A 54740-nucleotide genomic window follows, 5' to 3' on the forward strand; every position below is an offset into this window, starting at 1 on the left:
GGGGGCCGGGGGGGGCGGGGCGGGGGGGGGGGGGGGGGGCCCCCCCCCCCCCCGCGGGGGGGGGCCCCCCCCCCCCCCCCCCCCGCCCGAGCGAAGCGCCGGCGCAGGGGCACGCAGGCCTTTGCCGCGTCCCAGCACTCAATCGCCTACCAAACCGCCAAGCGGAAAATCAGAGCTTCGCGTCGATTTCCAAGTTGTCGATCAGCCGCGTGCTTCCCAGGCGCGCTGCGCCCAGCGCGACCAGCGGCTCGCCGGCCGAAGGCGCCTGCAGGTCGGCGCGCCGGCGCAGGACCAGGTAGTCCGGCTGCCAGCCGCGCTGCTTGAGTGCTTCCATGGCGCGCGTTTCGATGCCCGCCAGGTCGCGCTCGCCCGAGCGAACTGCGTCGGCCATGCCGTGCAGCGCCTTCGACAACTGAACCGCCTCCGCGCGCTCCGCTTCGCTCAGGTAGCCGTTGCGCGACGACAGCGCCAGGCCGTCGTCGGCGCGCCGCGTTTCGACGCCCACGATCTCGATCGGCAGCGCGAACTGGCGCACCATGTGGCGCACGATCATGAGCTGCTGGTAGTCCTTCTTGCCGAACAGGGCCACGCGCGGTTGCACGCAGGAAAAGAGCTTCATGACCACCGTGCACACGCCGACGAAGAAGCCAGGCCTGAAATGGCCTTCGAGGATGTCAGCCAGGGCCGGGTCGGGGTGCACCTTGCAAGTCTGCGGCTCGGGGTAGAGCGCTTTTTCGTCGGGCGCAAACAGCACATCGCAACCCGCATTGCGCAGCTTCTCGCAGTCGCTGTCCCAGGTGCGCGGGTACGTGTCGAAGTCCTCGTGCGGCAGGAACTGCAGGCGGTTGACGAAGATGCTGGCGACCGTGACATCGCCCAGTGGTACGGCCCGGCGAACCAGGTCCAGATGGCCGTCATGCAGATTGCCCATGGTGGGCACGAAGGCGGGGCGTTGAAAGGCGCCGAGGTGTTGACGCAATTCGTCGATGGTGCGGGCGATAAGCATGGAATGTCCGGGGCGAGAGGCCTACCAGGCGTGCAGTGAGTCGTCGGGAAAGCTGCCGTCCTTGACGGCGCGCACATAGGCTTCGAGCGCCTGCGCAATGCCGGCGCTGCCGGCCATGAAGTTGCGCACGAACCTCGGCACCTTGCCCAGGTGGATGCCCAGCATGTCGTGCAGTACCAGCACCTGCCCGGCGGTGCCGCGGCCGGCGCCGATGCCGATGGTGGCGCAGCGCGCGAGCTCCTGCGTGAGCGCCGCGGCAAGTGCGGCGGGCACCATTTCCAGCACCAGCATCGAGGCGCCGGCATCCTGCAATTCGAGGGCGTGCTGGCGCAGCAGGGCCGCGGCCGCTTCATCCCGGCCCTGCACGCGATAGCCGCCCAGCGCGTGCACCGTCTGCGGCGTGAGGCCAAGATGCGCGCACACCGGAATGCCGCGTTCCACCAAGAAGCGCACCGTGTCGGCCGTCCAGCCGCCGCCCTCCAGCTTGACCATGTGGGCGCCGGCCTGCATCAGCACCGTCGCGCTGGCAAGGGCCTGTTCACGCGATTGCTGGTAGCTGCCGAAGGGCAGGTCGGCGATCACCCAGGCGGTGCCCTGCACGCGCCGCACGCCGCGCGAGACGGATTCGGTGTGATAGCGCATGGTGTCCAGGGTCACGCCCACGGTGCTGGGCAGGCCCTGGCAGACCATGCCGACCGAGTCGCCCACCAGCAGGCATTCGACGCCCGCCGCATCGGCCATGGCGGCGAAGGTGGCGTCGTAGGCGGTCAGCATGGTGATCTTCTCGCCGCGCGCATGCATGTCTGCCAGGCGCGGAAGGCTCACCGGCTTGCGCAGCGCGGGGACGGCGGCGGGTGGCAAGGTGCCGTAGGGCGTGGCCGATTCGGGGGACGCGGCGGTCGACATGGCGTGCCTCAGGCGGCGATGGTTTCGGCCGAAGCGGCCTGGACCGGAACGTGGGCGCGCTCTTCCTGGATGCGGTTGGCGCCGTCCACGAACACCAGCTTGGGCCGGTGGCTGGCCACCTGGTCCTCCGGCACCAGGCCGAAGGCGGCAATGATGATCAGGTCGCCCACCGACGCCCGGCGCGCGGCCGAACCGTTGACGGAAATGATCCCGGTGCCGCGCTCGCCGCGGATCGCGTAGGTCACGAAGCGCTCGCCGTTGTTGATGTTCCAGATGTGCACCTGCTCGTTCTCGGCCATGCCGGCCGCATCGAGCAGGTCTTCGTCGATGGCGCAGGAACCTTCGTAATGCAATTCGCAATCGGTGACGGCGACGCGATGGATCTTCGACTTGAGCAGAGTGCGGAACATGGCGGGTGAATGGACAGGGCTGTTGTATCAGGGTGCAACCGGCGCCAGCACGGTTGGCGCCGCGTTTTCGGCGAGCGAAGGATAGTCGCGATTGAAATGCAGGCCGCGGCTCTCGTGGCGCAGCTGGGCGCTGCGCACGATCAGTTCGGCGACCTGCACCAGGTTGCGCAGCTCCAGCAGGTCCTGGCTGATGCGGAAGTTGCCATAGAACTCGGCAATCTCGCGCGTCAGCAATTCGATGCGGTGCGCGGCGCGCTCCAGCCGCTTGTTGGTGCGCACGATGCCCACGTAGTCCCACATGAAGCGGCGCAGTTCGTCCCAGTTGTGCGAGACCACCACGGCCTCGTCGGCGTCGCTGACGCGGCTGTGGTCCCAGGCCGGCAGCGCGGGCGGCGGGCTCGCCGGGGCGGCGGCGATGGCGCCGGCCGCGGCTTGGGCGAACACCATGCATTCCAGCAGCGAATTGCTGGCCAGGCGGTTCGCGCCATGCAGGCCGCTGCAGGCGGTTTCGCCGATGGCGTACAGGCCCGGCAGATCGGTGCGGCCGGCCAGGTCGGCCAGCACGCCGCCGCAGGTGTAGTGGGCCGCCGGCACCACCGGAATGGGCTCGCGCGTGATGTCCAGGCCCAGCTGCGCGCAGCGCGCCAGGATGTTGGGGAAGTGCTCGCGCAGGAACTCCGGGCTCTGGTGAGAGATATCGAGGTGCACGCAATCCAGGCCGTGCTTCTTCATCTCGAAGTCGATGGCGCGCGCCACCACGTCGCGCGGCGCCAGCTCGGCCCGCTCGTCATGTGCCGGCATGAAGCGCGTGCCGCCCAGCGCCGGCGGCAGCTTGAGCAGGCCGCCTTCGCCGCGCACCGCCTCGCTGATCAGGAAGGACTTGGCATAGGGGTGGTAGAGGCAAGTCGGGTGGAACTGGATGAACTCCATGTTCGACACCCGGCAGCCGGCACGCCAGGCCGCGGCAATGCCGTCGCCGGTGGCGCTGTCGGGGTTGGTGGTGTAGAGGTACACCTTGCCGGCGCCGCCGGTGGCCAGCACCGTGTGCGGCGCGCGGAAGGTGCGCACTTCACCGCTGGCGTTGTCCAGCGCGTACAGGCCCAGGCAGTCGTTGGTGGCCAGGCCCAGCTTGGCACCGGTGATCAGGTCCACCAGCATGTGGCCTTCGAACAGCGTGATGTTGGCCGTGCCGCGCACCGCCTCGATCAGGCTCTGCTGCACGGCCGCGCCGGTGGCATCGGTGGCGTGCACGATGCGGCGCTGGCTGTGGCCGCCCTCGCGTGTCAGGTGCAGGGCGCCGTCTTCTTCGGTGAATGGCACGCCCAGCGCGCGCAGCCAGGCGATGGATTGGGGCGCGCGCTCCACCACGAAGCGGGTGGCCTCCTCGTCGCACAGGCCGGCGCCGGCCACCAGGGTGTCGTCCACATGGGCTTTGAAGCTGTCGCCCTCTGCCAGCACGGCGGCAATGCCGCCTTGCGCCCACTGGCTGGCGCCGTCGTTCAGCCGCCCCTTGGTGATGACCGCCACGCGGTGCGTGGCGGCCAGGTGCAGCGCGGCCGACAGGCCGGCCAGGCCGCTGCCGACGATGAGAACGTCAAAGTCCAGGGATGCCATCGAGAAGAAGGAGTAATGATTTGCCTCACTTCGCGTAGACCAGGTCGCGCAGCGCGAGGGAGATTTCCGGCACGTAGGTGATCACCATCAGGCAGCCCAGGATCACCAGCACGAAGGGAATCAGGTGCCTGACGATCTGGTCCAGCGAGATGCGCGCCACTGTACACGCAGCGAACAGGTTCACGCCGAAGGGCGGCGTGATCATGCCCAGTGCCAGGTTCACCACCATCACCAGCCCGAAGTGCACCGGGTCGATGCCGAAGTGCATTGCCACCGGCGCCAGGATCGGGGCCAGCACGATGATGGCCGCGCTGGTCTCGATGAACATGCCGATGATGAACAGCGCCGCGTTCACGCCCAGGAGGAAGTAGGCGGGGGTCTTGAGCACTTCCTGCAGCCAGTGGCCGATGGCGTCCGGCACGCCGGCGCGGGTGATCAGGAAGGCGAACAGTCCGGCGTTGGCGATGATGAACATGATCACCGACGAGGACACCACCGATTTCTTCAGCACGGCGTAGAGCTGCGCCGGCTTGATCTCGCGGTAGATCACCATGCCCACCACCAGCGCATAGAACACCGCCACGGCCGAAGCCTCGGTCGGCGTGAAGATGCCGCCGTAGATGCCGCCCAGGATGATGACGGGCATCAGCAGGGCCCAGCTGGCCTGCTTGGTGGCCGGCCACACGCGCAGGCGCCCATCGCCGTCGTTCTTGCCCCAGCCCTTCCATTTGCAATACACCCAGACGAAGGCCATCAGCGCCAGGCTGATCAGGATGCCCGGGCCGAAGCCGGCAATGAACAGCTCGCCGATCGACACCTCGGCGCTCACGCCGTAAAGAATCATCGGGATCGAGGGCGGGATGATCACGCCCAGCTCCGCGCTGGTGGCCTGCAGTGCCGCCGCGTAGCTGGTCGGGTAGCCGTGCTTGATGAGGGCCGGGATCAGGATCGCGCCGATCGCGAAGGTGGTGGCCACCGAAGAGCCCGACACCGCCGCGAAGATCATGCAGGTGAGCACGCAGGTCATGGGCAGGCCGCCCTGCACGCCGCCCACCAGGCTCTTGGCAAATTCGACCAGGCGGCGCGAGATGCCGCCGGTTTCCATCAGGTTGCCCGCCAGGATGAAGAAGGGGATGGCCGCCAGCGGAAACTTGTTGATGGCGTTGAACATCTCCTTCACCGAAAGGAGCATGTTGGCGTTGCTGGCCTGGATGCCCAGCACCGAGGCCAGACCGATCGACACGGCCACCGACACGGTGAGTGCGAAGCACAGCACCATGGTGGAAATCATCACTGAGGTCATTGCGCGGTCTCCAGCTCGTTGCGCTGCGGGTCGATCAGGTTGGCCACGATGCCCACCACCGAGAAAAGGCCGCCCACCGGCAGTGCCAGGTAGGCCCAGAACATCGACACGGATTCGAGCCCGGCCATGGTCTGCACGCCGCCGCGCTTGGCGTAGTCCCAGCCCCACCAGACGATGACGCCGATGAGCGCCAGCGCCGCCAGGCAGACCAGCCAGTCGAGCACACGGCGCGCCTTCGGCGGGCTCCAGCGGTACAGCACGTCCACGCTGACCATGGCGCCCTGGCGAAAGGCCATGGGGATGCCCATGAACACCATCCAGATGAGGCTCACGCGGATCAGGATCTCGGACCACTCGGCGGGCTGCTCGAGCACGAAGCGGGTGACGATCTGGAACATGCCCAGCGAGGAGGCGACCACCAGCATGAAGCAGGCGACGGCCATGGCCAGCGCGGTGCTGGCGCGGTCGATGCGAAGGATGAGGGATTTCATCTTGGAAGATGCATGAAGGAAGCAGCAGTCAGGAAGAAGGAAAAAAGCAAAAGCGCCCGCCGGCGCCGGGGGCGCTCCTGCGGGCGCGAGCTGCCGCGACTGGGTCGCGGCCAGGGCTCACTGCGCTTTGTAGTTGCGGATCTTGTCGAGGTTGGCCTTGCCGAACTGCTTTTCGAAGTCGGCGTTGACCGGTGCCAGGGCGGCAATGAACTTGGTCTTGTCGACCGTCTCGATCACCGTCATGCCCTTGGCGCGCAGGTCGGCCACGCCCTTGGCGTCGTCCGAATCGACACGCGCGCGGTTGGCCTTGGTGCCTTCCTTGGCGGCATCCAGGAAGGCCTGCTTGTCGGCGGCGCTCAGCTTGTCGAAGCTCGCCTTGTTCATCAGGAAGATGGCCGGCGAATAGACGTGGCCGGTGAGCGTCAGGTGCTTTTGCACCTGGTCGAACTTGGCCGAGATGATGACGGGCAGCGGGTTCTCCTGGCCGTCCACCGTGCCCTGCTGCAGGGCGGTGAAGACCTCCGGGAAGGCCATCGGCGTGGTGATGATGCCGAAGCCCTTGTAGGCGGCGATGTGCACCGGGTTTTCCATCGTGCGCATCTTCAGGCCCTTGAGGTCTTCAGGTGCCTTTACGTCACGCTTGCTGTTGGTCATGTGGCGAAAGCCGTTCTCGGCCCAGGCCAGCGCCTTGAAGCCCTTGGCATCGAACTTGGTCAGCATGTCCTGGCCGATGGGGCCGTCGAGCACGGCGCGGGCATGCGCCTTGTCGGTGAACAGGAAGGGCACGTCGAGGATCTTGGCCTCGGGCACGAAGTTGGGCACCGGGCCGGTGGAGCTGAAGGCCAGTTCCTGCGTGCCCAGCTGCACCGCCTCGATCGACTCGCGCTCGCCGCCCAGGCTGCCGTTGTAGAAGGTCTCGACCTTGTAGCGGCCGTTGGTGCGCGCGGCGACTTCCTTGGCGAAGGTGTCGATGGCCACGCCCTGGTGCGAGTTCTGCGAGGTCGAGATGCTGATCTTCATCGTCGTCTGCGCGAGGGAAGCGCTTGCGATACCAAGACCAACAACCAGGCCAACGGCCAGTCGGCTCAGGCTCAAATTCATGGGGAAGTCTCCAGAGTTGACTGCAAGAAAGCGGGGCGGGCCCGCTGGGTGAAACCGGTTACTATGCCGCAGCGCAGCAGCTTTCGCAGTCGGGGCTTTCACGGACGCCTTTCACGGACGCGATGCCGAGCGCATCAAGCCTTTTTCTTTGAAGGCGCGGCCGCGCGCTGCGCCTGCGTGCGCTGGTACTTTTCGCCCCAATCGGCCAGCGGGCCCATGGCCTTGTTCAAGGTCTTGCCCAGGGCGGTGACGCTGTATTCGACCTTGGGCGGGACCTCGTGGAATACGTGCCGGTCGACCAGCCCGTCCAGCTCGAGTTCGCGCAGCTGCTGGATGAGCATCTTCTCGCTCACGCCCTCGATGAGACGACGAAGCTCCCCGAAGCGTTTGGGGCCTTCCTGAAGCTCCCACAGGATGACTGCTTTCCATTTGCCCCCTATGACCTCGAAAGCGGGGCCCACGCCGCAGTTGGTCGGTCGTTGCGCCATGTCTTCTTCTCCTTGTCACTAACCATTTGGTAAGTACCTAACATTATTGTAGGTACTTGACGATAGGCAAGCGAAATTTCAGGATCGAGCCCTTCTCACACAACGGGGTGCTTCTCATGAATTCAGTCACTGTGCTCGGCCTTGGTTCCATGGGCTTCGCGATCGCCCGCCTGTTCGTGGAGCGCGGCCGTCGCGTCACGGTCTGGAACCGCAGTGCGGGCAAGGCCGACGCGCTGGTCGCCCAGGGCGCGACGCTCGCTGCGACCGCGGCGGACGCGATCCGTGCCAGCAAGCTGGTGGTGATGTGCGTGTACGACTACGGCGCTGCGAAGGCCGTCCTGCAATCGCCCGAAGTGGCACAGGCCCTGGACGGGAAGATCCTGGTGCAACTCACGACTGGCAGCCCCGAGGAAGCGCGCGAGGCGCTGGCATGGGCGCACAAGCAGGGCGCGGCCTACCTCGACGGCGCGATCCAGGCCGCGCCCAGCCAGATGGGCCAGGCGGACACGCCCGTGCTGCTGTCGGGCGATTCGGCGGTCTACGCCTCGGTGCAGGAGGTCTTGAAGGACCTGGCGGGCAACATCGCCTTCCTGGGCGACAAGATCGAAGCGGCGGCCACCATGGACCTGGCCACGCTGTCGTATGTGTACGGGGCCACCGCCGGCTTCATCCAGGGCGCACTGATCGCCGAGACGCAGGGCCTGGACGTCGGCGTCTTCGGCAAGCTGGTGGCCGACATCTCGCCCACCTTCGGCGCCTTCTTCAAGCATGAAGGCGCGGTGATCCAGAGCGGCGACTTCACGATCTCCGAGAGCCCGATGCGAATCTCGATCGAGGCCACGCGGCGCATTCTTCTGAGTTCCAGGGCGTCCGGCATCAATGCCGAGATTCCCGCGTTCATCGACGGGCTGTTCCAGCGTGCCGACAGGGCAGGGCTGGCGGACCAGGAGCTCGCGGCATTGATCAAGGTGGTGCGGGCTGCGCCGCAGGCGGGTTCTGCCCTCAGTCGTCCTTGAGGCGGGCTACTCGGGCAATGGCAGCGCGTTCGTGCACTTGAACTCTTCCAGGCAGACGCTGGACCGCACGCTGTCGACGCCCGGCATGCGCATCAGCTTGTCGATCAGGAAGTGCGACAGCCCCTTCAGGTCGCGCGCAATGACCTTGATCATGAAGTCGAAGTCGCCGGTGATGGAGTAGCACTCCAGCACCTCCGGCATGCCCATCACCAGGTCGGTGAATTTCGACAGGTCGCGAATGTGGCCCTTTTCCATCGCGACGAGGATGAAGGCCACCACGTGCAGGTCGAGCCGGGCGGGTGCCAGGCGCGTCTCGTAGCCCGCGATGAAGCCGGCCTCTTCCAGCCGCCGGTGGCGGCGATGGCATTGCGCCGGCGACAGGCCGGCGGCTTCGGCCAGCTCCAGGTTGGACGCGCGTCCGTGCTCTTGCAGGAACGCGAGGATCTTGCGGTCGATACGGTCGAATTCAATCTCGTGCAAGTTCATCTCCTGCTGCGCTTTGATGGCGCAATTATCTTGCTTGACCGAGGGTTCGCCCTGACGCGCGATGAAAGCCGATTTTTCGTGCCGAAGTTCACACTTCTCGTCCTGGAAAGCAGCTCACACAAGGGCGTCAAACAGATTCCCGCTCGGGGTGGCTTTCCCTCAATTGAACCTCGCCGACTATTTCCCACAAGGACTTCAACGTGCAACATTCTTTCCTGCGTTCTTCCCTGGCCCTGATGGCTGCTGCCGCCGCGACCGTCGCCGCCGCGCCGATCTTTGCCGCCGAGAAATCGGTGGCCGTCACCGCCATCGTCGAACACAAGGCGCTCGACGCCGTGCGTGATGGCGTCAAGGACGAGCTGAAGTCCGCCGGTTTTGAAGCCGGCAAGAACCTGAAGTTCGAGTACCAGTCCGCGCAAGGCAACAACGGTACGGCGGCGCAGATCGCCCGCAAGTTCGTCGGCGCACGGCCGGACGTGATCGTCGCCATCGCCACGCCGTCGGCGCAGGCCGTGGTCGCCGCCAGCAAGGACATCCCGGTCGTCTACAGCGCGGTGACCGACCCGGTCGCGGCCAAGCTGGTCAAGACCTGGGAGGCGTCGGGCACCAACGTTACCGGCGTGTCCGATCTGTCGCCGCTGGACAAGCACCTCGAACTGATCAAGCGCGTCGTGCCCAATGCCAAGCGCGTCGGCGTGATCTACAGCCCGGGCGAAGCGAACTCGGTGTCGATCGTCGATGCGCTGAAGAAGGCGGCGCCGGCTGCCGGCATGACGCTGGTGGAGGGCGCCGCCGCGCGCACCGTCGACGTGGCCAGCGCCGCGCAGAGCCTGGTCGGCAAGGTCGACGTGATCTACGCGCCCACCGACAACAACGTGATGTCGGCCTTCGAAGGCATCGTCAAGGTGGCCCAGCAGGCCAAGATCCCGGTGGTCGCGGCGGACACCGACGCCGTCAAGCGCGGCGCCGTGGCGGCGCTGGGCCTGAACTACTACGACATCGGCCAGCAGACCGGCAAGATCGTCGTGCGCATCCTCAATGGCCAGGCGCCCGGCACGATCGCCTCGCAGACCAGCAACAACTTCGAACTGCATGTGAATCCGGGTGCCGCGCAGAAGCAGGGCGTGACGCTCTCGGACGAGCTCGTCAAGTCGGCCAAGGTGGTGGTCAAGTAAGCGGGCGCATCGGACATGTCGCTCATTGCCTCCCTGGGCGCCATCGAGATCGGCCTGATATTCGGGCTGGTCGCGCTGGGCGTCTATCTCTCGTTTCGCATCATCAATTTCCCGGACCTGACGGTCGACGGCAGCTTCCCGCTCGGCGGCGCCGTGGCCGCGGCGCTGATCGTCGCGGGCTGGAACCCCTTTGCCGCAACGGCGGCGGCGATTCTTGCCGGCGCCATGTCCGGCTACCTCACCGCCTGGCTCAACGTGCGGCTGCGCATCATGCAGCTGCTCGCCAGCATCCTGGTGATGATTGCGCTGTACTCGATCAACCTGCGCATCATGGGCAAGCCCAACGTGGCGCTGATCAACGATCCCACGGTGTTCACCCTGGTCGAGTTCGGCGGCATGCCCGACTACTGGCTCAAGCCCCTGGTGCTGCTGGTGATCGTGGCGGTCGCCAAGATCCTGATCGACCTGTTCTTCGCCTCGGAAACCGGGCTGGCGATGCGCGCCACCGGCGGCAACCCGCGCATGGCACGCGCGCAGGGCATCTCGACGGACAGGCTGACGGTGTGGGGCCTGGCGCTGTCGAACGGCCTGGTCGCGCTGGCCGGGGCGCTATTCGTGCAGTCGCAGGGCGGGGCGGACATCTCGATGGGCATCGGAACGATCGTGGTCGGCCTGGCCGCGGTGATCATCGGCGAGACCATCCTGCCAGCGCGCAGCCTGATCGTCACCACGCTGGCCTGCGTGCTCGGCGCGGTGCTCTACCGCTTCTTCATCGCGCTGGCACTGAACAGCGACTTCATCGGCCTGCAGGCCCAGGACCTGAACCTGGTGACTGCCGTGCTGGTCGCGTTCGCGCTGCTCGTCCCCAGCTACAAGCGCAAGCTGGCCGGCCTGTGGCCGGGCGCTCGCAACAGCAACCCGGCAGTCGCTGCCGTCAAGGAGGCCAAGTAATGCTGCGCGCCAAAGGCCTGGAGATCACCTTCAATCCCGGAACCCCGATCGAGAACCGGGTGCTGCGGGGGCTCGACCTGAACATTCCCACGGGGCAGTTCGTCACCGTCATCGGCTCCAACGGGGCCGGCAAGTCGACCTTCCTGAATGCCATCAGCGGCGACCTGATGGTCGATCGCGGAACCCTCCACATCGACGATGCGGACGTCACCCGCCGCTCGGCCTGGCAGCGCTCCGACCTGGTCGCACGCGTTTTCCAGGACCCGATGGCCGGCACCTGCGAAGCGCTGACCATCGAGGAGAACATGGCGCTGGCGTGGAAGCGGGGCGCGCGCCGCGGCTTCGGCTTTTCGCTGACGGGCAAGCTGCGCGAGATCTTTCGCGAAAAGCTCAGCATCCTCAATCTCGGCCTGGAGAACCGCCTGGCCGACCGCATGGGGCTGCTCTCGGGCGGCCAGCGCCAGGCCGTGAGCCTGCTGATGGCCTCGCTGCAGCCCTCGCGCATCCTGCTGCTGGACGAACACACCGCGGCGCTCGATCCGAAGACGGCCGCCTTCGTGCTGGAACTCACCGCGAAGATCGTCGAGGCCGGCAAGCTGACGGCCATGATGGTCACGCACAGCATGCGCCAGGCACTCGACTACGGCAGCCGCACGGTGATGCTGCACGAGGGCCGCGTGATCCTCGACGTGGCGGGCGCCGAGCGCGCCGGCATGGACGTGCCCGACCTCTTGCACATGTTCGAGAAGACCCGCGGCGAGAAGCTCGACGACGACAAGCTGCTGCTTGCCTGAACGCACCGGATCACCGAATTTTTGAAAGACAGAGATGAAAGAACTGCTGAACCGTTTCGAGAACAAGGCGCCTGAGATCGTTTTTGAATGGCACGACGCAGAAACGCCCGCCAAGGGCTGGGTCGTCATCAATTCCCTGCGCGGTGGGGCCGCCGGCGGCGGCACGCGCATGCGCCCGGGCCTGGACCGGCGCGAGGTCGAGTCGCTGGCCAAGACGATGGAGGTCAAGTTCAGCGTGTCCGGTCCCGCCATCGGCGGCGCCAAGTCAGGCATCGACTTCGACCCGGCCGATCCGCGCAAGAACGACGTGCTCAAGCGCTGGTACAAGGCTGTCACGCCGCTGCTCAAGACCTACTACGGCACCGGCGGCGACCTGAACGTCGACGAGGTGCACGAGGTGATCCCGATCACCGAGAGCTACGGCCTGTGGCACCCGCAGGAGGGCGTCGTCAACGGCCACTTCGTACCCAGCGAGAGCGAGCGCATCCAGAAGGTGGGCCAGCTGCGCATGGGCGTGGCCAAGGTGGTCGAGGACCCGCGCTACTCGCCCGAGCCGGCGCGCAAGTACCTGGTGGCCGATCTGATCACCGGCTGGGGCGTGGCCGAATCGGTGCTGCACTACTACCGGCTGTACGGTGGCCAGGTGGCGGGCAAGCGCGTCGTTGTGCAAGGCTGGGGCAACGTCGGCTCGACGGCGGCGTATTACCTGGCGCAGGCCGGTGCGCGCGTGGTCGGCATCATCGACCGCGAGGGCGGTCTGCTCAAGCCGGAAGGCTTCAGCTTCGATGAGATTCGACAGCTCTTCCTCGACAAGAAGGGCAACCAGCTCGCCGCCGGCAAGGGCCTGCTGTCGTTCGAGGAGATCAACGCCCGTGTGTGGCGCGTGGGCGCCGACATCTTCCTGCCCTGCGCCGGCTCGCGCCTGGTGACGCAGCAGCAGGTCGAGCAGCTGATCGAGGGCGGGCTCGAAGTGGTCGCCAGCGGCGCCAACGTGCCCTTTGCCGATCGCGAGATCTTCTACGGCCCGATCTACGAGCACGCCGATTCACGCGTAGCGGTGATCCCCGATTTCATCGCCAACTGCGGCATGGCGCGCGCCTTCGCGTTCCTGATGCAGGGCGACGTCGAGATCTCCGACCAAGCGATCTTCGGCGACGTGTCGGCCACCGTGGCAGCGGCGCTGGAGCGCTGCCATGCGCGCTCCAGTGAGCGCACGGGCATCGCTCGCACGGCGTTCGAGAACGCGCTGACGCAGCTGGTTTGAATGAGGCGCGCGCGGGCGGGCGGGGCCGCCCGGCACGTCACTCGAACACAGGCCGGAAGAAGCTGCGTTCGTAGCTGAGGATGCAGCGCGTGTCTTCGGCGTACTTGAACGCCGCCTGGCACGGCGCATCCTTGGCCGACAGCGCGCGGTATTCCTCGTAGGCCGCCAGGCTCGGAAAGGTGAACATGGCCAGTGCGATGTTGTTCGCGCCTTCCGACGGCAGGAAGTAGCCGTGGTGCTTTCCGCCGAATTTCTCGACCAGAGGGATCCAGAGCTTTCCGTAGTGCTCGAATTCCTTGAGCTTGAACGGATCGATGACGTAGCGCAGGTAGCAGGTGACCATGGATTGGGGTGAGCCTTCCGGCAAGCAAAAGCTCAAGGCAGGAAATTGAGCGATTCTGGCAGGGGCAGGCTGATCGGCATTTCGAACAGCGCCCCGGCGCCATCCGGGTCGATGAGCTGTGCACCGTCGGTCGCGAAGAACAGGGCAATCTGCGTCTGTGCCGCCACCGCCAGCGGTGCGGCGGCCGGGATGCCGATATTGGTGAGAAAGGTGTGCGGGTTCTTCGGAATGGCGCCGCCGGTCGCCGCATAGGCCAGGTCGTTGCGGAAGTACAGGGTGCGGTCCTGCAGCTGCCCCGCGCGAACGAGCGCACTGCTCGTCGGGTTGGGCACCGTGGTGTCACCCTTGGCAAACTGCACGATCACCGGCTTGGCGCCGTTGCCGGGCAAGGGGTGCTTGCGGATGTACGGCGCATACGACACCGGGTTGCCCGCCTGCTGAACCCACTCGTTGTTCTCCAGCACCTTCTGGATCGCCGTGGCGCCCGGCACCGTGTTCACCAGCGGTGCCACGTCGCGCAGCGGGATGTTCTCGTTGAAGTTCAGGTTGAGCGGCGGCGGCAGGTTCGGCGTCGGCGGCAGGTTGAGCAATTGCGGCTGGCGCGTTGCCAGCGACACTGCGGTCAGCACCCGGAAGGCGCCCATGCGCGCCACCTCGGTGATCGAGCCGCCCGGCACGTTGGGCACGCCCGCCCTGACTGCGCCCTCCATCCCGAGGAAGATCGTGCCGTAGATGCCGCCGAAGGACTGGCCCGCGTAGTAGATGCGGCTCTTGTCGATGTCGACCGAGCCGTCGCCCTCGACGTCGATGCCGCTCTGGATCTGCCGCACCAGCTGCATCAGGTCGACCACGGTCTGGCGCAGGCCATCGCGGCTGGACACGATGGACATGGCGCCCACCGCGCCCACGCCTTCGGTCGAGTCGATGGCGCCATTGCCGTCCTGGTCGAAGCCGCGCCCCCCGGACGGGACGACGACCGGTGCGCCGCCAGCCTTGGGGATCACGTTCAAGGTGCCCGCTGGGCCGCCGCCGTGGCCCACGACGCTGATCGCCATCGTGGCGATGCCCCTGGATGCGAACACGGACGCCACGGTCCATGGCGCGCCGTACATGCTGTCGGTGAAGCCGTGGCCGAAGATCGCGACGGGCCAGCCGCCCGGCGGGCGGGCGCCGCTCGGCAGGAACAGCGCCACCACGAGATCGTTGGCCGACTGGGGCGCCGGGTGTCCGAGCAAGGTGCCGGTGGTGGGGATGACGCGGTCCGCGTTCATGTAGTCGGGCGAGCGGAACTGGCCGAAGGCGACGCGCCCGACCGCGCCCGGAATCACCTCGAGCGCGGGCGTCGGCACGAACGAGGGCGTGAAAACAGGTGCCGTCCCGGTCTGTCGCATCCACTGGATGCCGGCGAGTTGAGCTGTCTCGAACACGGCCCGCGTCGTGCCCGTGTTGCCGATCATGAAGTTGATCGGGGCCGGATTGGAGCGCCTGATCTGATCCCGGATCTTCTGCAGGTCGGCGCTGATGCTCTGCGTGGTGAACAGGCTGAGCGCGACCACGCGGTGGCGGCCCGGGCGGACCCAGCGGTCTGCGTCCTGCAAGGCCTTGCGATAGTCCGACGCGTCGGGGTCCTGCGCCTCGCCGACGAGGCGCCCGAACGGACCGCCTTCGATCGGGTCTCCAGCCGCATCGCGAATGCCGTTGGTCACCACCAGCACGTAGCGCGAATGCTCCTGCAGCAGTTCGTCGGATTCGACCACCAGCGTCTTGCCGGCGACGTCCCAGGACACCTGGTTGACGCCGACCTTCTGGCCGAAGCCGCGGCCGGACAGCGTATCGCCCAGGTTCAGCAGGTACAGCGTGTCGCTGTTGACGCTGGCCGGGTCGATGTCACCGGTGAAGGGCACCGTGATGCGCGGCTGTGTGTTGAAGCCGTCGAGCGTGTTGATGACCGCGATGTCGGCGCAGTCGGACACCGCCACGGCGCAGTCCGGCTTCGGCAGATTGACGCGCTTGAAGGTCTTCTGCGTCCAGTCCGCCGTGGTGAAGCGGTCGCTGGGGAAGGGACTCGTGGCCGGGCTGGAGAAGTCCTGCTTCACGCTGACGCCGGCGGCCGATGCCAGGATAGGCGCGGCAAGCAGGGCTGCTGCCAGCGCGGCCAGCCGAGTTGCGCGGCGATCGCCATTGAAGAACGGGAAGCTGCGTTCCTGGATACGGACCGTGAGTCGAGCCTGCATGGATGTCTCCTTGCCGAATTTGTGGGTGGGTTGATGGCTTGCTGACTGGCACGCGTCGGCTGCGAGCGACTCGTCGACGGGTTTATATAGGCTCGCAGTGCCCCGGGCCAGTTAGGGTTAGTCCGGCCCGCTGGCCGCGGATTCGCGTTAGAAGGCCCCCATGAAATCCGCCGTGATCATGGCGTGGCTGCTCTCGGCCTGCGCGATCGTTCAGGCTGAGTCCGCCATGCTTCAAGACCGACTGCTGTACTTCCCTGCCCGGGCCAGAGTCGCCGAGATGGTGTCGCCCGGACTCGCCGCCTGGCCGGCCGAGGGCGAGTTTCGCGGCCTGGTGGCACAGCCGCGTGGGCCCGTGCGCGGCACTGCCATCGTGTTCCATGGCAACGCAGGCCATGCCGGGCATCGCGGCTACTACGCCGCCGCGCTCTCCCGTCTCGGGCTGCGGGTGATCCTGGCCGAATACCCGGCCTATGGCCCGCGGGCAGGCGAGTTGGGCGAAACGAGCTTCGTCGAGGACGCGCAGCAGAGCATCGCGCTGGCCCATCGGCTGCACGGCGCGCCGTTGCTGCTTGTCGGTGAATCACTGGGCGCCGCAGTGGTGGCGGCAGCCGCCGCGCGGCAAGGCGAGCAAGTCGCGGCCCTGATGCTCATCACGCCGTGGGACACCCTCGAACATGTCGCGGCCCATCACTATCCGTGGTTGCCCGTGCGCTGGTTGATGCGCGACCGCTACGACAGTGCCGCCCATCTCGCAACCTCCGGCCGCCCCGTGCTGGTGGCCGTCGCGGAGCGTGACCACATCGTTCCCGCACGCTTTGGCACGGCCTTGTACGAAGCGTTGCCAGCAGGCCCCAAGCGGCTCGAGGTGATTCGGGGCGCCGGCCACAACGACTGGCTCCAGCATGTCGACGATGCCTGGTGGCGCAGCGCTGTCGACTTCCTGCTCGGCGAGCCTGCGCCGCGCAGCCCGCGCTAGCGCTTCGGCTCGCTCTGTCGGGTTGCTACCATGGGGACATGACGAACGAGCCCAACCGAAGAGAAGAACTGACGAAGATGACCCTGTGCGCCAGTTGCGCAGGCATCCAGCGCAACTGGCGCCGTGCGCCCGGGCATGCCGAACTCGTTCAGTTGTCCAGCCGCAGGGCCGAACGCAGCGATGGCGACAGCGGCAGCCACACGGTCACCCTCACCAGCTACCGTTGCGATGCCTGCGGCACGCGATGGGAATACGAGAACGACAAGACCAACCAGCAGGCCGGCTGGTCCGTCGTCGGACAGCAGGTTGATTGAATGCCGCTGTACCGGCGCAGGTGAGCTGGCTTACTCCTTGTAGAACGCCTCCACCTTCCCCTTCAGCTTGATCAAGAGCGGCTTGCCCTTTCGGTCCAGCGTCTTGCCGGCGGGCACCTTGATCCAGCCTTCGCTGACGCAGTATTCCTCCACGTCGGAACGTTCCTTGTCGTTGAAGCGGATGCCGATGTCGTGTTCGAACACGGCGGCAACGTGGTGCGGGCTGCGGGGGTCGATGGACAGGTGGTCCGGGAGGGGCGGGCGTGGGGTGGCTTCGGTCATGGTCAGTGGCGTTGTCCGCCGTTCGTTGTCATCGATTGCCGCTCCAGCTGCGCGCGCACGTAGTCGACGTGCTGGCGCAGGGTGTAGACGCGGTCCGAGAAATCGAGCGGAAACTTGGTCTTGATGATTTCGTCTTCGATGTGGTCCAGGCGCTCGCGCGCGGCGCTGCGCTCGGCATTGTCGAGCTGGCGCGAGGCCAGGTCGCGCTCGAGGTATTTCAGCTCGCCATAGCGCCGGTACAGCTTGCCCTGGCGGCGCCAGTTGATCAAGCCCGGCAGCACGCGCGCCAGCGGCAGCAGGATGGCGGCCAGCGGCACCAGCCAGAGCAGCAGGCGCTGCGCGTAGATGGCCATCCAGAAGGGCAGGTAGTTCTGCAAAAAGGGCCGGCCGTGCTTGAAGTAGCGCTCGGCCTGGTCCGACAGCGGATAGTCGGTGGCGTTGGCGTTGGGGAACTCGCCGGGGCGGCTGATCAGCGAAGGCTGCGAATGCACCTGCCGCGCGGCCTCCAGCAACAGGTAGTCCAGGGCCGGATGCAGTTCTTCGCGCACCACCAGGTTGGCGGTGGTGGCCAGCAGTCGGATGTCGCTGGCCGGCAGGTTGCGCCCCGGGTCCACCGCGCCGCGCTTGAGCGTGACGGCCTGGAAGTAGGGGTAGCGCTGCGCCAGGCCCTCCACCTGCTCCAGCGAGGCCAGGCGCATGCGGCCTTCGGTCAGGAGCTTTTGCACCGCCGGTGCCTGCGAGGCCGCGATCATGATGGCGGCGTCGACCTGGCGCTCGTTCAGCATCTGCGCCGCGGCCGTGCCGCCTTCCAGCACGAAGGTGGTGCCGGCGGCATCCGGCAGCACGCCATAGCTGGCCAGCAGCTGGCGTGCCACATGCAGGTTGCCGCTGCCGGCCACGCCCACTGCGATGCGCTTGCCGGCCAGCGGGCCAAGGCCCTTGGACAGGTCGAGCGTGTGGGTGAAGATCCAGACCGGCTCGTAGGCCACCGTGGCCAGCGAGCGCAGGGCGGTGGAATCCGGGGCGGCTTCAGGATCGGAGGCCAAGAGGCCGGTGCCGCCTTGCACGAAGGCGACCGACACCGTGCCGTCGTTCAGGCGCACGATGTTCTCCATGCCGCCGCTCGAGGGCAGCAGCTTCAGCGTGACGCCGTTGGCGCGCAGGATCTCTTGATAGCGCAGGCCGAAGCGGTGATAGGCGCCGTCGGTGACGCCGGTGCTCATCACCAGCGTGCGCGGCGGCGCCGGGCTGACATAGCGCACCAGCAGCCACAACAGCGCCGCCAGCACGGCGACCAGCAGGCTCCAATAGGCGAGGCGCCGGCCGGTGGGCAGGTGCAGTTGTTCGCGCAGCGTCATTCCGACGGTGCCGCGCCGGATTACATGCCGACGTAGTTGGGGCCGCCGCCGCCTTCCGGCGTGACCCACACGATGTTCTGCGTCGGGTCCTTGATGTCGCAGGTCTTGCAGTGCACGCAGTTCTGCGCGTTGATCTGCAGGCGCTCCTTGCCGGCGTGGGCTTCGTCGGGCACGAACTCGTACACGCCCGCGGGGCAGTAGCGGGACTCGGGGCCGGCGTACTTCGCCAGGTTGATGTTGACCGGCACCGAGGCATCCTTGAGCGTCAGGTGCGCCGGCTGGTTCTCTTCATGGTTGGTGTTGCTGACGAACACCGAGGAGAGCCGGTCGAAGGTGAGCTTGCCGTCGGGCTTGGGGTAGGCGATCTTCTTGCAGTCGGCGGCCGGCTTCAGGCGGGTGTGGTCGGCCTCGGCGCGGTGCACGGTCCAGGGGACGTGGCCGCGCAGCAGGAACTGCTCGATGCCCGTCATCAGCGTGCCCACCGTCAGGCCCTTCTTGAACCACTGCTTGAAGTTGCGCGCCTTGTTCAGTTCCTTGTGCAGCCAGCTCTTCTCGAAGGCGGCCGGGTAGGCCGACAGCTCGTCGTGCTGGCGCCCGGCCATGATGGCGTCGTAGGCCGCGTCTGCCGCCAGCATGCCGGTCTTGATCGCCGCGTGGCTGCCCTTGATGCGGCTGGCATTGAGGTAGCCGGCGTCGCAGCCCACCAGTGCGCCGCCGGGGAAAACGGTCTTGGGCAGCGACAGCAGGCCGCCGGCGGTGATGGCGCGCGCACCGTAACTCAGGCGCTTGGCGGGCTTGAGGCCGTGGTCCTGGCCCTCGAAGTACCAGCGGATGTTGGGGTGCGTCTTGAAGCGCTGGAACTCTTCGAAGGGGCTCAGGTGCGGGTTCTGGTAATCCAGGCCCACCACGAAGCCGACCACGACCTTGTTGTCTTCGGCGTGATAGAGGAAGGAGCCGCCGTAGGTGTCCGAGGGCAGGGGCCAGCCCGAGGTGTGCACGGCCAGGCCGGGTTGGTGGCGCGCCGGGTCGATCTCCCACAGCTCCTTGATGCCGATGCCGTAGCTTTGCGGGTCCTTGCCGGCATCCAGCTTGTACTTGTCGATCAGCTGGCGGCCCAGGTGGCCGCGTGAGCCCTCGGCGAAGATGGTGTACTTGCCGTGCAGCTCCATGCCGAGCTGGAAGTTCTCGGTGGGCTCGCCGTCCTTGCCGATCCCCATGTTGCCGGTGGCCACGCCCTTGACCGAGCCGTCCTCGTTGTAGAGCACCTCGGCGGCGGCAAAGCCCGGGAAGATTTCAACGCCCAGGCCCTCGGCCTGCTGCGCCAGCCACTTGACCACGTTGCCCAGGCTGACGATGTAGTTGCCCTCGTTGTGGAAGTTGCCGGGCAGCATGAAGTTGGGAACGCGCGTGCCGCCGGTTTCCGACAGCATCAGGAAGGCGTCTTCGGTCACCGGCTGGTTCAGCGGTGCGCCCAGTTCGCGCCAGTCGGGCAGCAGCTCGTTGAGTGCGCGCGGGTCCATGATGGCGCCCGACAGGATGTGCGCGCCGGGCTCCGAGCCCTTTTCGAGCACGACCACCGAGATTTCCTTGCCGTGGTGCGCCGCCAGCTGCTTGAGGCGGATCGCGGTCGACAGGCCGGCGGGGCCGCCGCCGACGATGACCACGTCGTACTCCATGGCTTCGCGAGGGCCGAACTGGGCGAGGATTTCGTCTTGGGTCATGGGGTCTGGGTGCTGCTGGTGATTTTGTCTACGTTGTCGCGGGGCGAACCACCCGGGATTCTATTGCGGGCCAGCGCCGGCCCTGTCCCCCCCGAGTCAGGGGGCGGGCTGCAGCACGATGCGGGCTTCCAGGCCGCTGGCGGCGCCTGGCGGCGGCGAGATCAGTTCCAGCTTTGCGTCGTGCTTGTCGGCGATGGTGTGCACGATCGACAGCCCCAGGCCGTAGCCGGCCCGATCGGCGCTGTGACGCACGTGGCGCTGGTGCAGGGTCTGCAATTGCGCGGCGCCCACGCCGGGCCCGAAGTCGCGCACCGCCAGCGTGCAGGGCGGCAGCACTTCCAGCACCACCGGCTGGTTGCCGCTGTAGCGCAGCGCGTTCTCCAGCAGGTTGCGCAGCGCAATGGCCAGTGCGTCCACGTCGCCCAGCGCTGGTCGCACGTCGTCCTGCGGCAGGCGCAGGTCCAGCCGCTGCCGGGCATCCTCGTCGCTCCAGAACTCCTGCGCGACCAGGCCGGCCAGCTGTACCACGTTCACCGGCTGGCGCGCCAGCGAGGCGCCCGATTCGGCGCGCGAGAGCTGCAGCAGCTTCTCGGTGCGTTGGCTGAGCATGCGCAGCGCGTCCAGGGCCGCTTGCACGTCCTCGCGCCGCAGGCCGTGCTCCAGCGCGGTCTGCAGGCGCAGCCTGGCCGAGGCCAGCGGCGTGCGCAGCTCGTGCGCCGCGTTGGCGGCCAGGGCGCGTTCCACGTCCAGTGCGTGCGACAGGCGTTCCAGCAGGTGATTGACGTCGTCGCCCACCGACTGCAGCTCCTGCGGCAGGGCAGGCAGGGGAATGGGGCGCAGGTCGGAGCCGCCGCGCTCGGCAATCTGGGCGGCCAGCCATTGCAGCGCGCGCAGCTCGTTGCGGGCGATGTTGCGCAGCACCAGGGCCAGCAGCGGCAGCACCGCAGCCAGCGGAATGATCAGGCCCAGCAGCGTGCGGTTGAGCGCGGCGCGCCGCTCCTCCAGCGGGTCGGCTACCTGCAGGAAGAGCTGCCGCCCGGGGTGCCGCACGGTGTAGACGCGCCAGGCGCCGGCGTTCTCGAAGCCGGGCGCCAGCGCAACGTTGAAGTTCCTCGTGTCGGCGCCAGCCGTCTGCATGAGCACGCGGCCATCGCCGTCCTTCACGACGAACATCATCAGGTCTTCGGTGAACAGCGGGTCGGAGGCGATCAGCGGCTTGGCGGCGTCTCGCGGCGGGCCGGCCTGGTTGAGGTCGCGCTCGGCAAAGTCGAACAGGCGGTGCGAGATCTCGGCCAGTTCGTTGTCGAAGTTGTGGTTGATCTCGCGGTCCACATACCAGACCACGCCCAGCACGGACAGCAGCCAGGCGCCGCCCACCCAGATCACCAGGGTGCGCGTGAGGTGGCCGGCCAGCGATTCGGGCCGGCGGCCTTCCTGGCCAATTCGTGGTTGTTGTTGTTGTTGTTGCTGCTGCGTCGGCATGCCTAGTCTTCCTCGTCCGAAGGCGACAGCCGGTAGCCCAGGCCGCGCAGGGTGACGATGTGGCCGCGCCCCAGCTTGCGGCGCAGCCGGCTGATGAAGACCTCCAGGGTGTTGCTGTCGGCCTCGTCGTCCCAGCCATACAGCGCATCCTGCAGCAGCTCGCGGGTGTGGATGCGGTCCGGACGCGAGGCCATCACGCGCAGCAGTGCCCATTCCTTCTGCGTCAGCGACACCGGCCGGCCGTCCTTGCGCACCGTGTCGCGTGCCAGGTCGATCTGCAGGCTGCCCAGCTGCAGCACCGGCGTGTTGCCGGCGCTGCGGCGCCGCTCCACCGCGCGCAGGCGGGCCAGCAGCTCGCCGGGGTCGTAGGGCTTGATGATGTAGTCGTCGGCGCCGGCGTCCAGTCCGCGGATGCGGTCGGTGACCTGGTCGCGCGCGGTCACCACGATCACGATCGGGCGCTCGGCCAGCGCGCGCACGTGCGGCAACAGCGACAGGCCGTCGCCGTCGCCCAGGTGCAGGTCCAGCAGCACGGCGGCGTACTGCGCGGCGAGAAGGGCGGCGCGCGCATCGGCCAGGCTGGGCGCCACGTCGACCACGAAGGCCTTGGATTCGAGATAGCCGCAGACGGCGCTTGCCAGGACGGCATCGTCCTCGACCAGCAGGATGCGCATTCCTTCTCCTTTGTTAGGGCCCGTTCAAGCCCGGGTCGCGGCGATTATGGGAGTGGCGCGCTTCAGCCGGCGTTCAGGCTGCGCCCCTAGCCTCGCGGTCCATGCCTTCCCATGTCTTCATCCGACGCCGGAACTGGACCGCCGTTGCGTTGCTGGGCCTTCTTGCGTGGGAGGCCAGCGGCCTCGACCTTCCCCTTGCACAAATCTTCGCCACCCCGGCGGGCTTTGCCCTGCATGGCAACTGGTTCCTGGTGCAGGTGATGCACGAGGATGCCAAGGCGCTCAGCGGGCTGCTGGCGCTGCTGCTGGTGGCGGGCATCTTCCTTCCCCACGGTTTCCTGCGCCGGCTCGACACCGGCGAGCGCACGCAACTGGCGCTGGGCGTGATCGCCTCCGCGCTGCTGGTCTCGCTGATCAAGCACCACAGCCACACCAGCTGCCCCTGGGACGCCGAGGCCTTCGGCGGCGTGGCCCGCCATGTGTCGCATTGGGCATGGGGCCAGGGGGACGGCGGGCCGGGGCATTGCTTCCCGGCGGGGCATGCATCGGCTGGCTTTGCCTTTCTGAGTTGCTATTTCGTACTGGCCCGGCACCTGCCGCGCCTGGCCCGGCGCTGGCTGCTCGCGGCCGGCATGGCCGGGCTGCTGCTCGGGCTGGCGCAGCAGGCGCGCGGCGCGCACTACATGAGCCACACCTTGTGGACCGCCTGGCTGTGCTGGACCGCCGGCCTGGCGATCGACACCGCTTGCCGCGCGCTGCGCGCCCGCGCCGCGAAGCCGGCTGCGCCACCCGCGGTCATTGCGCGCGACGCGCACTAGGACACTCGACGATGCAGATCTCGCTCTCCCTTCCCCGGGCCCCCGGGGCCCATTGGCCACAGCGCCCGCTTTCGGCGCGCAGCGTCGTCGTCGGGCTGGGCCTGTATCTCACGCTGGCCGCCAACTGGCCGCTGTGGCTGGAGCTGGCGCGCATCGGCGAGGGACGGCCCTCGAGCTACCTGCCCATGGTGGCGCTGATGGCGCTGTTGGTGGCGTGCGGCAGCGTGGCCATCCTGACGCTGACAGCCTGGTCGCGCTGGATGAAGCCGGTGTGGCTGGCGGTGGCCGTCGTCGCCGCGGTCTCGCAGCACTACATGCTCAGCTACGGCGTGGTGATGGATCCGAGCATGCTGGCCAATGCAACGCAGACCGACACGCATGAAGTGCTCGACCTGCTGAACTGGCGCCTCTTGTTCCATGTCGGCGCGGTGCTGGCGCCGCCCGCGCTGGTGCTGTGGCGCATCCGCGTGCAGCCCATGCCCTTCTTCGCGCAGCTGTGGCGCAACGCGCTCTTGATCCTGGTGCTGGCGGTGGTCGCCGCGGCCGGCGTGCTGGCCATGAACCGCGACTTCGCCCCGCTCATGCGCAACCACGTCGAGCTGCGCTACATGACCAACCCGCTGGCGCCGATCTATTCGGGGCTCCAGGTGCTGGGCCGTCCGCTGTTCACGCATCGGCGCCAGCTCATTCCGATGTCCGGCGGCGTGGCGCTGGGCAAGAGCTATGCGGGCCAGGACAGGCCGCCGCTGTTCGTGCTGGTGGTGGGCGAGACGGCGCGCGCCGATCACTTCGGCCTGAACGGCTACGCGCGCGACACCACGCCCGAAATGGCCAGGCGCGAGGTGCTGAGTTGGCACCACGCGCATTCCTGCGGCACCAGCACCCTGGCGTCGGTGCCGTGCATGTTCTCGCCGCTGGGCAAGGCCGCCTTCGAGGCCAGCCGCGACGACCACGAGAACCTGGTCGACCTGCTGCAGGCCGCGGGCCTGGCGGTGTTCTGGCTGGACAACCAGCCCGGCGGCTGCAAGGGCGTGTGCGACCGCGTTCCACATGCCTTTGCTTTCGACAAGCTGGATGCGGCGCAAAAGCGCACGCTGTGCGACGGCGACGAGTGCCTGGACGAAGCCATGCTGGGCCAACTGGACGCGCGCCTGGATGCCTTGCCGGCCGAGCGCCGCCAGCGCGGCGTGGTGCTGCTGATGCACCAGATGGGCAGCCACGGGCCGGCCTACTACAAGCGCTCGTCGACCGAGGCCAAGCGCTTTGCGCCCGAATGCCGCGACAACGCGCTGGCCCAGTGCAGCCATGACGAGCTGATCAATGCCTTCGACAACTCGATCGCCTACACGGACCGCTTCCTGGGCAAGACCATCGACTGGCTCAGGGCCAGGTCGGACCAGTACGCGCCTTCCATGCTGTACCTGAGCGACCACGGCGAGTCGCTGGGCGAGTTCGGCCTGTTCCTGCACGGCGTGCCCTATGCCTTCGCGCCCGAGGTGCAAAAACACGTGCCCTGGGTGATGTGGCTGGGCGATGGCATGCGCCGGCGCGAGGGCCTGTCGACGGCCTGCCTGCAGCGCCAGCTCGATGCGCCGCTGACGCACGACAGCCTTTTTCACACGGTGCTGGGCCTGATGGACGTGCAGTCGCCCAGCTACAAGCTGGGGCTCGACGCCTTGGCCGCATGCCGCCCAGCGGCGGCCTGAGCCGCCGCCCTTACTTCTTGTCGCGCGGCAACCGCCCCATCAGGTAGAACTCGTCGTTGGGCTGCATGCCGCTGAAGCTGGCCATGCGGTTGGACAGGCCGAAGAAGGCGGTGATGGCGGCGATGTCCCAGATGTCTTCGTCCGAGAAGCCGTGGGCGTGCAGGGGCGCGAAATCTGCTTCCTCGATTTCATGCGAGCGTTCGCAGACCTTCATGGCGAACTCGAGCATGGCCTTCTGGCGCGGCGTGATGTCGGCCTTGCGCCAGTTCACGGCCACCTGGTCGGCCACCAGCGGCTTCTTCTCGTAGATGCGCAAGAGCGCACCGTGTGCCACCACGCAGTACAGGCACCGGTTGGCGGCGCTGGTGACGGTGACGATCATTTCGCGGTCGCCCTTGGTCAGCGAGCCTTCCTCCTTCAGCATCAGCGCGTCGTGATAGGCGAAGAAGGCCCGCCATTCGGCCGGCCGGCGGGCCAGCGCCAGGAAGACGTTGGGCACGAAGCCGGTCTTTTCCTGCACCTCGAGGATCTTGGCCTGGATGTCTTGCGGCAAATCGGCCAGCTCGGCCATGGGGAAGCGGGTGCTCATTGTTTGTCTCCGTTCAACAGTGGGGTTTGCGTTGCTTGCGGCAACGCATGTTCGCTCTCGTCCTTGAGCTCGATGCCGCTCAGTGCGCGGCGCAGGGCCTCGCGCATCAGCCAGGCCAGGCGCGCTGCCGCGGCCTGGGGCCGCAGGCCTTCGGCGCGTACGTTCGAGATGCAATTGCGCTGCGCATCCATGCGGCCGCTCCTGGGATCGAAAGTCAGGTAGATCCCCAGGCTGTCGGGCGAGCTCAGCCCGGGGCGTTCGCCGATCAGCATCACCGACAGGCGCGCCCCCAGGCGTTCGCCGATCTCGTCGGCCAGCGCCACCCGCGCCTGCGTGGCAATGGCCAGCGGTGCGAAGCGCCAATCGGCCGGCAGCAGGGGCTTCAATGCTTGCAGCAGCGGTGCCGCATGGCGCTCGATGGCCAGGGCCGAGAGCCCATCGCCGACCACGATGCAGACGTCGCAGCCGCCGGGCTCGGCTTTCAAGAGCCGCGCATCGTCTTCGTCGAGCAGTCGCCCCAGGTCGGGCCGGCGCAGATAGATGGCGCGGTCGGCCGCGCGGCTCCTGAGTTGCAGCGTGCGCCAGCCCTGGACCTGCAGCTGTTGCTCGAGCGCGGCCAGGTCGGGCTGGGCATGGATGGCATCGCGCGCGCTGGCGTGGGCCCAGCCGAAGCGCAGCAGTTCGGCGGTGGGCACGGCATCGCCGACGCGGCCCAGCGCAATGCGCGCGGGCGTGACGGCGCGCCAAGCCTGCCAGGGGTCTTGCGTGGGGGGCAGATCGTTCTTCATGCCTGCAGGGCCATCAATGCGTTCATGCCGGCCAGGCCATTCGGCTGGCCGGGCGGCAGCAACTGGCCGGCGGTGTCGGTGATCTGCATGCGCAGCAGCCATTCCTCGAATTCGGGCGCGCGTTGCAGGCCCAGGGTGCGGCGCAGGAAGAGGGCGTCGTGAAACGATGTGCTCTGGTAGCTGAGCATCACGTCGTCGGCGCCCGGCACGCCCATCAAAAAGTTCAGGCCCGCGCTGCCCAGCAGCACCATCAGGTTGTCCATGTCGTCCTGGTCGGCTTCCGCATGGTTGGTGTAGCAGACGTCGCAGCCCATGGGCAGGCCCAGGAGCTTGCCGCAGAAGTGGTCTTCCAGCCCGGCGCGGATGATCTGCTTGCCGTCGAACAGGTACTCCGGTCCGATGAAGCCCACCACCGTGTTCACCAGGAGCGGGCGGTAGCGCCGCGCCAGGCCGTAGGTGCGCGCCTCGCAAGTCTGCTGGTCGACGCCGAAGCTGGCGTTGGCCGACAGGGCGCTGCCCTGGCCGGTCTCGAAATACATCACGTTGCTGCCCACCGTGCCGCGCGCGAGCGACTGTGCCGCGGCATGCGCCTCGTCCAGCAGTTCGGGCGTGATGCCGAAGGCGCGGTTGGCCGCCTCGGTGCCGCCGATGGACTGGAACACCAGGTCCACCGGCGCGCCTTGCTCGATCAGCCTGAGCGTGTGGGTCACGTGGGTGAGCACGCAGGACTGGGTGGGGATGTCGAAGCGGCGGATCACCTCGTCCAGCATGTGCGTGAGCCGTGCCAGTGCCGGCAGGTTGTCGGCCACCGGGTTGACGCCGATCACCGCATCGCCCGCGCCCATCAGCAGGCCGTCGAGCATGGAGGCGGCGATGCCGCGCAGGTCGTCGGTCGGGTGGTTGGGTTGCAGCCGCACCGCCATGCGCCCGGGCAGCCCCAGCGTGTCGCGAAATTGCGTGACTACGCGGCATTTGCGCGCCACTGCGATCAGGTCCTGGTTGCGCATCAGCTTGGACACGGCGGCCACCATTTCGGGCATGAGGCCCGGCGCCAGCGCCGAGAGCACCTCGGTGGTGGCCGGCTCCGACAGCAGCCAGTCGCGAAAGCCCCCCACCGTGAGATGCGCCACCGGCGCGAAGGCGGCCGCGTCGTGCCCGTCGATGATGAGTCGGGTGATGTTGTCGCTCTCGTAGGGCACCAGCGCCTCGGTGAGGAATTGCGGCAGCGGCACCTCGGCCAGCACATGGCGCGCCGCCATGCGCTGCTGGGCGCTGGTGGCGGCCACGCCGGCCAGTTCGTCGCCCGATCGCGGTGGGCTGGCCATGGCCATCACCTGCTTGAGGTCGGCGAACGCGAAGCTCTCTGAAGCGATCCGGGTGCGATAGCGCATGGGGCAATAATGACCGGCTTCCCATCATTGCCAAAGGACCTGTTGTGAGATCCCTACTGATTGCTGCAGTCATTTCCGCCGCCGCCGTGCTGCCCGCTGCCTGGGCCCAGAGCCCCGCGCCGGTCACGAGCAAGAGCGGATTGATCTACCAGTCGACCAAGGAAGGCACTGGCGCCAAGCCCACCGCCGACGACACGGTGCGGGTGCACTACCGCGGCACCTTCCCCGACAGCGGCAAGGAGTTCGACAGCTCCTATTCGCGCGGCGAGCCGGCCGAGTTTCCGTTGAAGCGCGTGATCCCCTGCTGGACCGAGGGCGTGGCCATGATGAAGGTGGGCGGCAAGGCCAAGCTGACCTGCCCGCCCGCCATTGCCTACGGCGAGCGCGGCGCGCCGCCGGCCGTGCCGCCGAACGCCACGCTGGTGTTCGAGGTGGAGCTGTTGGGCGTCAAAGGGCGTTGAGCCATATTCGCTAAACGCGCCGCAGCGCCACCTTGAGCGGCAGCGGCTCGATGGCGGCGTGCAGCGCCTGGTGCAGCGCATCGGCGCGCGCGCCCAGGGCCGCGGCATCGATTCGCACCACCACGCCTTCGGCTTCGCTGGCTGAAACCTGCGGTGCCAGCGCTTCGCCCACCGCCATCTCTTCCATCACCTTGCGCACCAGCGCCTGCACCACCGCCTGGGCGGCCATGAGGCGCAGTTCGGGCTTGTAGACCTTGCCCACGTTGGTCATCGGGATCTTGTCCAGGATCACCACCGACTTGGGCCGCGCGGGTGCCTCGTCCACGCCCCGTGCGGCAAAGTCCATCAGCTCGGCCTCGCTCGCCGAGGCGCCGGGCAGCAGGCTCACATAGGCCACCGGCAGTTCGCCCGCGTAGGCATCGGGCGCGCCGACCGCGGCGCAGATCTGCACGGCCGGGTGCGCCGAGAGCGCGTCCTCGATGGTCTTGGGGTCGATGTTGTGGCCGCTGCGGATGATCAGGTCCTTGGCGCGGCCGCTGAGGTTGAGCCGCTCGTCGGCATCGATCCAGCCCAGGTCGCCCGTCACCAGCCAGCCGTCATCGGTGAAGGCGCCTTCGTTGTCCTTGGCATTCAGGAAGCCGGAGAACAGGTTGGGCGACTTGAACAGCACCATGCCCGCTTCGCCGCGCGGCAGCTCGCGATTTGTCGGCTTGCCGTTCGCGTCCATCGCCACCACGCGCAGCTGCGCGTAGGGCAGGCGAAAGCCGACGCAGCCGGCCGGCCCGACCACGCCGGGCGGCGTGATGGTGGAGATGCCCGCCATCTCGGTCATGCCCAGGCTTTCGTGCACATGCAGGCCGAACAGGCGCTCGAAGCGCGCTGCCAGTTCGGGCGACAGCACGGCCGCGCCGGTGCGGCAATAGCGCACCGATGAGATGTCGGCGCCGTTCAGCGGCACCGTGGCAAGGGCCGCCAGCACGGTGGGCACGGCCGAGACCGAGGTGGCCTTGTACCTTTCCACCAGCCGCCAGTAGTTGGCCAGCACCTCGCGGTTGCGCATCAATGAAGGCGTGGGAATCACCGTCTCGGCGCCGGCCGACAGCGCGGTGAGCGCGCCGGGCAACACGCCGGCCACATGGAAGAGCGGATAGCCGTTGATGCCGACGTCGCTCGCGCCGATGCCCTGCAGCTGGGTGCAGGCCCAGGCGGTGAAGACCTGGGCGCCGTGGCTGTGGCGCGCCAGCTTGGGCGCGCCGGTGGTGCCGCCGGTGTGGAAGTAGGCGGCGATGTCGGTGGCCGCGATGCGGCGGCCGCTCAGCAGTCGGTCGCCGGCTTCGCGCTCGCGCTCCGTCCGGAAGTCGAGTACGCCCTTGGGCAGCACGGCGGGTGCTTCGGCTTCGTCATGCGGGGCCACGCGAAGCACGTGCGTGAGCGTCGGCACCTGGTCCCGGATGCGCATGGCCTTGGACCACATGCCGGATTCCGTGTCCGAGCCGTAGGCGATCAGCACCTTGGCGCCGGTCGTCTGCATGAGCGAGACCAGCTTCTCGTCGCTCAGCAGGGGGTTGAGCGGCTGCACGATGCTGGCCGCCTCGCCGCCCCACAGGGCCAGGTGGTATTCCAGGCAGCCGGGCAGCAGCACCGCGATCGCGTCGGTCGGCGCCACGCCCAGGTGGTGCAGCAGGTTGGCGGTCTGGTGGATGCCGGCCAAAAGCTGCGCATAAGACCAGCGGATCGGCGTGTCTTCCGGCCGGCCGCTGGTGAGGAAGGTCAGCGCCGTCTTGTCGCCGAAGGCATGCGCCGAGTTGCGGAAGATCTCGTAGGTGCTGGCCACCGGCAGCGCCTGCTCCAGGGGCACGCGCTCCAGGCTGCGCACGCACTCGATGCTGCGGATGGGAAGGGTGGCCGCGAAGGGCGCGGCGAAAGCGGCAAAGGGCGTGGCGGGCACGGGCGATTCGGAAGGCATGGCTCAATCCAGGCTGGCGCCGGTCTCCTTGACGGCGCGCTGCCACACAGGAAGGTCCTTGGCGTAGGCGGCGGCGAACTGTTCCGGATTCAGGGCGACGGGCTCGACGCCCATGATCGCCACGAATCGGCTGCGCACATCGGGCATTTCGCTGATGGCGCGCAACTCGGCCGCCAGGCGATCCACGATCGGCTTGGGCGTGGCGGCCGGCGCGGCCACCGCCACCCAGCCGGTGATGCGGAAGATGTCGTCCTTCCAGCCTTGCTCGGCGAGCGTGGGCACATTGGGCAGCGCCGGCATGCGCCCTTCGCCGGTCACGCCGATGGCCTTGACCTTGCCCGATTCGGCAAAGGACTTGGCCTGCAGGGCGCTGGCAAAAGCCAGCTGGATCTGTCCGCCGATCAGGTCCTGCAGCATCGGCGCCTCGCCCTTGTAGGCGACGTGGGTCATGTCGGCATTGAAGCCCTGGCTCATGGCGGCCAGCGAAAGATGCCCGGCCGAGCCCACGCCCCAGGAGCCATAGGACAGCTTGCCCTTGTTGGCGCTGATGTACTTGGCCAGCTCGGCCGCGTTGTTGGCCGGCACGCTGGGATGCGCCAGCAGCACGATCGGCACGTTGGCCAGCAGCGAGACCAGCGCCAGGTCCTTCTGCGGCGCATAGGGCAGCTTCTTGTAGAGGAACTGGTTGATCAGGAGCGAGGTGCTCAGCGACAGCACCAGCGTGTGGCCGTCGGCCGGTGCCTTGGCCACGAAGTCGGTGCCCAGGATGCCCGAGGCGCCTGCCTTGTTGTCGACCACGACCGTCTGACCCATGCGCTGGCGCAGCTTCTCGGCCACCAGGCGCGCGACGCCGTCGGTGGCGCCGCCGGCCGGGAAAGGAACGACCAGCTGGATCGGCTTGCTCGGGTAGCCGGCGGCCGCCGGGCTTTGCGCGCGGGCGGCAGGTGCGCCGATGGCCAGAGTGGTCGAAGCCAGGGCAAGGCCCATCAGTTGGCGGCGGCGCAGGCGTGTGGGGGCAGCGGGCAATTCAGTCTCCTGTAGGTCTTATGTGATGAGGGAAGCGGGACGCCTGCCGGCGCCAGCCTGAATTCTTGATTCGATGGGCGATCTTGACAATCCGAAGGGCGATTGACAGACTGTCAAGCAATTTTTGACACTGGAAGTCTCTCGTTCATGGACCCCGGCGCACTCACCCTGCTGGTCGACATCATCGACGCCGGCAACCTCAGCGAGGCGGCCCGCCGTCTCAAGATGACGCGGGCCAACGTGAGCTACCACCTGGGCCAGCTCGAGCGCGCGGTCGGCTTGCAACTGGTGCGCCGCACCACCCGGCGCCTGGAGCCCACCGAAGTCGGCCTTCGCCTGTACCAGCATGGCCGCGGCATCCAGAACGCGCTCTTGGCCGCGCGCGAATCCGTCACCACCCTGGGCCAGAGCCTGCAGGGCCGGGTGCGGCTCAATGTGCCGAGCGGCTACGGGCAGATGGTGATGGCGCCCTGGCTGATCGCGTTCAAGCATCTGTATCCGGGCATCGTGCTGGACGTGATGTTCGAGAACCGGGTGGAAGACCTGCTGAGCGACGAGGTGGACATCGCCATCCGCATCATGTCGGCGCCGCCACAGCATTTGGTAGCGCGCGAAATGGGTCCGGTGCGCTACGTGGCCTGCGCGGCGCGCGAGTTTGCCGATCGGCAGCCGCTGCCCACGCAGGTGGAAGCGCTGCGCTCGGTGCCGCTCATCACCGCCGGTGTGGTGGGGCGGCGGCTGCGCATGTCGGCCTACCGCGGCGACGAGCGCCACGAGCTGACGCTGGAGCCCACGCTCGTCTCGGAGAACTTCTTCTTCCTGCGTCAGGCCATCCTGGCCGGCATTGGCGTGGGCATCGTGCCCGATTACGTGGTGGAAGAGGAGGTGCGCCGTGGCGAGGTGTTGACCGCACTGGATGACTGGCGGCTGCGCATCTTCGGCGACCAGATGTTCATGCTCTACATGCCCAACCGGCACCAGACGCGGGCGACGTCGACTTTCATCGAGTACGTGCTGGAGCGCTCGCGCGGCGAGAGCTAGCCCGCGATCAACTTCTGCACCAGCTCCGCCGTGGTCCCCGCCGCGTACTTGCGCATCAGCCGCGCCCGGTGGATCTCCACCGTACGGTGGCTGATGGCGAGCTGCTTGCCGATCTCCTTGGAGGTGAGGCCGCGCATCACCTGCGCCGCCACCTCGCGCTCGCGCGGGGTCAGCTCGTCCTTGCTGGCCAGGCGGCGCGCGCCCAGGTCTTCGAAGGTCCAGATGCCGGCCTCGTGCGGCGCGGCGCGATTCAGCGCGCGGCCGGTGACGTGGCACCAGAAGGTTTCGCCGGCATGGGCGCCGCCCACCCGCTTCATCATGCGGTGATCGGCATAGTGGCCGCTGGCGTTGAGGATGGGCTCCATGCGCTTGCCGATGCGCTCGAACTCGGCCACGCTGGGATAGAGCACGCTGAAGGATTGGCCCACCAGCCCGCTGGCCTGCGCGCCGAACATCTCGCAAACCTCCGCATTGCATGCGACGATGGTGCGGTTGCGCGAGACCACCATGCCCACGGGCGCATGCTCGAAGGCCAGCCTGTAATCAATCTCCTGCAGCATCGGGGCTCACCATTACGAATTACTACGTATGTTGATACGTAGTATCGTTCAACACTTCCAGAGATTTCTTCATCAATAGAGAGGAGCACGCGTGAACAAGCTTTTCCCCTCCGCCGACGCGGCGCTCAAGGGCGTGGTTGCCGACGGGCAGACGCTCGCCGTGGGCGGCTTCGGCCTGTGCGGCATTCCCGAGGCGCTGATCGAGGCGCTCAAGGACAGCGGCGTCAAGAACCTGACCTGCATTTCCAACAACGCGGGCGTCGATGGCTTCGGCCTCGGCAAGCTCCTGGAGACGCGGCAGATCAAGAAGATGATCGCCAGCTACGTGGGCGAGAACAAGGAGTTCGAGCGCCAGTACCTGGCAGGCGAGCTCGAGCTCGAGTTCACGCCGCAGGGCACGCTGGCCGAGAAGCTGCGCGCCGGCGGCGCCGGCATCCCGGCCTTCTTCACCAAGACCGGTGTCGGTACGCAGGTGGCCGAGGGCAAGGAACTGCGCGAGTTCGACGGCGAGACCTACGTGATGGAGCGCTCGCTGGTGCCCGACGTGGCGCTGGTCAAGGCCGACGTGGCTGACAAGTCCGGCAACCTGCGCTTTCGCCTGACGGCGCGCAACTTCAACCCGGCCGCTGCCATGGCCGGCAAGATCTGCATCGTCGAGGTCGAGAAGATCGTCGAGGTGGGCGAGCTGGCGCCGGACGACATCCATCTGCCGGGCATCTACGTGCACCGCATCGTGCTCAACGGCAAGCCCGAGAAGCGCATCGAGAAGCGCACCCTCAGCGCGGCCGTCCCGGTGGATGCCGTGGCCGCCAAGGTCGAGGCGCAGGCCGTCATCGCCCAGGCCGCCGCCGGCAGCGAAGTGCCGGCCCCCGTCAAGAACCAGAAGGGAAACTGAACATGGCCTGGACCCAAGACCAGATGGCCGCGCGTGCGGCGCAGGAGCTGCAGGACGGCTTTTACGTGAACCTCGGCATCGGCATTCCCACCCTGGTGGCCAACTTCGTGCCAGCCGACAAGGAAGTCTGGCTGCAAAGCGAGAACGGCATGCTGGGCATCGGCCCCTTCCCGACCGAAGATGAAGTCGACGCCGACCTCATCAACGCCGGCAAGCAGACCGTGACCACGCTGCCGGGCAGCGCCATCTTCGGCAGCCACGACAGCTTCGCGATGATCCGCGGCGGCAAGATCAACCTGTCGATCCTGGGTGCCATGCAGGTCAGCGAGAAGGGCGATCTGGCCAACTGGATGATTCCCGGCAAGATGGTCAAGGGCATGGGCGGCGCCATGGACCTGGTGGCCGGCGTGAAGCGCGTGATCGTGCTGATGGAGCACGTGGCCAAGAAGAAGGACGGCAGCACCGACCTGAAGATCTTGCCCGAATGCACCCTGCCGCTGACCGGCGTGGGCGTGGTCGATCGCATCATCACCGACCTCGCGGTGATGGACGTGACGCCCCAGGGCCTGAAGGTGGTCGAGCTGGCCGAAGGCGTGAGCTTCGACGAGCTGCAGGGCAAGACCGGGGTCAAGCTCATCCAGTAAGCCATCAAGCGATGGTCGCTTGAACAAGCAGAGGGCAGGGTGGTGCAAGGCACTTCCTGCCCTTTTGTTCATTTGGAGCAGCACAGCATGAATGCGATGGATGCACTGATGGGGATCTGGCTGGCGGGCGGCATGCCTCGCGAAGCCTTGGACTTGGCCGAGCTCCGCGGCGAAGGCCCGGGACTGCCGTCCTCCTTTGCCGTCGGCACCGCGGCGCAGGCCAGCATCGCCGCCGCCGCGCTGGCCGCCTGCGAGCTGGGCCATGCGCGCGGCACGCCGCGCCAGCGGGTGGCCGTCGAGCGGGCGCACGCGGCACTGGAATGCACTGGCTGGTTCAGCCTGGACGGCCAGGCGCCCGCGCTGTGGGACCCGTTCTCCGGCCTGTACCGCTGCGGCGAGGGACAGGTGCGCATCCATGCCAACTTCGCGCATCACCGCGAGGGTGCGCTGCGCCTCTTGGGATTGGACCCGGCGAACGCGCAACGCAGCGATGCGGAAGCGGCGCTGCTGAAGTGGCGCGCCCTCGATTTCGAGAACGCCGCTGCCGAGCGCGGCCTGGTCGTCACCGCGCTGCGCCGCTTCGACGAATGGGATTCGACACCGCAGGGACAGGCCATCGCGGCGCAGCCCCTTGTCACGCTCGAGCGCATCGGCGACGCGTCGCCGCTTGCACTGCCGCCATTGGCCGCCGATGCGCGGCCGCTGTCCGGCATCCGCGTGCTCGACCTGACGCGCGTGCTGGCCGGCCCGGTGAGCGGCAAGGCGCTGGCGGCGTATGGCGCGGACGTCATGCTGGTCAATTCGCCGCACCTGCCCAACATCGCCGCGATTGCCGACACCAGCCGCGGCAAGCTGTCGGCGCACATCGACCTCAGGACCGAAGCCGGCCGCGCCGCCTTGCAGCAATTGCTGGGCACGGCGCATGTGTTCGTGCAGGGCTATCGGCCGGGCGGCCTGGCGCAGCGCGGCTTTGGACCCGAAGCGCTGGCGCGCATGCGCCCCGGCATCGTGGCCGTTTCGCTCACCGCCTACGGCACGCAAGGGCCGTGGGCATCGCGGCGCGGCTTCGACTCGCTGGTGCAGACGGCCATGGGCTTCAACCTGGCGGAGGGCGAGGCCTTCAGCGAAGAAACTGGCGGGGCCGGCACGCCGCGCGCGCTGCCGATGCAGATCCTGGACGAGGCCACCGGCTACCTGATGGCCTTTGGCGCCGCGGCCGCCCTGTGGCGCCAGCAGCGCGAGGGCGGCAGCTGGCATGTGCAGGTGTCGCTGGCGCAGACCGGCCAGTGGCTGCGCGGCCTGGGCCGTCTGCCGGATGGGCCGAAGGCTGAAAAGCCGGAGATCGGGCCCTATCTGGAGACCTCGGCTTCGGGCTTTGGCGAGCTGCTTGCCATTGGCCACAGCGCCCGGTTGGAACGCACCCCGGCCGCCTGGACGCGGCCCTCGATGCCGCCGGGAACGCATCCGCCGAGCTGGCCTGACTAGGCACTCGCTATTCGCGCTCGCGCTGCTTGTTCTCCAGCAGCTTGACGAGCACCTGCAGCACCCGGTTGGCCGGCGTCGGAATGCCCAGGGCCTCGCCGCGGCGCACGACAAAGCCGTTCAGGTAGTCGATCTCGGTGGGCTTGCCGCGCGACAGGTCCTGCGCGGTGGATGAGTATTGGGCGGGCATGGTCTGGGGAATGCGGCGCACCGCCGCCTCGACATCGCCCGCCACAAGCGCGCCATCGGCCTGCGCCACGGCCAGGCATTCGGCCACCACGTCGCGGATCACGTCGCTGACGCCTTCGCCGCCCTGCACCAGCCGGCCATAGGGCAGGTGGGTGATGGCCGACATCGCGTTGTAGGCGCAGTTGAGGATCAGCTTGGCCCACAGGGCGCCGCGCACGTTGTCCGAGAAGTCGACCTGCGTGCCCGATTCGCGCAGCACGCGCGCCGCTTCGGCGCTGGCCGCGGTGGGTTCGATCACCAGCTCGCCGCGGCCGTGGTGCTTCACATGGCCGGGGCCGGCCATCTCGGTGGCCACGTAGACCACGGCGGCCGCCACCTGGTGGTGCGGCACGACGCTGCGCAGACGGTCGGCGTTGTCGACGCCGTTTTGCAGGCACAGCACCAGCGCGTCGGGGCGCAGCCAGGGCAGCAGCTGGCTGCCGGCCGACTCGGTGTCGGGCGACTTCACGCAGAACAGCACCAGATCGGCGCCCTGGGCCGCATTGGCCTCGGTGCTGGCCGATACCTGCACCTGTTCGTCGAAGGCTGCAGTCTCGATGCGCAAGCCCTTTTTCTGGATGGCTGCCACATGCGGCTGGCGGCCGATCAGCACCACCTCGTGCCCGGCGCGCGCCAGCAGCCCGCCGAAGTAGCAGCCGACCGCGCCGGCACCCATGACCACGACTTTCATTGCTTGCTCCAAAGAGAGAGAAAAATTCAGGACCCGCTTGCCATCAGAAGCGCGCGCTGTCCCTCCGCAGTCTCGCGCAGAAAGCTCCACACCGCTTGCATGCGCGCCAGATGCTTGATTTCCGCCGGGATCGACATCCAGAAGCTGCGTGTGAAATTGGCCTGGCCCGGCAGCACGCGCGCCAGCTGCGCGTCGCCCTCGGCCAGGAACGCAGGCAGCACCGCGATGCCGGCGCCGCCGGCCACTGCGCGGTGCTGCGCCAGGATGCTGGTGGAGCGCAAGGCAAAGGAATCGGGCCGGTACAGCTCGTCCAGGTACTGCAGCTCCTTGGAAAAGAGCAGGTCGTCCACGTAGCTGATGAAGGTGTGGCCGCGCAGGTCTTCGCGCGCGGCAATGGGCGCATGCGTTTGCAGGTAGTCGCGCGAGGCATACAGGTGCAGCGAGTAGTCGCACAGCTTGGTCACCACCACCGGCCCGCGCGCCGGGCGCTCCAGCGAAATCACGATGTCGGCCTCTCGCCGCGACAGGTGCACCAGGCGCGGCATGGCCAGGAGGTCGATCACCAGCTTGGGATGCGTCTTGGCGAATTGCGCCAGCCGCGGCGCCAGCACCACGGTGCCGAAGCCCTCGGTGGCGCCGATGCGCACCAGGCCCGACAGGCCCGCGTGCGAAGGCGGTGCCGCGCTTTCCACGGCAAGAAAAGCGCTCTCCATGGCCTCGACCTGCGGCTGCAATCGGCGCCCGGCCTCGGTCAGCCGATGGCCGCCGGCCTCACGCGAAAAGAGGGCAGTGCCCACCTCTTTTTCCAGGGCCTGGATGCGCCGCGCCACCGTGGTGTGGTCCACCGCCAGCCGCCGTGCGGCGCTGACCAAGGTGCCCGATCGGGCCAGTTCCAGGAAGTAGCGGAGGTTGTCCCAATCCATGCCGGGGTTGCTTTGCAAAAATGCAGAATCAAGCTGCGTATTTGTCTATTGTTATCGCAAATCTGCAAAGCTACGATGACTGTCTGCCTTGTGCGTAATCACCTTTTGCAGGAGACAAATCAAATGGACGCCACCACCACATCCCCCGCGACCAAGGTCGCCACCGTCAAGCTCTTGATCGGCGGCCAGTTCGTCGAATCCAAGACCACGCAATGGCGCGACATCGTCAACCCGGCCACGCAGCAGGTGCTGGCCCGCGTGCCCTTCGCCACGCCGGCCGAAGTGGATGCCGCCGTGGCCTCGGCCAAGGAAGCCTTCAAGACCTGGCGCAAGACGGCCATCGGCGCCCGCGCCCGCATCTTCCTCAAGTACCAGCAGCTCATCCGCGAGAACATGGCCGAGCTGGCCGCCATCCTGACGGCCGAGCAGGGCAAGACCTTGCCCGATGCGGAAGGCGACGTGTTCCGCGGCCTGGAAGTGGTGGAGCACGCGGCCGCCATCGGCAACCTGCAGTTGGGCGAGCTGGCCAACAACGTGGCCACCGGCGTCGACACCTACACCGTGCTGCAGCCGCTGGGCGTGTGCGCCGGCATCACGCCTTTCAACTTCCCGGCCATGATCCCGCTGTGGATGTTCCCGATGGCCATCGTCACGGGCAACACTTTCGTGCTCAAGCCTTCCGAGCAGGACCCGATGGTCACCATGCGGCTCGCCGAACTGGCGCTGCAGGCCGGCATTCCGGCCGGCGTGCTGAACGTGGTGCATGGCGGCGAAGAGGTGGTCAACGCCATCTGCGACCACAAGGACATCAAGGCGATCTCCTTCGTCGGTTCGACCAAGGTCGGCACGCACGTCTACAACCGCGCCACGCTGGCCGGCAAGCGCGTGCAATGCATGATGGGCGCGAAGAACCACGCCATCGTGATGCCCGACGCCAACAAGGAGCAGACGCTCAATGCGCTGGCCGGCGCGAGCTTCGGCGCGGCAGGGCAGCGCTGCATGGCGGTGTCGGTGGCGGTGCTGGTGGGCGAGGCGCAGAAGTGGGTGCCCGACCTGGTGGCCAAGGCCAAGACGCTCAAGGTGGGCGCCGGCATCGACAAGGGCGTGGACGTGGGACCGCTGGTGTCCTGCGCCGCCTATGACCGCGTCACCGGTTTGATCGAGCGCGGCATGCAGGACGGCGCCACGCTGGAGCTGGACGGCCGCAAGCCGACGGTGCCCGGCTATGAAAAGGGCAACTTCGTCGGCCCGACGATCTTCTCGGGCGTGAAGCCCGGCATGACGATCTACGACCAGGAAGTCTTCGGGCCGGTGCTGTGCGTGGCCGGCGCCGCCGACATCGACGAGGCGATCGCGCTGATCAACGCCAACCCGAACGGCAACGGCACCGCCATCTTCACGCAGTCGGGCGCGGCGGCGCGCAAGTTCCAGGAAGACATCGACGTGGGGCAGGTGGGGATCAACGTGCCGATTCCGGTGCCTGTGCCGATGTTCTCGTTCACGGGTTCGCGCGCGTCGAAGCTGGGCGACCTGGGGCCTTATGGCAAGCAGGTGGTGCTGTTCTATACGCAGACGAAGACGGTGACGGAGCGGTGGTTCGATGACTCCACCGTTTCGCACGGGGTGAATACGACGATCAGCTTGAAGTGATCGTCGTGATCGCGCGTTCTGGCGTTGTGGGCGGGCCAAGGCCTGTGTGCCCCTGCGCCGGCGCTTCACTCGGGCGGTCGGCGCGCAGCGCCGACTTCCCTGCGCTGCTCGCGGACCCGGCCCTGCGGCAGAACTCGCTGCGTTCACTTCGTTCACTCCGCTCAAACAGCTGCCGCAAGCTAGAGGTTGAAGCACGCGTGTCCTTCGGCACGCGTGCGGGCCGGGTCCACTGCGCTGCTCGGCGCCCGACAGGCGCGCCGGCACAGGGGCACACAGGCCTTGGCCGTGACGCCGGGCGCTTGATCGAGGCTTCTCCCGGGCTGATTGACCGCAGCGCGCCACCCGCACACTGAACTGATCCGCACACCATGGACTTTGAACTCACCGAAGAACAACGCGCCTTCGCGGAAACAGCGCGCGAGTTCGCACAACAGGAATTCGCCCCGCATGCCGCGCAGTGGGACCGGGAATCCATATTCCCGAAGGAAGCCATCGCCAAAGCCGGCGAGCTCGGCTTTTGCGGCCTCTACGCCCCCGAGCGCATCGGTGGCCTGAACCTGCCCAGGCTCGACGCCACGCTGGTGTTCGAGGAAATGGCGGCTGTCGATCCGTCGACCACCGCCTTCATCACCATCCACAACATGGCGACCTGGATGCTCGGCACCTGGGCCACGCCGGCCGTCGCCGAGCAATGGGGCGAAGATCTCACCAGCGGGCGCAAGCTGGCTTCCTATTGCCTCACCGAACCAGGCGCCGGCTCGGATGCCGGCTCGCTGAAGACCAAGGCCGAGCGCGTCGGCCACGAGTACGTCATCAACGGCGGCAAGGCCTTCATCTCCGGCGCCGGTTCCACCGACGTGCTGGTGCTGATGGCGCGCACCGGCGCCGGTGGCGCGGGCGGCATATCGGCCTTTGCGGTGCCGGCCGATGCGCCCGACATCAGCTACGGCAAGAAGGAACACAAGATGGGCTGGAACAGCCAGCCCACCCGCACCATCAACTTCGACAACGTGCGCGTGCCGGCAGAGAACCTGCTGGGCAGCGAAGGCGAGGGCTTTCGCATCGCCATGAAGGGGCTGGACGGCGGGCGCATCAATATCGCCACCTGCTCGGTCGGCGCGGCCCAGGGCGCGCTGGATGCGGCGCGCCGCTACCTGCATGAGCGCCAGCAGTTCGGTAAGCCGCTGGCGAGTTTCCAGGCCCTGCAGTTCAAGCTGGCCGACATGGCGACCGAACTGGTGGCGGCGCGCCAGATGGTGCGCCTGGCCGCCAGCAAGCTGGACGCCGGCCATCAGGACGCGAGCACCTATTGCGCCATGGCCAAGCGCTTCGCAACCGATGCGGGCTTCAACGTGTGCAACGATGCGCTGCAACTGCATGGCGGCTACGGCTACCTGGGCGAGTTTCCGCTGGAGCGCCTGGTGCGCGACACGCGGGTGCACCAGATCCTGGAAGGCACCAACGAGATCATGCGCGTCATCGTCGCGCGAAAATTGCTGGAAGGCGACAGCGATATACGCTGAGTCTTTCCGATTCCATTTCTCCCCTTTTTTCAATGACTGATTCCGTCGTCCTCTTCGAAGAAATCCAGACCACCGGTGGCCAGCGCTTCGGCGTGGCCACCCTCAATGCGCCGTCGGCCCTCAATGCGCTGTCGGTGGACATGGTTCGCCTGCTCCTGCCCAAGTTCCGCGAATGGGCCGACGACGCGCAAGTCGTCGGCGTGATGCTGCAGGCCGCGGGCGAGAAGGCCTTCAGCGCCGGCGGCGACCTGCGCCAGCTGTACCAGACGCTGCTGGAGTGCGGCCCGAAGCGCAACACCTATGCCGAAGATTTCTTCCGCGAGGAGTACGAGCTCGACTACCTGATCCACACCTTCCCCAAGCCGCTCATGTGCTGGGGCCACGGCATCGTGATGGGTGGCGGCGTCGGCCTCATGGCGGGCTGCTCGCATCGCGTGGTCACGCAGCAAAGCCGCGTCGCCATGCCCGAGATCAACATCGGCCTGTACCCGGACGTGGGCGGCAGCTGGTTTCTGCGCCGCATGCCGGGGCGCACGGGCCTGTTCCTGGCGCTGACGGCGGCGCAGGTCAACGCGGCCGACGCCATCTTCAGCGGCCTGGCTGATGTGCTGGTGCCCCAAGAGCGCAAGGCGCAGGTGCTGGACGCCATTGCCGAAACCCGCTGGGCGGGCGAGGCCAAGGCCGACCGCGCCGAACTCTCGCGCATCCTGGCGCGGGCGAGCGAGGGCGCCGAGCTGCCGCCCTCGAAGCTGCGCGTGCACTACGACATCATCAACGCGCTGATGGCAGGCGAAGACCTGCTGGACATCGCCAAGCGGCTGCACAACTTCAAGAGCGACGACGCCTGGCTGCAAGGCGCGGCCCAGGCCTTTGCCAAGGGCGCACCGAGTTCGGCCGCCATCACCTTCGAGCTGTGGCAGCGCGTGCCGCGCATGTCGTTGGCCGAGGTGTTCCGGCTGGAGTATTGGGCCTCGCTGGGCTTTTGCGCGCACGCGGACTTTGCCGAAGGCATCCGCGCGGTGCTGATCGACAAGGACCGCAACCCGAAGTGGCAGCCGGCGCGGCTGGAAGACATCACGCGCGACTTCATCGAGGACCATCTGCGCGCGCGCGCCAACGGGCCGCATCCGCTGGCGCAACTTGCCTGACGACTGACGACTCAAACAACAAATACGGAGACAAGCACATCATGCAAAAGATCGCATTCATCGGCCTGGGCCACATGGGCGGCCCGATGGCCCTCAACCTGCACAAGGCGGGCTTCGCGGTCAGCGCCTTCGACCTGTCGGCCGAGGCCTGCCAGAAGCTGGCGGACGAAGGGGTCGCCGTTGCCGAGTCGGCCGCTACGTCGGTGGCGGGCGCCGACGTGGTCGTCAGCATGCTGCCGGCCAGCCAGCATGTGGAGTCGCTCTACCTGGGCGGCGGTGACGGCAAGGTCGGCTTGCTGGAGCACATCCGCGCCGGCGTGCTGGTGATCGACAGCAGCACCATCGCCGCGGGTACTTCGCGCAAGGTGGCCGAGGCAGCGTCCAAGCGCGGCATCGCCATGATCGATGCACCGGTCTCGGGCGGCACCGGCGGCGCCATTGCCGGTACGCTGACCTTCATGGTCGGCGGCGAGGTCGCCGACCTGGAGCGTGCGCGCCCGGTGCTGGAAAAGATGGGCGCCAACATCTTCCATGCGGGCGGCGTCGGCGCCGGCCAGACCGCGAAGATCTGCAACAACATGCTTCTGGGCATCCTGATGATCGGCACCTCGGAGGCGTTGGCCCTGGGCGTGGCCAACGGGCTGGACCCGAAGGTCTTGTCCGAGATCATGCGCCGCAGCTCCGGCGGCAACTGGGCGCTCGAAAAGTACAACCCCATGCCCGGCGTGATGGAGAACGCGCCGGCATCGAAGAACTACGCCGGCGGCTTCGGCACCGACCTCATGCTCAAGGACCTGGGCCTTGCGCAAGAGAACGCCGCCGCCGTCCGCGCCGCCACGCCGCTGGGCGGGCTGGCGCGCAACCTGTACGCCGCACACAGCCTGGCCGGCAACGGGCTGCTGGATTTTTCCAGCGTGATCAAGCTGGTGCAGAAGGGCTGAACCGGGCCGATCAGCGGATGCCTTCGATCCAGCTGCCCAGCGCGCCGTTCGCCGAAAGCACCGCCAGCTTGCCCTCGCGCCGCACGATGACGTTGCAGCTCTCGGTCAGCGTCTGCTTGTTCCAGCTCGTGCAGTAGCCGCCCGGCCCATTGGGGCGCCAGCGCCCCACATCGTTGTAGTCCACCGACACCACGGCGTAGCCGCCTTCCTTGAGCTGCACGTCGTAGGTCTTGCCGTTGATGGTCTTGGCGCGAAAGGTCTTGTTGACGATCAGGGTGTTGAACTCTTCCGCCGTGAGCGGGCCTTCTTGTGCGAGGGCGCTGGTCGCGCACCCCGCGCATCCCGCGCACGCCAAGGCCACCATGAGTTTCATCGCTTGCATGGCAGGCTCCTTCAAGGCGTGACGGGCGGGATGCCCAACTGGCCAAAGAACGCATTGGTGGCGGGCAGGTTCAGGCGCAGCGACATGCCCGTGCTCAGCTTTCGCTGAGAGCCGTAGTACACCTTGCCCCCACGCTCGACGAAGAGGCGCTCGAAGTCGAGCCATGCGGCTTGTGCTGGCGGCTGCGTCAGGCGCAGCACGCGTGCGTCGCCCAGCGTTTCGATGGTGTAGGTGCCGCTGCCGATCGGCACGCAGTTGCGCGGTGATCCGTTGATGTGACGTTGCTGGCACGCGTAGTAGCCGACGGCATCGCCCCCGGGGAACGCGATGCGAATGTCCGTGTTGCCGGTAAAGAAGGTCGTTGGGTTGGCCAGCACTGGCGCTAGGCCGACGATGCCGATGCGTAGTGTGCTGTTGCCCCACCATTCATTGGGATCCGGGCTCAGGATCGGTGTCGGGCTGGCGCTGCTGTTGATGGCGCCCTGATTGAAGAGGCAGGGTGTGCCGCGGTTGCTGGCCAGTATCTCCTCCAGTGTCTGCAGCTCCAATAGGGGGCTGCCGATGGCCTCGGTGCTGTTGCAGGCCGATGACGGATTTGCGCGTGCGTCGCCGCCCGCGGCGACGGCGGCCGAATAGACCCGCACCGGCGCAATGGCGTCGTATTGAAGCGCGTTAGACGTCACTGTGCTGGCCTGCGCCGTCAGCCTCGCGCCGCTTGGGAGCACGGACGAGGCGATGTCGGGATTGCTGTTGCCTGCATAGCCGGCGGGCGGATTGCCCCAGTTGGCATGCACCGGCAGCGCGCTGCGGATCGCGAGAGCCACGTCCAGCATGTTGCGGCCTCCGATGTCCAGGCTCCATTGCCCTGAGGAAGAGTGTTCGAGGCCGTCGCAGTAGTTGCCGTCGGCCGTTCGCCCCGCCGCGTCGCGCGCTGTCTGCTGCATTTGCTGGCCCGCGACGCACGCGGCCCAGGCGCTGCCGTTCCAGTGCATGTCATTGCGGCGCGCGTAGCTGGACCCATGGCCCCATTCGACCAGGGCGCCGTTGGTATTGGCGCGCTGGAATTCGCGGTAGTGCGTCATGCCTTGCGCATTGGGCGTCGCTTCTACGCTGGTGGCGACGAACACCCGGTAGTACCAGTTGTTGGCGTCGCCGAAGGCGAGGTCGGCCAGGGTCGCGCCGGCGCTCGCCGGTTGGCCGGCGGTCGGGCCCGGATTTGGCGCGCGGGAGGCCGCGACGAGCAGGGGCAGGCTGGCATCACTCAGGCGGCTCCCGGCGTTGATTTGCGCGGCCTGGGCCTGCAGGGCCGACTGGCAGCCCGCGTCGCTCGACGCGGCGCAGGCCGCCTGCAGGTCGGCGCCGCGGGCCGCCGCGGCCATGTCGGGCACCGAGCGCACCATGCTGCCGAGAATGGCCCGGTCGACGTCGGCGCTGGTGATGGTGCCACCCCCCATGTCCGCGCCACCGATGGACGGCGCCAGCGCGGCCGTCTGCTGCTGCGTGGCCAACACCATCAAGCGCGCCAAGAGGGCCGCTTCCTTGCCACCGGCGGAACTGTCCAGGGTGTAGTCGGCGAGCATCGACGTCATGCCGGTGCGTCCCATGGCCGCAGCTTCGGCTTGCGTCGTTGTCACGCCCGTGTCGTCGACGATCCGCTGCACGATGGTCGTCAGCGGGCTGATGACGCCCGTGCGGTCGGCGGGCGAGCGCATGGTGAACGGCACGGCAACCGGCCCGGTGTCGGCGTCGACGGCGTCGGTGCCCACGAGCGCGACAACCGGAGCCTTGCCGACATCCTCGTTCGGAACATCGATCGAGGCCTTCCCGGAGGCGTCGGTCTTGGCCGAAGGTTCGCCGGTGTCCAGCGCGCTGTTGTTGTTCCTGTCGAGGAAGACCAGCGCGTTGGACAGCGCACCGTCGATCACCTTGACCTCGACTGGGGTCGTGGTTGGTGCCGTTCCGGTCGGCGGCGTCTCGGCGGGCGAGCTGTTCCCGCCCCCGCCATTGCTGCCGCCACCGCATGCGGAAAGCGCCAGCAGGCCGGCGCAGGCCAATGAAACACTTGAATGCGAAAACAAGCTTGACATGTGGACTCCGTTGGTTGGAAGCGCCGCCCCGAGCGAGCCGCACCGAAGTCTTGGGCCAAGCGTTTCTTCGCGCATCACGCAAATTGATAACGGGCAGGATGAGCGCAGGCTCCCTCATTCGGGGGATGAAAGACGCCCGTTCTTGGATACAGTGACTTTTGCGTCAGTGCGTTTGCGAGCGGGTGGCGTGCGTTGCCGTCGCGCGCCTGGCGTTCAGCGGGAAAGAACATGACAACGAACGAAGATCTCGCTCTGCGTCGGGCCATCGATGCTGTCCATAGCATCGAGGATCCTGCCCCGCCGTGGGCCGACATCCTGCAAAGCGCAAAGGGCCTGCTTGGCGGCGACAGCGCAACCTTTCTCGCGTTCGAAGGCCGAAAGCTGGCGACCTTCGAGCAGGTTGACGTGAGCCTGGCAACACAGGCGGCGTACGCCGGTCATTTCCATGCGCAGGACATCTTGATCTGCCCAGAGACGCCGCGAGCGCCGGGGACCTGGTTGAACACCGACGAGTCTCTGACGTCGTCCGAGCGCGGCAGGAATTCGTACTACGTGGACTTCATGTGCCAATACCGGATGCGGCAGTACGTCGGCGTCGTCATCGAGGACGGCCCGAAATTCTCCTCGTTCATCGCGATCCAGCGTGACGTCGCCCGCGACGATATCGCCCGCCGAATTTCCAGTGCGCCGATGCGGCGCTTTTCCGATGCCTTGTTGCAGGCAGTGGCGCGGCGCCGCAAGCGCGCCGCGCAATGGCTGGACGCTGTCGAGTCGGCCAGCGCGTCCTTTGAACAGGCCACCTTCGTCGTCACCGGCAACGGTGTGGTGCTGCGCATGTCGCCGAACGCGCAGGCGATGCTCGATGCAGATTCGAGCCTGCTCCTGCGGCACGGATGCCTGTGGCATGCCGATGCCAGGTTTCGCGACGCGCTACGGCATGCCCTGGGGGCGGCAGGGCGGGCGGGCAGCTCGCCGTGCTATTTGTCTTTGCGCGGCCGGGGCGGCACGGTGCATCGGCTCGAGTTTGCACGCGCCCATGCGCAACTGCGGCTGGGCGAAGAGTCGCTTGTCTTCATGCGGATGTGCCGCCGGCGCAAACCTTCCAGCATCCGCATCGATGCCCTCTGCGTGGGCTTCGGCCTGACGCAGGCAGAAGCCCGCGTGCTGGCGGCACTGGCCGACGGCCAGACGCCCGCCGCCCACGCGCTGGCCCAGGGGGTGTCGATCAACACCGTGCGCAAGCAGATATCAACCTTGATGGAAAAAATGGACCGCGCGCGCCAGATCGACGTGGTGCGCATGGCGTTGGCCGTGTCATAGCCTCTTGCGCGGCGCACAATGACCGCGCCGGCCAAAGGAGCAGACATGACGGACGATCTGAGTCACTTCCATCCCCTGGACCCGGGCCGCATCAACACCATGGACCCGGTTGAACTCAAGTACTGGTGCCAGCAACTGAGCTGCACCGAGCAGCAGTTGAACGAGGCGCTGGCCAAGGTCGGCGACCACGTCACCGCGGTGCGCAACCAGCTGGCTTCTTCTTCGAAGCGCTGAGCACTGCCCGCTAGCGCGCGCGGATCCCCTGCGCGTTCAGCAGCGCCTTCAGCCGCCGCACCTCGCGCTCCAGGTCGATGATGAGGGCGGCGGCGTCCAGGCCCGCGCCAAAGTCGCGCTCCAGCCGGCGGGCTTCCAGCGCGCACTGCAAGGCGGCACTCTGGAAGCGCCATTCCTGCGGCGGCCGGTCGGTGTCGTCGGCCTCGACGATGCCCACGTCCACCAGTTGAACCACCCATTCGAGTTCGGCGCCGCAGGCATGCGCCAGTTCGTTGGCGGCCAGCGGATCGGCGTCGCTGATGGCGGTGACGCTGAAGCTGCTTCTTGCTGTTGCGATGGTGACCATGGTGTTCAGACTCCCAGGTGCCGGCGCGGCGCAAAAGAGGCTGTGGTGCGCGCCAGCTCTTCATAGGCCTTGCGTGCCGCCTCGCTCTCGGCCGGCGGCAGCACGATGTCGATCAACAGGTACAGGTCGCCTGGCGTCTTGCCGGCCAGGCCGCGGCCCTTCAGGCGCAACTTGAGGCCGTTGCGCGCATTGCGCGGCACCGTCACCTCGACCACGCCGCCGGTGGGCGTGGGCAGCTGCACCTGGGCGCCCAGGGCGGCTTCGGAGGGCGTCACCGGCAAGGTCATGTACAGGTCGCGCTCTTCCACCCGGTACAGCTTGTGCGGCGCGATGCGCACTTCCAGGTACAGGTCGCCCGGCGGCTCGCCGCCATGGCCGGGCATGCCCTGGCCGGCCAGCCGGATGTACTGGCCGGGGTGCACGCCGGGCGGGATCTTCACGTGCAGGGTGCGCGGCTTCCATTGCGTGTGGCCCTGCTCGTCCACCTCGAGCGCACGCAGCGTGATCTCGCGTTCGGCGCCCTGGAGCGCATCTTCCAGGCTGATCTCGATGGCGGCGTGGTGATCCTCGCCGCGCGCGCGGAAGTTACTTCGCTGCGCGCTGCGCCGCTGCGCATCGCCAAAGATGGAAGAGAAGAACTCGCTGAACTGCGCATGGTCGGCCGGCCCTTGCTGGCCGGGGCCGTGGTGGAACTCGAAGCCTTCGTCCCAGCCCGGCGGTGGCTGGAATTCGCCCTGCGGACCGCCGCCGCCGCGGGCGACGCTGTCGGCCAGCTGGTCGTAGGCCGCGCGCTTTTCCGGATCGTGCAGCACGTCGTAGGCCTCGTTCACCTCGCGCATGCGCGCTTCGGCATCCGCCTCCTTGCTGACGTCCGGGTGGTATTTGCGGGCGAGCTTGCGATAGGCCTTGCGCACCTCGTCTTCGGAGGCCGCGCGTTCCAGGCCCAGGGCCTTGTAGTAGTCCTTGAAGTCCATGGCGTGTCGTCGGACGCGCGCGCGATGCCCGCTTTCTTCAGGCCAGCGCGGCGCCTGGATCCACCTCTTGCTGCGAATCTTGCAAGAGGGATCTGACCCGCCAGCCGGCGCCGCCGCCACCGCGCTCGAATCGCAGGGGCTGCGCGTTGCCCAGCAGGCCCATGTTCATGGGCACGCCCAGCATGGCGGCCAGCGCGTAGAGCGAGCCGCCATGCGCCACCACCAGCACCGGGCCGGGATGCGCCAGGGCAGCGCAGAGGGCGGCGTGCTTGCGCTGCATGAAGGCCGGCAGCGATTCGCCGTCCTGCGGGTCGCAGGTCCAGTCGATCTGCGCCGACGAGGTGCCGATCAGCACGCCGAAGTTGCGCTCGCGCAGGCCTTCGTGCAGCAGCGGCGGGAGGCCATGCGGCGCCGCCACGGTGAAAGCGGTGGTCAGGGCACGCTGCGCGTCGCTGCAAACAATGGTGCGAAGCGGCTCGTCCGCCAGCAGCTCGGCGGCGCGCCGGGCCTGTTCCAGCCCGGTGTCGTTGAGCGGCTCGTCCTGCGCCTGGAAGATGCGCAGCACGTTGCGCGCCGTCTGCCCGTGGCGCAGGAAGTAGAAGTGGTCGCAGCCGGGCGAGAGGGGCAGCTCGCCCCCCAGCCGCAGGAATTCATCGAGTCCTTGTGCCATTTCCGGTTGTTCTTCGTCAGTCAGAGTTTGGGAATGCGAAGGGTCTTGCTGATCATGAGTGTGCCCGAGAGCGCAAACATCAGCACCAGCGGATGCAGCATCCACGGCCCCAGCTGCCAGACGCCGCCCCACACGGCGTCGCCCACGCGGCCTTGCCAGGCGGCCAGCGCCAGGATTCCGACCAGCGCCACGCTGGTGGGAATGGGCGTGCCTTCGAAGTACTTGACCTTGCCGGATGCATCTTCCGCCAGTGCCTCCGCCGTCACGTTGTAGCGCGCCAGCCGGCTCACGCCGCAGCAGACGAAGTACACCAGCACCGCGCAGTCCCAGCCGCCGTCCAGCCCGGCGGCAAAACCGAGCGTCGCGGGCATCACGCCGAAGGAAATGACGTCGGCCAGCGAATCGAGCTCGCGTCCCAGCGCCGACTGGGTCTGGCGCCAGCGGGCGATGCGGCCGTCGAACACATCGAACACGAAGGCCGCCGGCGCCAGCGCCGCCGCCCACAGGAATTGCGGCAGGGAATGGCTGGCCATGTAGGCCATCGCGAGGAACACCGCGCCCACGCCGCAGGCGGCATTGCCCAGCGTGAACACGTCGGCCAGATGAAAGCCGCGGATCATCGAGAAGTGCTTGCGCGGCTTGCGCTGCGTGTCGGGCGAAGAAGTGGTGGCCATGGCGATCCTCTTTTCTTCTTGTTCAGAGTGGCCGCACATCGCCGCGCCCTGCATCGCGCAGCGCGTCCAGGGTGTCGCCCGTCTTCAGGATGACCAGGGGGCGGGGCGCTTGCGTCGTCGTCGATGAAGCTTGCATGCCCGCCATGATGCCCGAGCGCAAGGGCCGATGAAGGCCGACGTCAGGCGCGTCGGCACCCTCAGCGCAGGCCAAAGAAGGACAAGATGGCCGCAATGACCACGATCAGCCCGATGATGTAGATGATGGAGTTCACGGCCGGCGCCTCCTGTTCTCGAAGAAGGCTCCAGCATCGGCCGCGCACCGCGCAGCCGGCGTCAGCAGGGCTTGGCGGCGCGTGTAGGACGCGCCAGCGAAGGCTCAGAGGCTGGCTCAGGCCTTGCGCTCGTCCTTGAGCTGCGGCAGCTCGGTGCCGGTGGAGGGCGCCAGCAGGCCGGTCTTGACGTAGGTCATCAGCTTGTCGCGCGTGTCCACGATGTCCAGGTTGCGCATGGTCAGCTGGCCGATGCGATCGGCCGGCGAGAAGGGCGCGTCTTCCACCTTTTCCATCGACAGGCGCTCGGGCTTGTAGGTGAGGTTGGCCGACTCGGTGTTGAGGATCGAGTAGTCGTTGCCGCGGCGCAGCTCCAGCGTCACTTCGCCGGTGATGGCACGCGCGATCCAGCGCTGGGCCGATTCGCGCAGCATGATGGCCTGCGGGTCGAACCAGCGGCCCTGGTAGAGCAGGCGGCCGAGCTTCAGGCCATTGATGCGGTACTGCTCGATGGTGTCTTCATTGTGGATGCCGGTCACCAGGCGCTCGTAGGCGGCGTGCAAGAGCGCCATGCCGGGGGCTTCGTAGATGCCGCGGCTCTTGGCCTCGATGATGCGGTTCTCGATCTGGTCGCTCATGCCCAGGCCATGGCGCCCGCCGATGCGGTTGGCCTCTTCCATCAGCTCGACGGCGCTGGCGAAGCGCTTGCCGTTCAGCGCCACCGGCTGGCCTTCCTCGAAGCGCACCGTCACTTCTTCGGCCTTGACGGCCACGTCGTCCTTCCAGAAGGCCACGCCCATGATCGGATTCACGATGCGCATGCCCGAGCTCAGGAGCTCCAGGTCTTTGGCCTCGTGCGTGGCGCCCAGCATGTTGGAGTCGGTGCTGTAGGCCTTCTCCACGCTCATCTTGTAGTCGAAGCCGTTGGCGATGAGGAACTCGCTCATCTCCTTGCGGCCACCCAGCTCGTCGATGAAGGTCTGGTCCAGCCAGGGCTTGTAGATCTTGAGGGACGGGTTGGTGAGCAGGCCGTAGCGGTAGAAGCGCTCGATGTCGTTGCCCTTGAAGGTCGAGCCGTCGCCCCAGATGTTGACGTCGTCTTCCTTCATGGCGGCCACCAGCATGGTGCCGGTCACGGCGCGGCCCAGCGGCGTGGTGTTGAAGTAGGTGACGCCGGCGGTGGAGATGTGGAAGGCGCCGGCCTGCAGCGCGGCGATGCCCTCGGCCACCAGTTGCGTGCGGCAGTCGACCAGGCGCGCCTTGACGGCGCCATAGGCCATGGCCTTGCGCGGGATCTCGTCGTAGTCCGGTTCGTCCGGCTGGCCCAGGTTGGCGGTGTAGGCGTAGGGCTGGGCGCCCTTCTTCTTCATCCACAGCAGGGCGGCGCTGGTGTCCAGGCCGCCGGAGAAGGCGATGCCGACCTTCTGGCCGGTGGGGAGGTTTTGCAGGATCGTGCTCATGATTCTTCGACTCGTTGGCGGGCCTGGGGCCCGGGAATTGCGCTGCGGGAGAACCCTAAATTGGACCACAACCGGGGGCAGGCTCCGGCTTCAGTCCTCTTCGCCCAGGAAGCCCCCGCTCTGGTGCGCCCACAGCCGCGCATACAGGCCGCCCTGCGCCAGCAGGCTGCGGTGGTCGCCTTCTTCCACGATGCGGCCCTCGTCCAGCACGATCAGGCGGTCCATGGCGGCGATGGTCGACAGGCGGTGCGCGATGGCGATCACCGTCTTGCCTTCCATCAGGCGGTACAGGCTGGCCTGGATGGCGGCTTCCACCTCGGAATCCAGCGCGCTGGTGGCCTCGTCCAGCAAGAGGATCGGTGCGTCCTTCAGCATCACGCGGGCGATGGCGATGCGCTGGCGCTGCCCGCCCGAGAGCTTGACGCCGCGCTCGCCCACCTGCGCCGCGTAGCCCTTGTGGCCCGACGGATCGCTCAGGCCCTGGACGAACTCATGTGCCTCGGCGCGCCGGGCGGCGGCCTCGATCTGCGCCTGGGTGGCGTCGGGCCGGCCGTAGGCGATGTTGTCGGCCACCGAGCGGTGCATGAGCGAGGTGTCCTGCGTCACCATGCCGATGTGCTGGCGCAGCGAATTCTGCGTGACCAGCGAGACGTCCTGTCCGTCCACCAGGATGCGGCCGCCTTCCAGGTCGTGGAAGCGCAAGAGCAGGTTCACCAGCGTCGACTTGCCGGCGCCGGATCGCCCCACCAGGCCGATCTTTTCGCCCGGCGCCACGATGAGCGTCAGGTGGTCGATGACGCGCCGGTGCTCCTTGCCGGTGCCGCCGTAGCTGAAGCTCACGTCCTCGAAGCGCACCTCGCCGCGCGGCACCTCCAGCGCGAAGGCATCGGGCGCATCGAGCACCGTGCGCGGGCGCGACAGCGTTTTCATGCCGTCCTGCACGGTGCCGATGTTCTCGAACAGGCTGGCCATCTCCCACATGATCCAGTGCGACATGCCCTGCAGCCGCAGCGCCATCGCGGTGGCGGCGGCCACCGCGCCCACGCCCACCGTGCCCTGCGACCACAGCCACAGCGACAGGCCCGCCATGCCGGCCGTCAGGCCCATGCTGAGCGTGTGGTTGACGATCTCGAAGGCGCTCACCAGCCGCATCTGGCTGTAGCCGGTGGCCATGAAGTCCTGCATGGCGGCGCGCGCAAAGCCGGCCTCGCGCTGCGTGTGCGAGAACAGCTTGACGGTGGCGATGTTGGTGTAGGCGTCGGTCACACGCCCGGTCATCATGGCGCGGGCGTCGGCCTGCGCCATGCCGATGTTGCCCAGGCGCGGCACGAAATACACCATGCTGGCGATGTAGAGGGCCAGCCAGATCAAGAAGGGCCAGATCAGGTACTGGTCGAACACGCCGGCCAGGATCACCATGGTGGCCACGTACACGATCATCGCCACCAGCACATCGGCCAGCACGAAGAGCGTGTCGCGCACGGCCAGCGCGGTCTGCATCACCTTGGCCGTGATGCGGCCGGCGAACTCGTCCTGGTAGAAGGCCAGGCTCTGGCCCAGCATCAGGCGGTGGAAGTTCCAGCGCAGGCGCATCGGCAGGTTCACCGCCAGCGTCTGGTGCTTGACGATGGTCTGCAGCGCCACCACCGCGATGCTGGCGGCCAGGGCAAAGGCGAACCAGCCCAGCGCCGCGCCGCGCTCGGCCCACAGCTGCTGCGGCGCGATCCCCGACAGCCAGTCGACCATGCGGCCCATGATGGCAAAGAGCAGCGCCTCGAAGGCCGACATGGCGGCGGTGAGCAGCGCCATCGCCAGGATCTTGCCGCGCAGGCCCTCGGTGCAGGCCCACAAAAAAGCCGCGAAGCCATGCGGCGGTGCCGCCGGCTCATCGGCTGGATAGGGGTGAAGCAGTTTTTCGAAGAAGCGAAACAAAGGTCTTGTCTCCCGGAAGGAGGCGAGACTTTAGCCGCGCGCGCCGCAGGCAGCTGCCGCGGCCCGCAATGGCCCCGCGTTAGCGGCCCAGCGCCTCCAGCTGGTAGCTCAGCAGCAGGCTCACGCGCACGTCGCGTTGAGGGTTGTTCAACGCCGCGTCGCCGGTGGGCTTGGCCACCGCCACGTCCAGGCTGTAGTGCCGGTTGTCCGTCAGGCGCAGGCCCAGGGCGGCGGAGCCCAGGTCGCGCGGCACCGGCCTGCCCACGTGCGTCGAGACATGGGCCGCCTCCAGCAGCACGTAGGGCTCGATCTGTCGGAGCCACTGGCTGTCGTAGGGAAAGGCGCGGTTCAGTTCCAGGCCCACGCCCAGGCCGCTGTCGCCCGAGCCGTCGCCCGCTGCGTAGCCGCGGCCATAGCGCGAGCCGCCAAAGGACACGCGCTCGGAGCTTGCCAAGGTGTCGCCGCTGATCTGTCCGCCGACCGACACGGCCGTGCCCCAAAGGTTGGCAAAGCGGTCGCGCTGGCTCATGTCGAAAGACAGGCGGGTGAAGTTCAGCTTGGCGGGGCCGGGGCCCGACAGGCCAGGCACGTTGCTGCGCAACTCGGCCAGGGCGCCCATGCCGTCGATGCCCTGGGCCAGCATCGCGCTGGCGTTGCGGCTGCGCTCGGGCGTGGCGTCGACGTAAGCCAACTGCAGGAAGGCGGCGCGTATGCGCGTCTGGTCGGTGAGCTGCGCGCCGGTGGAGGGCACGCTGTACTCGTCGACGTTGTCCACGCCATAGAGCCCGCCACTCAGGAACAGGCTGCTGCGCGCCGTCAGCATGAGCGGATAGCTGCCCGAGAACTCCAGCCGCTTGTTGGTGTTGTAGCGCTCGATCAGCGACCCCTTGCCCATGGCCTCGTCAGGATAGCCGCGGTAGTCGGAATAGGTGGTCTTCAGGGCCAGCCCGTCGGCGCCGACGAACTGGGTGTAGCCCACCGATCCGAATTTCTCGCGCGAGTAGTTGCCCAGCAGGGTCGAAGCGGTCAGGTCGCTGCCCGAGGCCAGCAGGTCGCCGACGCGGCCGGTCAGGACCAGGCGCGAGGTCGGCTGGCGCATGTCGCCGCCCAGCGAGATGTTGTAGGGCTGGCGCTGCACCTTCAAGGCCAGCACGGTGGCGCCGTCGGTGGTGCCCGGCATGGCGGCATCGGCTGTCACCGCCAGGCCCGGCAGGCGCGCCATCAGTTGGGTGGCGCGCTCGAAGGTGGCCAGGCGCAGCGGCTTGTCGGCCTGCAGCAGCTGCGCCATTTCGCGCAGCTTGGGTTCGGCCGCGCCGGCATCGCCTTCGATGCGCACGCTGGCGATGTAGCCCTCGACCGCCACCACGCGCACCACGCCGCCGGCGAAGTCCTGCTCGGGCAGGTAGACGAAGGACAGCGGGTAGCCGGCATCACGGTACTTGGCGCTGGCCACGCGGGCCACGGCGGCCAGTTGGCCGACCGTGACCGGCTGGCCGGCCAGGGGAGCGAACAGCCCCGCCAGATCGGCAAAG

General features: G+C 67.6%; 53 protein-coding genes (1 of these 53 running past the window's edge). 20 read left to right on the top strand and 33 right to left on the bottom strand.

Annotation, left to right across the window (positions count from 1 at the left end):
- Positions 1-169: 169 nt before the first annotated feature.
- From panC to ACIPRI_RS21095, 8 genes are all read right to left on the bottom strand, one after another.
- Complete coding sequence (panC, locus tag ACIPRI_RS21060; protein WP_446623428.1) at positions 170-1006, bottom strand: pantoate--beta-alanine ligase; 837 nt, start codon at positions 1004-1006, stop codon at positions 170-172.
- Between the two features lie 21 nt (positions 1007-1027).
- Positions 1028-1912, bottom strand: coding sequence for a 3-methyl-2-oxobutanoate hydroxymethyltransferase (panB, locus tag ACIPRI_RS21065; protein WP_446623429.1), 885 nt, complete (start codon positions 1910-1912; stop codon positions 1028-1030).
- 8 nt (positions 1913-1920) lie between these two features.
- On the bottom strand, positions 1921-2322 hold the full coding sequence (gene panD, locus ACIPRI_RS21070) for an aspartate 1-decarboxylase (protein WP_446623430.1): 402 nt from the start codon (positions 2320-2322) through the stop codon (positions 1921-1923).
- A gap of 27 nt (positions 2323-2349) precedes the next feature.
- Positions 2350-3936, bottom strand: a complete 1587-nt coding sequence (nadB, locus tag ACIPRI_RS21075; protein ID WP_446623431.1) for an L-aspartate oxidase — start codon at positions 3934-3936, stop codon at positions 2350-2352.
- 25 nt (positions 3937-3961) lie between these two features.
- Positions 3962-5239, bottom strand: coding sequence for a TRAP transporter large permease (locus ACIPRI_RS21080; RefSeq protein WP_446623432.1), 1278 nt, complete (start codon positions 5237-5239; stop codon positions 3962-3964).
- Positions 5236-5730: a TRAP transporter small permease gene (locus ACIPRI_RS21085; RefSeq protein WP_446623433.1), complete on the bottom strand. Its 495-nt coding sequence runs from the start codon at positions 5728-5730 to the stop codon at positions 5236-5238. The genes ACIPRI_RS21080 and ACIPRI_RS21085 overlap by 4 nt, the downstream gene beginning before the upstream one ends.
- A 117-nt stretch (positions 5731-5847) precedes the next feature.
- Positions 5848-6825 carry a TRAP transporter substrate-binding protein gene (locus tag ACIPRI_RS21090; protein ID WP_446623537.1) on the bottom strand — a complete coding sequence of 326 codons (978 nt, stop codon included), beginning with the start codon at positions 6823-6825 and terminating at the stop codon, positions 5848-5850.
- 140 nt (positions 6826-6965) lie between these two features.
- On the bottom strand, positions 6966-7319 hold the full coding sequence (locus ACIPRI_RS21095; RefSeq protein WP_446623434.1) for a winged helix-turn-helix transcriptional regulator: 354 nt from the start codon (positions 7317-7319) through the stop codon (positions 6966-6968).
- Between the two features lie 116 nt (positions 7320-7435).
- On the opposite strand from ACIPRI_RS21095, the gene ACIPRI_RS21100 reads away from it, so the two are divergent.
- A complete protein-coding gene (locus ACIPRI_RS21100; protein ID WP_446623435.1) occupies positions 7436-8335 on the top strand; it encodes an NAD(P)-dependent oxidoreductase in 900 nt (299 codons plus the stop codon).
- 6 nt (positions 8336-8341) lie between these two features.
- On the opposite strand, the gene ACIPRI_RS21105 is transcribed toward ACIPRI_RS21100, so the two are convergent.
- Positions 8342-8815 carry an Lrp/AsnC family transcriptional regulator gene (locus tag ACIPRI_RS21105; protein ID WP_446623436.1) on the bottom strand — a complete coding sequence of 158 codons (474 nt, stop codon included), beginning with the start codon at positions 8813-8815 and terminating at the stop codon, positions 8342-8344.
- Between the two features lie 242 nt (positions 8816-9057).
- On the opposite strand from ACIPRI_RS21105, the gene ACIPRI_RS21110 reads away from it, so the two are divergent.
- The 4 genes from ACIPRI_RS21110 to ACIPRI_RS21125 are packed head-to-tail and all read left to right on the top strand — an operon-like array spanning position 9058 to position 13005.
- Positions 9058-9996 (top strand): ABC transporter substrate-binding protein, encoded by a 939-nt coding sequence (locus ACIPRI_RS21110; RefSeq protein WP_446623538.1) that lies wholly within the window; start codon positions 9058-9060, stop codon positions 9994-9996.
- A 15-nt stretch (positions 9997-10011) separates the two neighbouring features.
- On the top strand, positions 10012-10947 hold the full coding sequence (locus ACIPRI_RS21115) for an ABC transporter permease (RefSeq protein ID WP_446623437.1): 936 nt from the start codon (positions 10012-10014) through the stop codon (positions 10945-10947).
- A complete protein-coding gene (locus tag ACIPRI_RS21120) occupies positions 10947-11741 on the top strand; it encodes an ABC transporter ATP-binding protein (RefSeq protein ID WP_446623438.1) in 795 nt (264 codons plus the stop codon). The genes ACIPRI_RS21115 and ACIPRI_RS21120 overlap by 1 nt, the downstream gene beginning before the upstream one ends.
- Positions 11742-11775: 34 nt before the next feature.
- Complete coding sequence (locus tag ACIPRI_RS21125; RefSeq protein ID WP_446623439.1) at positions 11776-13005, top strand: Glu/Leu/Phe/Val dehydrogenase dimerization domain-containing protein; 1230 nt, start codon at positions 11776-11778, stop codon at positions 13003-13005.
- A 37-nt stretch (positions 13006-13042) separates the two neighbouring features.
- Here the strand turns inward: ACIPRI_RS21125 and ACIPRI_RS21130 are convergent, their stop codons facing one another.
- Complete coding sequence (locus ACIPRI_RS21130; RefSeq protein WP_446623440.1) at positions 13043-13348, bottom strand: NIPSNAP family protein; 306 nt, start codon at positions 13346-13348, stop codon at positions 13043-13045.
- Positions 13349-13380: 32 nt separating this feature from the next.
- On the bottom strand, positions 13381-15582 hold the full coding sequence (locus ACIPRI_RS21135) for an Ig-like domain-containing protein (protein WP_446623441.1): 2202 nt from the start codon (positions 15580-15582) through the stop codon (positions 13381-13383).
- Positions 15583-15742: 160 nt separating this feature from the next.
- On the opposite strand from ACIPRI_RS21135, the gene ACIPRI_RS21140 reads away from it, so the two are divergent.
- Positions 15743-16558, top strand: a complete 816-nt coding sequence (locus ACIPRI_RS21140; RefSeq protein WP_446623442.1) for an alpha/beta hydrolase — start codon at positions 15743-15745, stop codon at positions 16556-16558.
- A gap of 38 nt (positions 16559-16596) precedes the next feature.
- Entirely contained in the window at positions 16597-16872 is a 276-nt protein-coding gene (locus tag ACIPRI_RS21145) for a hypothetical protein (protein ID WP_446623443.1), read from the top strand.
- Positions 16873-16902: 30 nt separating this feature from the next.
- Here the strand turns inward: ACIPRI_RS21145 and ACIPRI_RS21150 are convergent, their stop codons facing one another.
- From ACIPRI_RS21150 to ACIPRI_RS21170, 5 genes are all read right to left on the bottom strand, one after another.
- Positions 16903-17154 carry a DUF3297 family protein gene (locus ACIPRI_RS21150; protein ID WP_446623444.1) on the bottom strand — a complete coding sequence of 84 codons (252 nt, stop codon included), beginning with the start codon at positions 17152-17154 and terminating at the stop codon, positions 16903-16905.
- Positions 17155-17156: 2 nt separating this feature from the next.
- Positions 17157-18512 carry a TAXI family TRAP transporter solute-binding subunit gene (locus tag ACIPRI_RS21155; protein ID WP_446623445.1) on the bottom strand — a complete coding sequence of 452 codons (1356 nt, stop codon included), beginning with the start codon at positions 18510-18512 and terminating at the stop codon, positions 17157-17159.
- 20 nt (positions 18513-18532) lie between these two features.
- Positions 18533-20233 (bottom strand): FAD-dependent oxidoreductase, encoded by a 1701-nt coding sequence (locus ACIPRI_RS21160; RefSeq protein ID WP_446623446.1) that lies wholly within the window; start codon positions 20231-20233, stop codon positions 18533-18535.
- A gap of 96 nt (positions 20234-20329) precedes the next feature.
- Positions 20330-21715, bottom strand: coding sequence for a sensor histidine kinase (locus tag ACIPRI_RS21165; protein WP_446623447.1), 1386 nt, complete (start codon positions 21713-21715; stop codon positions 20330-20332).
- Positions 21716-21717: 2 nt separating this feature from the next.
- Positions 21718-22389, bottom strand: coding sequence for a response regulator (locus ACIPRI_RS21170; protein ID WP_446623448.1), 672 nt, complete (start codon positions 22387-22389; stop codon positions 21718-21720).
- Between the two features lie 101 nt (positions 22390-22490).
- On the opposite strand from ACIPRI_RS21170, the gene ACIPRI_RS21175 reads away from it, so the two are divergent.
- Both ACIPRI_RS21175 and ACIPRI_RS21180 read left to right on the top strand, forming a co-directional pair.
- A complete protein-coding gene (locus ACIPRI_RS21175; RefSeq protein WP_446623449.1) occupies positions 22491-23207 on the top strand; it encodes a phosphatase PAP2 family protein in 717 nt (238 codons plus the stop codon).
- Between the two features lie 11 nt (positions 23208-23218).
- The gene (locus tag ACIPRI_RS21180; RefSeq protein WP_446623450.1) at positions 23219-24913 is read left to right on the top strand and encodes a phosphoethanolamine transferase; all 1695 of its coding nucleotides are present in this window, start codon (positions 23219-23221) and stop codon (positions 24911-24913) included.
- 10 nt (positions 24914-24923) lie between these two features.
- On the opposite strand, the gene ACIPRI_RS21185 is transcribed toward ACIPRI_RS21180, so the two are convergent.
- From ACIPRI_RS21185 to ACIPRI_RS21195, 3 genes are read right to left on the bottom strand one after another with little or no spacing between them, the layout of a single operon-like run.
- Complete coding sequence (locus ACIPRI_RS21185; protein ID WP_446623451.1) at positions 24924-25502, bottom strand: peroxidase-related enzyme; 579 nt, start codon at positions 25500-25502, stop codon at positions 24924-24926.
- Complete coding sequence (gene eutC, locus ACIPRI_RS21190) at positions 25499-26290, bottom strand: ethanolamine ammonia-lyase subunit EutC (RefSeq protein WP_446623452.1); 792 nt, start codon at positions 26288-26290, stop codon at positions 25499-25501. Before eutC ends, ACIPRI_RS21185 begins: the two co-directional genes overlap by 4 nt.
- Positions 26287-27681 carry an ethanolamine ammonia-lyase subunit EutB gene (locus ACIPRI_RS21195; RefSeq protein WP_446623453.1) on the bottom strand — a complete coding sequence of 465 codons (1395 nt, stop codon included), beginning with the start codon at positions 27679-27681 and terminating at the stop codon, positions 26287-26289. Before ACIPRI_RS21195 ends, eutC begins: the two co-directional genes overlap by 4 nt.
- Positions 27682-27725: 44 nt before the next feature.
- Between ACIPRI_RS21195 and ACIPRI_RS21200 the strand changes: the two genes are divergently transcribed.
- Positions 27726-28142 (top strand): FKBP-type peptidyl-prolyl cis-trans isomerase, encoded by a 417-nt coding sequence (locus ACIPRI_RS21200; protein WP_446623454.1) that lies wholly within the window; start codon positions 27726-27728, stop codon positions 28140-28142.
- Between the two features lie 10 nt (positions 28143-28152).
- On the opposite strand, the gene ACIPRI_RS21205 is transcribed toward ACIPRI_RS21200, so the two are convergent.
- A complete protein-coding gene (locus ACIPRI_RS21205; RefSeq protein ID WP_446623455.1) occupies positions 28153-30108 on the bottom strand; it encodes an acyl-CoA synthetase in 1956 nt (651 codons plus the stop codon).
- 3 nt (positions 30109-30111) lie between these two features.
- Complete coding sequence (locus ACIPRI_RS21210; RefSeq protein WP_446623539.1) at positions 30112-31095, bottom strand: Bug family tripartite tricarboxylate transporter substrate binding protein; 984 nt, start codon at positions 31093-31095, stop codon at positions 30112-30114.
- 186 nt (positions 31096-31281) lie between these two features.
- Here ACIPRI_RS21210 and ACIPRI_RS21215 point away from each other — a divergent pair, with 186 nt between their 5' ends.
- Positions 31282-32175, top strand: a complete 894-nt coding sequence (locus ACIPRI_RS21215) for a LysR family transcriptional regulator (RefSeq protein WP_446623456.1) — start codon at positions 31282-31284, stop codon at positions 32173-32175.
- On the opposite strand, the gene ACIPRI_RS21220 is transcribed toward ACIPRI_RS21215, so the two are convergent.
- Positions 32172-32732 carry a LuxR C-terminal-related transcriptional regulator gene (locus ACIPRI_RS21220; RefSeq protein ID WP_446623540.1) on the bottom strand — a complete coding sequence of 187 codons (561 nt, stop codon included), beginning with the start codon at positions 32730-32732 and terminating at the stop codon, positions 32172-32174. The two genes, ACIPRI_RS21215 and ACIPRI_RS21220, sit on opposite strands and share 4 nt — an antisense overlap.
- Before the next feature lie 94 nt (positions 32733-32826).
- Between ACIPRI_RS21220 and ACIPRI_RS21225 the strand changes: the two genes are divergently transcribed.
- The 3 genes from ACIPRI_RS21225 (at position 32827) to ACIPRI_RS21235 (ending at position 35759) form a co-directional block, all read left to right on the top strand.
- A complete protein-coding gene (locus tag ACIPRI_RS21225) occupies positions 32827-33630 on the top strand; it encodes a CoA transferase subunit A (protein WP_446623457.1) in 804 nt (267 codons plus the stop codon).
- Positions 33631-33632: 2 nt separating this feature from the next.
- Positions 33633-34274, top strand: coding sequence for a CoA transferase subunit B (locus ACIPRI_RS21230; RefSeq protein WP_446623458.1), 642 nt, complete (start codon positions 33633-33635; stop codon positions 34272-34274).
- A gap of 87 nt (positions 34275-34361) precedes the next feature.
- Complete coding sequence (locus tag ACIPRI_RS21235; protein WP_446623459.1) at positions 34362-35759, top strand: CoA transferase; 1398 nt, start codon at positions 34362-34364, stop codon at positions 35757-35759.
- A gap of 7 nt (positions 35760-35766) precedes the next feature.
- Here ACIPRI_RS21235 and ACIPRI_RS21240 read toward each other — a convergent pair whose 3' ends face one another.
- Both ACIPRI_RS21240 and ACIPRI_RS21245 read right to left on the bottom strand, forming a co-directional pair.
- Positions 35767-36675, bottom strand: a complete 909-nt coding sequence (locus tag ACIPRI_RS21240; protein WP_446623460.1) for a ketopantoate reductase family protein — start codon at positions 36673-36675, stop codon at positions 35767-35769.
- A 26-nt stretch (positions 36676-36701) separates the two neighbouring features.
- Positions 36702-37598 carry a LysR family transcriptional regulator gene (locus ACIPRI_RS21245; protein ID WP_446623461.1) on the bottom strand — a complete coding sequence of 299 codons (897 nt, stop codon included), beginning with the start codon at positions 37596-37598 and terminating at the stop codon, positions 36702-36704.
- A gap of 123 nt (positions 37599-37721) precedes the next feature.
- Between ACIPRI_RS21245 and ACIPRI_RS21250 the strand changes: the two genes are divergently transcribed.
- From ACIPRI_RS21250 to mmsB, 4 genes are all read left to right on the top strand, one after another.
- Complete coding sequence (locus ACIPRI_RS21250) at positions 37722-39248, top strand: CoA-acylating methylmalonate-semialdehyde dehydrogenase (protein WP_446623462.1); 1527 nt, start codon at positions 37722-37724, stop codon at positions 39246-39248.
- Positions 39249-39616: 368 nt separating this feature from the next.
- Positions 39617-40771 (top strand): acyl-CoA dehydrogenase family protein, encoded by a 1155-nt coding sequence (locus tag ACIPRI_RS21255; protein ID WP_446623463.1) that lies wholly within the window; start codon positions 39617-39619, stop codon positions 40769-40771.
- 32 nt (positions 40772-40803) lie between these two features.
- Complete coding sequence (locus ACIPRI_RS21260; protein ID WP_446623464.1) at positions 40804-41919, top strand: enoyl-CoA hydratase/isomerase family protein; 1116 nt, start codon at positions 40804-40806, stop codon at positions 41917-41919.
- Between the two features lie 41 nt (positions 41920-41960).
- Positions 41961-42860: a 3-hydroxyisobutyrate dehydrogenase gene (gene mmsB, locus ACIPRI_RS21265; protein WP_446623465.1), complete on the top strand. Its 900-nt coding sequence runs from the start codon at positions 41961-41963 to the stop codon at positions 42858-42860.
- Between the two features lie 10 nt (positions 42861-42870).
- Here mmsB and ACIPRI_RS21270 read toward each other — a convergent pair whose 3' ends face one another.
- Complete coding sequence (locus ACIPRI_RS21270; RefSeq protein ID WP_446623466.1) at positions 42871-43242, bottom strand: hypothetical protein; 372 nt, start codon at positions 43240-43242, stop codon at positions 42871-42873.
- A gap of 11 nt (positions 43243-43253) precedes the next feature.
- Positions 43254-45404 (bottom strand): hypothetical protein, encoded by a 2151-nt coding sequence (locus ACIPRI_RS21275; protein ID WP_446623467.1) that lies wholly within the window; start codon positions 45402-45404, stop codon positions 43254-43256.
- A 153-nt stretch (positions 45405-45557) separates the two neighbouring features.
- Between ACIPRI_RS21275 and ACIPRI_RS21280 the strand changes: the two genes are divergently transcribed.
- Both ACIPRI_RS21280 and ACIPRI_RS21285 read left to right on the top strand, forming a co-directional pair.
- Positions 45558-46649 (top strand): helix-turn-helix transcriptional regulator, encoded by a 1092-nt coding sequence (locus ACIPRI_RS21280; protein WP_446623468.1) that lies wholly within the window; start codon positions 45558-45560, stop codon positions 46647-46649.
- A gap of 45 nt (positions 46650-46694) precedes the next feature.
- On the top strand, positions 46695-46883 hold the full coding sequence (locus tag ACIPRI_RS21285; protein ID WP_446623469.1) for a DUF3606 domain-containing protein: 189 nt from the start codon (positions 46695-46697) through the stop codon (positions 46881-46883).
- Between the two features lie 10 nt (positions 46884-46893).
- Here the strand turns inward: ACIPRI_RS21285 and ACIPRI_RS21290 are convergent, their stop codons facing one another.
- The 7 genes from ACIPRI_RS21290 to ACIPRI_RS21320 form a co-directional block, all read right to left on the bottom strand.
- Positions 46894-47229 (bottom strand): chaperone modulator CbpM, encoded by a 336-nt coding sequence (locus tag ACIPRI_RS21290; RefSeq protein ID WP_446623470.1) that lies wholly within the window; start codon positions 47227-47229, stop codon positions 46894-46896.
- 5 nt (positions 47230-47234) lie between these two features.
- Positions 47235-48203 carry a DnaJ C-terminal domain-containing protein gene (locus tag ACIPRI_RS21295; protein WP_446623471.1) on the bottom strand — a complete coding sequence of 323 codons (969 nt, stop codon included), beginning with the start codon at positions 48201-48203 and terminating at the stop codon, positions 47235-47237.
- A gap of 37 nt (positions 48204-48240) precedes the next feature.
- Positions 48241-48873: a histidine phosphatase family protein gene (locus tag ACIPRI_RS21300; protein WP_446623472.1), complete on the bottom strand. Its 633-nt coding sequence runs from the start codon at positions 48871-48873 to the stop codon at positions 48241-48243.
- A 20-nt stretch (positions 48874-48893) separates the two neighbouring features.
- Positions 48894-49547: a CDP-alcohol phosphatidyltransferase family protein gene (locus ACIPRI_RS21305; RefSeq protein WP_446623473.1), complete on the bottom strand. Its 654-nt coding sequence runs from the start codon at positions 49545-49547 to the stop codon at positions 48894-48896.
- A gap of 388 nt (positions 49548-49935) precedes the next feature.
- Positions 49936-51276 (bottom strand): argininosuccinate synthase, encoded by a 1341-nt coding sequence (argG, locus tag ACIPRI_RS21310; protein ID WP_446623474.1) that lies wholly within the window; start codon positions 51274-51276, stop codon positions 49936-49938.
- Positions 51277-51366: 90 nt separating this feature from the next.
- Entirely contained in the window at positions 51367-53208 is a 1842-nt protein-coding gene (locus tag ACIPRI_RS21315) for an ABC transporter ATP-binding protein (protein ID WP_446623475.1), read from the bottom strand.
- A 79-nt stretch (positions 53209-53287) separates the two neighbouring features.
- Positions 53288-54740, bottom strand: partial view of a ShlB/FhaC/HecB family hemolysin secretion/activation protein gene (locus ACIPRI_RS21320; protein WP_446623476.1) — the 3' portion only. The gene runs 236 nt beyond the window's last position; only the last 1453 of its 1689 coding nucleotides appear in the window; its start codon lies off the right edge, out of view — the gene reads right to left on this strand; its stop codon occupies positions 53288-53290.

Source organism: Variovorax sp. LARHSF232 (assembly GCF_052871435.1).

Excerpts from the sequence above, each read along its gene's own strand:
- ACIPRI_RS21155 (WP_446623445.1), bottom strand. The coding sequence starts at position 18,512 with ATGACGCTGCGCGAACAACTGCACCTGCCCACCGGCCGGCGCCTCGCC.
- ACIPRI_RS21085 (WP_446623433.1), bottom strand. The coding sequence starts at position 5,730 with ATGAAATCCCTCATCCTTCGCATCGACCGCGCCAGCACCGCGCTGGCC.
- panB (WP_446623429.1), bottom strand. The coding sequence starts at position 1,912 with ATGTCGACCGCCGCGTCCCCCGAATCGGCCACGCCCTACGGCACCTTG.
- ACIPRI_RS21215 (WP_446623456.1), top strand. The coding sequence starts at position 31,282 with ATGGACCCCGGCGCACTCACCCTGCTGGTCGACATCATCGACGCCGGC.
- ACIPRI_RS21165 (WP_446623447.1), bottom strand. The coding sequence starts at position 21,715 with ATGCCGACGCAGCAGCAACAACAACAACAACAACCACGAATTGGCCAG.
- ACIPRI_RS21130 (WP_446623440.1), bottom strand. The coding sequence starts at position 13,348 with ATGGTCACCTGCTACCTGCGCTACGTCATCGATCCGTTCAAGCTCAAG.
- ACIPRI_RS21275 (WP_446623467.1), bottom strand. The coding sequence starts at position 45,404 with ATGCGCGAAGAAACGCTTGGCCCAAGACTTCGGTGCGGCTCGCTCGGG.
- ACIPRI_RS21270 (WP_446623466.1), bottom strand. The coding sequence starts at position 43,242 with ATGCAAGCGATGAAACTCATGGTGGCCTTGGCGTGCGCGGGATGCGCG.
- ACIPRI_RS21160 (WP_446623446.1), bottom strand. The coding sequence starts at position 20,233 with ATGACCCAAGACGAAATCCTCGCCCAGTTCGGCCCTCGCGAAGCCATG.
- ACIPRI_RS21235 (WP_446623459.1), top strand. The coding sequence starts at position 34,362 with ATGAATGCGATGGATGCACTGATGGGGATCTGGCTGGCGGGCGGCATG.
- ACIPRI_RS21240 (WP_446623460.1), bottom strand. The coding sequence starts at position 36,675 with ATGAAAGTCGTGGTCATGGGTGCCGGCGCGGTCGGCTGCTACTTCGGC.
- ACIPRI_RS21280 (WP_446623468.1), top strand. The coding sequence starts at position 45,558 with ATGACAACGAACGAAGATCTCGCTCTGCGTCGGGCCATCGATGCTGTC.
- ACIPRI_RS21080 (WP_446623432.1), bottom strand. The coding sequence starts at position 5,239 with ATGACCTCAGTGATGATTTCCACCATGGTGCTGTGCTTCGCACTCACC.
- argG (WP_446623474.1), bottom strand. The coding sequence starts at position 51,276 with ATGAGCACGATCCTGCAAAACCTCCCCACCGGCCAGAAGGTCGGCATC.
- eutC (WP_446623452.1), bottom strand. The coding sequence starts at position 26,290 with ATGAAGAACGATCTGCCCCCCACGCAAGACCCCTGGCAGGCTTGGCGC.
- ACIPRI_RS21125 (WP_446623439.1), top strand. The coding sequence starts at position 11,776 with ATGAAAGAACTGCTGAACCGTTTCGAGAACAAGGCGCCTGAGATCGTT.
- ACIPRI_RS21285 (WP_446623469.1), top strand. The coding sequence starts at position 46,695 with ATGACGGACGATCTGAGTCACTTCCATCCCCTGGACCCGGGCCGCATC.
- ACIPRI_RS21195 (WP_446623453.1), bottom strand. The coding sequence starts at position 27,681 with ATGCGCTATCGCACCCGGATCGCTTCAGAGAGCTTCGCGTTCGCCGAC.
- ACIPRI_RS21095 (WP_446623434.1), bottom strand. The coding sequence starts at position 7,319 with ATGGCGCAACGACCGACCAACTGCGGCGTGGGCCCCGCTTTCGAGGTC.
- ACIPRI_RS21100 (WP_446623435.1), top strand. The coding sequence starts at position 7,436 with ATGAATTCAGTCACTGTGCTCGGCCTTGGTTCCATGGGCTTCGCGATC.
- ACIPRI_RS21110 (WP_446623538.1), top strand. The coding sequence starts at position 9,058 with ATGGCTGCTGCCGCCGCGACCGTCGCCGCCGCGCCGATCTTTGCCGCC.
- ACIPRI_RS21180 (WP_446623450.1), top strand. The coding sequence starts at position 23,219 with ATGCAGATCTCGCTCTCCCTTCCCCGGGCCCCCGGGGCCCATTGGCCA.
- ACIPRI_RS21150 (WP_446623444.1), bottom strand. The coding sequence starts at position 17,154 with ATGACCGAAGCCACCCCACGCCCGCCCCTCCCGGACCACCTGTCCATC.
- ACIPRI_RS21145 (WP_446623443.1), top strand. The coding sequence starts at position 16,597 with ATGACGAACGAGCCCAACCGAAGAGAAGAACTGACGAAGATGACCCTG.
- ACIPRI_RS21230 (WP_446623458.1), top strand. The coding sequence starts at position 33,633 with ATGGCCTGGACCCAAGACCAGATGGCCGCGCGTGCGGCGCAGGAGCTG.
- ACIPRI_RS21255 (WP_446623463.1), top strand. The coding sequence starts at position 39,617 with ATGGACTTTGAACTCACCGAAGAACAACGCGCCTTCGCGGAAACAGCG.
- ACIPRI_RS21185 (WP_446623451.1), bottom strand. The coding sequence starts at position 25,502 with ATGAGCACCCGCTTCCCCATGGCCGAGCTGGCCGATTTGCCGCAAGAC.
- ACIPRI_RS21305 (WP_446623473.1), bottom strand. The coding sequence starts at position 49,547 with ATGGCCACCACTTCTTCGCCCGACACGCAGCGCAAGCCGCGCAAGCAC.
- ACIPRI_RS21135 (WP_446623441.1), bottom strand. The coding sequence starts at position 15,582 with ATGCAGGCTCGACTCACGGTCCGTATCCAGGAACGCAGCTTCCCGTTC.
- ACIPRI_RS21260 (WP_446623464.1), top strand. The coding sequence starts at position 40,804 with ATGACTGATTCCGTCGTCCTCTTCGAAGAAATCCAGACCACCGGTGGC.
- ACIPRI_RS21140 (WP_446623442.1), top strand. The coding sequence starts at position 15,743 with ATGAAATCCGCCGTGATCATGGCGTGGCTGCTCTCGGCCTGCGCGATC.
- nadB (WP_446623431.1), bottom strand. The coding sequence starts at position 3,936 with ATGGCATCCCTGGACTTTGACGTTCTCATCGTCGGCAGCGGCCTGGCC.
- ACIPRI_RS21210 (WP_446623539.1), bottom strand. The coding sequence starts at position 31,095 with ATGGGCCTTGCCCTGGCTTCGACCACTCTGGCCATCGGCGCACCTGCC.
- ACIPRI_RS21115 (WP_446623437.1), top strand. The coding sequence starts at position 10,012 with ATGTCGCTCATTGCCTCCCTGGGCGCCATCGAGATCGGCCTGATATTC.
- ACIPRI_RS21290 (WP_446623470.1), bottom strand. The coding sequence starts at position 47,229 with ATGGTCACCATCGCAACAGCAAGAAGCAGCTTCAGCGTCACCGCCATC.
- ACIPRI_RS21250 (WP_446623462.1), top strand. The coding sequence starts at position 37,722 with ATGGACGCCACCACCACATCCCCCGCGACCAAGGTCGCCACCGTCAAG.
- ACIPRI_RS21245 (WP_446623461.1), bottom strand. The coding sequence starts at position 37,598 with ATGGATTGGGACAACCTCCGCTACTTCCTGGAACTGGCCCGATCGGGC.
- mmsB (WP_446623465.1), top strand. The coding sequence starts at position 41,961 with ATGCAAAAGATCGCATTCATCGGCCTGGGCCACATGGGCGGCCCGATG.
- panC (WP_446623428.1), bottom strand. The coding sequence starts at position 1,006 with ATGCTTATCGCCCGCACCATCGACGAATTGCGTCAACACCTCGGCGCC.
- ACIPRI_RS21175 (WP_446623449.1), top strand. The coding sequence starts at position 22,491 with ATGCCTTCCCATGTCTTCATCCGACGCCGGAACTGGACCGCCGTTGCG.
- ACIPRI_RS21120 (WP_446623438.1), top strand. The coding sequence starts at position 10,947 with ATGCTGCGCGCCAAAGGCCTGGAGATCACCTTCAATCCCGGAACCCCG.
- panD (WP_446623430.1), bottom strand. The coding sequence starts at position 2,322 with ATGTTCCGCACTCTGCTCAAGTCGAAGATCCATCGCGTCGCCGTCACC.
- ACIPRI_RS21170 (WP_446623448.1), bottom strand. The coding sequence starts at position 22,389 with ATGCGCATCCTGCTGGTCGAGGACGATGCCGTCCTGGCAAGCGCCGTC.
- ACIPRI_RS21205 (WP_446623455.1), bottom strand. The coding sequence starts at position 30,108 with ATGCCTTCCGAATCGCCCGTGCCCGCCACGCCCTTTGCCGCTTTCGCC.
- ACIPRI_RS21300 (WP_446623472.1), bottom strand. The coding sequence starts at position 48,873 with ATGGCACAAGGACTCGATGAATTCCTGCGGCTGGGGGGCGAGCTGCCC.
- ACIPRI_RS21295 (WP_446623471.1), bottom strand. The coding sequence starts at position 48,203 with ATGGACTTCAAGGACTACTACAAGGCCCTGGGCCTGGAACGCGCGGCC.